This is a genomic window from Pseudomonas fluorescens (assembly GCF_003732425.1).
Taxonomy (GTDB): Bacteria; Pseudomonadota; Gammaproteobacteria; order Pseudomonadales; family Pseudomonadaceae; genus Aquipseudomonas; species Aquipseudomonas fluorescens_BE.
On record NZ_MOBX01000014.1, the window covers coordinates 229,251 to 286,309 of the forward strand.

At 58.8% G+C, this 57,059-nt stretch carries 52 protein-coding genes and 1 pseudogene (2 of these 53 cut by a window edge); 28 read left to right on the forward strand and 25 right to left on the reverse strand.

From position 1 onward, the window contains the following. Both hisD and hisC read left to right on the forward strand, forming a co-directional pair. A protein-coding gene (hisD, locus tag BK670_RS18105; protein ID WP_123451704.1) for a histidinol dehydrogenase crosses the window boundary here: on the forward strand, positions 1-1,317 show its 3' portion. 21 nt of this gene lie to the left of the window's left edge; only the last 1,317 of its 1,338 coding nucleotides appear in the window; the start codon falls outside the window, past its left edge; it ends in the stop codon at positions 1,315-1,317. A 3-nt stretch (positions 1,318-1,320) separates the two neighbouring features. Continuing rightward, positions 1,321-2,373 (forward strand): histidinol-phosphate transaminase, encoded by a 1,053-nt coding sequence (hisC, locus tag BK670_RS18110; protein ID WP_123451706.1) that lies wholly within the window; start codon positions 1,321-1,323, stop codon positions 2,371-2,373. 68 nt (positions 2,374-2,441) lie between these two features. Here the strand turns inward: hisC and BK670_RS18115 are convergent, their stop codons facing one another. The 3 genes from BK670_RS18115 to algW form a co-directional block, all read right to left on the reverse strand. Then, entirely contained in the window at positions 2,442-3,161 is a 720-nt protein-coding gene (locus tag BK670_RS18115) for a DUF4198 domain-containing protein (RefSeq protein WP_123451709.1), read from the reverse strand. Between the two features lie 12 nt (positions 3,162-3,173). Further along, positions 3,174-5,279, reverse strand: a complete 2,106-nt coding sequence (locus BK670_RS18120) for a TonB-dependent siderophore receptor (protein ID WP_123451711.1) — start codon at positions 5,277-5,279, stop codon at positions 3,174-3,176. Between the two features lie 88 nt (positions 5,280-5,367). Next, positions 5,368-6,525, reverse strand: a complete 1,158-nt coding sequence (gene algW / locus BK670_RS18125; RefSeq protein WP_123451713.1) for a Do family serine endopeptidase AlgW — start codon at positions 6,523-6,525, stop codon at positions 5,368-5,370. A gap of 103 nt (positions 6,526-6,628) precedes the next feature. Between algW and BK670_RS18130 the strand changes: the two genes are divergently transcribed. The 3 genes from BK670_RS18130 to cysN all read left to right on the forward strand — a co-directional run bounded on the left by BK670_RS18130 (position 6,629) and on the right by cysN (position 10,459). Continuing rightward, positions 6,629-7,387, forward strand: a complete 759-nt coding sequence (locus BK670_RS18130; protein WP_123451715.1) for a Nif3-like dinuclear metal center hexameric protein — start codon at positions 6,629-6,631, stop codon at positions 7,385-7,387. A gap of 246 nt (positions 7,388-7,633) precedes the next feature. Continuing rightward, entirely contained in the window at positions 7,634-8,551 is a 918-nt protein-coding gene (gene cysD / locus BK670_RS18135; RefSeq protein ID WP_007912374.1) for a sulfate adenylyltransferase subunit CysD, read from the forward strand. A gap of 9 nt (positions 8,552-8,560) precedes the next feature. Next, complete coding sequence (cysN, locus tag BK670_RS18140; protein WP_123451718.1) at positions 8,561-10,459, forward strand: sulfate adenylyltransferase subunit CysN; 1,899 nt, start codon at positions 8,561-8,563, stop codon at positions 10,457-10,459. Between the two features lie 172 nt (positions 10,460-10,631). Here cysN and BK670_RS18145 read toward each other — a convergent pair whose 3' ends face one another. Genes BK670_RS18145 through BK670_RS18155 form a run of 3 tightly spaced genes read right to left on the reverse strand, consistent with a single transcriptional unit; the run spans position 10,632 to position 14,021 of the window. Continuing rightward, complete coding sequence (locus tag BK670_RS18145; RefSeq protein ID WP_123451720.1) at positions 10,632-11,534, reverse strand: acyltransferase; 903 nt, start codon at positions 11,532-11,534, stop codon at positions 10,632-10,634. Further along, positions 11,535-13,634: a phosphate acetyltransferase gene (gene pta, locus BK670_RS18150; protein ID WP_123451722.1), complete on the reverse strand. Its 2,100-nt coding sequence runs from the start codon at positions 13,632-13,634 to the stop codon at positions 11,535-11,537. A 60-nt stretch (positions 13,635-13,694) separates the two neighbouring features. Then, positions 13,695-14,021, reverse strand: a complete 327-nt coding sequence (locus BK670_RS18155; RefSeq protein WP_093436299.1) for a DUF3565 domain-containing protein — start codon at positions 14,019-14,021, stop codon at positions 13,695-13,697. Here BK670_RS18155 and BK670_RS18160 point away from each other — a divergent pair. The 3 genes from BK670_RS18160 to BK670_RS18170 all read left to right on the forward strand — a co-directional run bounded on the left by BK670_RS18160 (position 13,990) and on the right by BK670_RS18170 (position 16,344). Further along, complete coding sequence (locus BK670_RS18160; protein ID WP_108591397.1) at positions 13,990-14,475, forward strand: FKBP-type peptidyl-prolyl cis-trans isomerase; 486 nt, start codon at positions 13,990-13,992, stop codon at positions 14,473-14,475. The two genes, BK670_RS18155 and BK670_RS18160, sit on opposite strands and share 32 nt — an antisense overlap. 124 nt (positions 14,476-14,599) lie before the next feature. Next, positions 14,600-15,082 (forward strand): glutathione peroxidase, encoded by a 483-nt coding sequence (locus BK670_RS18165; protein WP_123451724.1) that lies wholly within the window; start codon positions 14,600-14,602, stop codon positions 15,080-15,082. A gap of 158 nt (positions 15,083-15,240) precedes the next feature. Next, a complete protein-coding gene (locus BK670_RS18170) occupies positions 15,241-16,344 on the forward strand; it encodes an NADH:flavin oxidoreductase (RefSeq protein ID WP_123451726.1) in 1,104 nt (367 codons plus the stop codon). A 136-nt stretch (positions 16,345-16,480) separates the two neighbouring features. On the opposite strand, the gene BK670_RS18175 is transcribed toward BK670_RS18170, so the two are convergent. Together BK670_RS18175 and cysZ are read right to left on the reverse strand one after the other, a co-directional pair. Further along, on the reverse strand, positions 16,481-17,680 hold the full coding sequence (locus BK670_RS18175; RefSeq protein WP_123451728.1) for a glycosyltransferase family 4 protein: 1,200 nt from the start codon (positions 17,678-17,680) through the stop codon (positions 16,481-16,483). A gap of 54 nt (positions 17,681-17,734) precedes the next feature. Then, positions 17,735-18,487: a sulfate transporter CysZ gene (cysZ, locus tag BK670_RS18180; RefSeq protein WP_123451730.1), complete on the reverse strand. Its 753-nt coding sequence runs from the start codon at positions 18,485-18,487 to the stop codon at positions 17,735-17,737. Between the two features lie 311 nt (positions 18,488-18,798). Here cysZ and trxB point away from each other — a divergent pair, with 311 nt between their 5' ends. Continuing rightward, on the forward strand, positions 18,799-19,761 hold the full coding sequence (gene trxB, locus BK670_RS18190; RefSeq protein WP_123451732.1) for a thioredoxin-disulfide reductase: 963 nt from the start codon (positions 18,799-18,801) through the stop codon (positions 19,759-19,761). A gap of 186 nt (positions 19,762-19,947) precedes the next feature. Here the strand turns inward: trxB and BK670_RS18195 are convergent, their stop codons facing one another. The 6 genes from BK670_RS18195 to BK670_RS18220 form a co-directional block, all read right to left on the reverse strand. After that, on the reverse strand, positions 19,948-20,286 hold the full coding sequence (locus BK670_RS18195; protein WP_123451734.1) for a HopJ type III effector protein: 339 nt from the start codon (positions 20,284-20,286) through the stop codon (positions 19,948-19,950). Continuing rightward, complete coding sequence (locus tag BK670_RS18200) at positions 20,279-20,575, reverse strand: DUF1244 domain-containing protein (RefSeq protein ID WP_123451736.1); 297 nt, start codon at positions 20,573-20,575, stop codon at positions 20,279-20,281. The genes BK670_RS18195 and BK670_RS18200 overlap by 8 nt, the downstream gene beginning before the upstream one ends. A gap of 99 nt (positions 20,576-20,674) precedes the next feature. Then, positions 20,675-21,046, reverse strand: a complete 372-nt coding sequence (gene folX, locus BK670_RS18205) for a dihydroneopterin triphosphate 2'-epimerase (protein ID WP_123451738.1) — start codon at positions 21,044-21,046, stop codon at positions 20,675-20,677. Beyond that, positions 21,047-21,607, reverse strand: a complete 561-nt coding sequence (folE, locus tag BK670_RS18210; RefSeq protein ID WP_221178376.1) for a GTP cyclohydrolase I FolE — start codon at positions 21,605-21,607, stop codon at positions 21,047-21,049. 20 nt (positions 21,608-21,627) lie between these two features. Next, positions 21,628-22,338 (reverse strand): dihydromonapterin reductase, encoded by a 711-nt coding sequence (folM, locus tag BK670_RS18215; RefSeq protein WP_123451742.1) that lies wholly within the window; start codon positions 22,336-22,338, stop codon positions 21,628-21,630. Positions 22,339-22,472: 134 nt separating this feature from the next. Beyond that, the gene (locus BK670_RS18220; RefSeq protein WP_123451744.1) at positions 22,473-23,042 is read right to left on the reverse strand and encodes an antibiotic biosynthesis monooxygenase; all 570 of its coding nucleotides are present in this window, start codon (positions 23,040-23,042) and stop codon (positions 22,473-22,475) included. 213 nt (positions 23,043-23,255) lie between these two features. Here BK670_RS18220 and BK670_RS18225 point away from each other — a divergent pair, with 213 nt between their 5' ends. Continuing rightward, on the forward strand, positions 23,256-24,215 hold the full coding sequence (locus tag BK670_RS18225; protein ID WP_123451746.1) for a MerR family transcriptional regulator: 960 nt from the start codon (positions 23,256-23,258) through the stop codon (positions 24,213-24,215). Between the two features lie 3 nt (positions 24,216-24,218). On the opposite strand, the gene BK670_RS18230 is transcribed toward BK670_RS18225, so the two are convergent. Then, positions 24,219-24,824 (reverse strand): hypothetical protein, encoded by a 606-nt coding sequence (locus BK670_RS18230; protein WP_123451748.1) that lies wholly within the window; start codon positions 24,822-24,824, stop codon positions 24,219-24,221. 54 nt (positions 24,825-24,878) lie between these two features. Continuing rightward, the gene (locus BK670_RS18235) at positions 24,879-25,355 is read right to left on the reverse strand and encodes a PAS domain-containing protein (RefSeq protein ID WP_123451750.1); all 477 of its coding nucleotides are present in this window, start codon (positions 25,353-25,355) and stop codon (positions 24,879-24,881) included. Between the two features lie 153 nt (positions 25,356-25,508). On the opposite strand from BK670_RS18235, the gene BK670_RS18240 reads away from it, so the two are divergent. Continuing rightward, positions 25,509-25,964 carry a flavodoxin gene (locus BK670_RS18240; protein WP_123451752.1) on the forward strand — a complete coding sequence of 152 codons (456 nt, stop codon included), beginning with the start codon at positions 25,509-25,511 and terminating at the stop codon, positions 25,962-25,964. Here BK670_RS18240 and BK670_RS18245 read toward each other — a convergent pair. Then, positions 25,954-26,841 (reverse strand): LysR family transcriptional regulator, encoded by an 888-nt coding sequence (locus BK670_RS18245; RefSeq protein ID WP_123451754.1) that lies wholly within the window; start codon positions 26,839-26,841, stop codon positions 25,954-25,956. The genes BK670_RS18240 and BK670_RS18245 overlap by 11 nt on opposite strands. A gap of 95 nt (positions 26,842-26,936) precedes the next feature. Between BK670_RS18245 and BK670_RS18250 the strand changes: the two genes are divergently transcribed. From BK670_RS18250 to BK670_RS18270, 5 genes are all read left to right on the forward strand, one after another. Then, positions 26,937-27,323 (forward strand): CidA/LrgA family protein, encoded by a 387-nt coding sequence (locus tag BK670_RS18250; RefSeq protein WP_123451756.1) that lies wholly within the window; start codon positions 26,937-26,939, stop codon positions 27,321-27,323. After that, on the forward strand, positions 27,313-27,999 hold the full coding sequence (locus BK670_RS18255) for an LrgB family protein (protein ID WP_123451758.1): 687 nt from the start codon (positions 27,313-27,315) through the stop codon (positions 27,997-27,999). Before BK670_RS18250 ends, BK670_RS18255 begins: the two co-directional genes overlap by 11 nt. 131 nt (positions 28,000-28,130) lie before the next feature. Next, complete coding sequence (locus BK670_RS18260) at positions 28,131-28,913, forward strand: class II aldolase/adducin family protein (RefSeq protein ID WP_123451760.1); 783 nt, start codon at positions 28,131-28,133, stop codon at positions 28,911-28,913. Then, positions 28,913-29,815 (forward strand): alpha/beta fold hydrolase, encoded by a 903-nt coding sequence (locus BK670_RS18265; protein WP_123451762.1) that lies wholly within the window; start codon positions 28,913-28,915, stop codon positions 29,813-29,815. The genes BK670_RS18260 and BK670_RS18265 overlap by 1 nt, the downstream gene beginning before the upstream one ends. Positions 29,816-30,023: 208 nt before the next feature. Further along, positions 30,024-30,935, forward strand: coding sequence for an SDR family oxidoreductase (locus BK670_RS18270; RefSeq protein ID WP_123451764.1), 912 nt, complete (start codon positions 30,024-30,026; stop codon positions 30,933-30,935). Positions 30,936-30,983: 48 nt separating this feature from the next. Here BK670_RS18270 and BK670_RS29985 read toward each other — a convergent pair whose 3' ends face one another. Next, complete coding sequence (locus BK670_RS29985) at positions 30,984-31,607, reverse strand: hypothetical protein (RefSeq protein ID WP_259697576.1); 624 nt, start codon at positions 31,605-31,607, stop codon at positions 30,984-30,986. A gap of 669 nt (positions 31,608-32,276) precedes the next feature. Here BK670_RS29985 and BK670_RS18280 point away from each other — a divergent pair. The 4 genes from BK670_RS18280 (at position 32,277) to BK670_RS18295 (ending at position 41,765) form a co-directional block, all read left to right on the forward strand. Next, positions 32,277-34,070, forward strand: a complete 1,794-nt coding sequence (locus BK670_RS18280) for a DUF1302 domain-containing protein (RefSeq protein ID WP_123451766.1) — start codon at positions 32,277-32,279, stop codon at positions 34,068-34,070. Positions 34,071-34,093: 23 nt separating this feature from the next. Beyond that, complete coding sequence (locus tag BK670_RS18285; protein WP_123451768.1) at positions 34,094-35,461, forward strand: DUF1329 domain-containing protein; 1,368 nt, start codon at positions 34,094-34,096, stop codon at positions 35,459-35,461. Positions 35,462-35,600: 139 nt separating this feature from the next. Further along, positions 35,601-38,156, forward strand: a complete 2,556-nt coding sequence (locus tag BK670_RS18290; protein WP_123451770.1) for a LuxR C-terminal-related transcriptional regulator — start codon at positions 35,601-35,603, stop codon at positions 38,154-38,156. Between the two features lie 159 nt (positions 38,157-38,315). Further along, positions 38,316-41,765, forward strand: coding sequence for a dermonecrotic toxin domain-containing protein (locus BK670_RS18295; RefSeq protein WP_123452830.1), 3,450 nt, complete (start codon positions 38,316-38,318; stop codon positions 41,763-41,765). A gap of 29 nt (positions 41,766-41,794) precedes the next feature. Here the strand turns inward: BK670_RS18295 and BK670_RS18300 are convergent, their stop codons facing one another. Next, positions 41,795-42,583, reverse strand: coding sequence for an IclR family transcriptional regulator (locus tag BK670_RS18300; RefSeq protein WP_123451772.1), 789 nt, complete (start codon positions 42,581-42,583; stop codon positions 41,795-41,797). Positions 42,584-42,747: 164 nt separating this feature from the next. On the opposite strand from BK670_RS18300, the gene hmgA reads away from it, so the two are divergent. From hmgA to BK670_RS18320, 4 genes are all read left to right on the forward strand, one after another. Next, positions 42,748-44,052, forward strand: coding sequence for a homogentisate 1,2-dioxygenase (gene hmgA, locus BK670_RS18305; protein WP_123451774.1), 1,305 nt, complete (start codon positions 42,748-42,750; stop codon positions 44,050-44,052). Positions 44,053-44,055: 3 nt separating this feature from the next. After that, a complete protein-coding gene (fahA, locus tag BK670_RS18310) occupies positions 44,056-45,360 on the forward strand; it encodes a fumarylacetoacetase (protein WP_123451776.1) in 1,305 nt (434 codons plus the stop codon). A gap of 12 nt (positions 45,361-45,372) precedes the next feature. Then, positions 45,373-46,008 carry a maleylacetoacetate isomerase gene (gene maiA / locus BK670_RS18315; RefSeq protein WP_123451778.1) on the forward strand — a complete coding sequence of 212 codons (636 nt, stop codon included), beginning with the start codon at positions 45,373-45,375 and terminating at the stop codon, positions 46,006-46,008. Positions 46,009-46,156: 148 nt separating this feature from the next. Then, positions 46,157-47,512, forward strand: coding sequence for an MFS transporter (locus BK670_RS18320; RefSeq protein ID WP_123451781.1), 1,356 nt, complete (start codon positions 46,157-46,159; stop codon positions 47,510-47,512). Positions 47,513-47,599: 87 nt separating this feature from the next. Here BK670_RS18320 and BK670_RS18325 read toward each other — a convergent pair whose 3' ends face one another. After that, complete coding sequence (locus tag BK670_RS18325; protein WP_123451783.1) at positions 47,600-48,403, reverse strand: SirB1 family protein; 804 nt, start codon at positions 48,401-48,403, stop codon at positions 47,600-47,602. A gap of 185 nt (positions 48,404-48,588) precedes the next feature. Here BK670_RS18325 and BK670_RS18330 point away from each other — a divergent pair, with 185 nt between their 5' ends. Continuing rightward, positions 48,589-49,608, forward strand: coding sequence for a Glu/Leu/Phe/Val dehydrogenase family protein (locus tag BK670_RS18330; RefSeq protein WP_123451785.1), 1,020 nt, complete (start codon positions 48,589-48,591; stop codon positions 49,606-49,608). A 177-nt stretch (positions 49,609-49,785) separates the two neighbouring features. On the opposite strand, the pseudogene BK670_RS18335 reads toward BK670_RS18330, so the two are convergent. Then, positions 49,786-50,040, reverse strand: a pseudogene (locus tag BK670_RS18335) (YebG family protein); the annotation flags it as partial. Between the two features lie 327 nt (positions 50,041-50,367). On the opposite strand from BK670_RS18335, the gene BK670_RS18340 reads away from it, so the two are divergent. Then, positions 50,368-50,868, forward strand: a complete 501-nt coding sequence (locus BK670_RS18340; protein WP_026000737.1) for a phosphate-starvation-inducible protein PsiE — start codon at positions 50,368-50,370, stop codon at positions 50,866-50,868. Here the strand turns inward: BK670_RS18340 and BK670_RS18345 are convergent. From BK670_RS18345 to BK670_RS18360, 3 genes are all read right to left on the reverse strand, one after another. Continuing rightward, a complete protein-coding gene (locus BK670_RS18345) occupies positions 50,865-51,182 on the reverse strand; it encodes a DUF3509 domain-containing protein (protein WP_123451789.1) in 318 nt (105 codons plus the stop codon). The two genes, BK670_RS18340 and BK670_RS18345, sit on opposite strands and share 4 nt — an antisense overlap. Before the next feature lie 296 nt (positions 51,183-51,478). Continuing rightward, positions 51,479-52,780, reverse strand: a complete 1,302-nt coding sequence (locus tag BK670_RS18355; protein WP_123451791.1) for a serine/threonine transporter — start codon at positions 52,778-52,780, stop codon at positions 51,479-51,481. A gap of 86 nt (positions 52,781-52,866) precedes the next feature. Further along, complete coding sequence (locus BK670_RS18360; RefSeq protein WP_123451793.1) at positions 52,867-54,243, reverse strand: L-serine ammonia-lyase; 1,377 nt, start codon at positions 54,241-54,243, stop codon at positions 52,867-52,869. A 135-nt stretch (positions 54,244-54,378) separates the two neighbouring features. On the opposite strand from BK670_RS18360, the gene BK670_RS18365 reads away from it, so the two are divergent. Together BK670_RS18365 and BK670_RS18370 are read left to right on the forward strand one after the other, a co-directional pair. Then, positions 54,379-55,326, forward strand: coding sequence for a LysR substrate-binding domain-containing protein (locus BK670_RS18365; protein ID WP_007914183.1), 948 nt, complete (start codon positions 54,379-54,381; stop codon positions 55,324-55,326). A 200-nt stretch (positions 55,327-55,526) separates the two neighbouring features. Next, positions 55,527-55,931 carry an HPF/RaiA family ribosome-associated protein gene (locus tag BK670_RS18370; RefSeq protein ID WP_095125420.1) on the forward strand — a complete coding sequence of 135 codons (405 nt, stop codon included), beginning with the start codon at positions 55,527-55,529 and terminating at the stop codon, positions 55,929-55,931. A 71-nt stretch (positions 55,932-56,002) separates the two neighbouring features. Here the strand turns inward: BK670_RS18370 and fecA are convergent, their stop codons facing one another. Beyond that, positions 56,003-57,059 carry the 3' end of a TonB-dependent Fe(3+) dicitrate receptor FecA gene (gene fecA / locus BK670_RS18375; RefSeq protein WP_123451795.1) on the reverse strand. 1,277 nt of this gene lie beyond the right edge of the window, so 1,057 of the gene's 2,334 nt are visible here — the last part of the coding sequence; its start codon lies off the right edge, out of view; its stop codon occupies positions 56,003-56,005.

The window sequence follows — 57,059 nt, forward strand, 5'->3', positions numbered from 1 at the left end:
CGCCGACTCAACGCTGCTGACCCGGATTTCGCGCATCATCTGGATCATCTGCTGAGCTGGGAAAGTGTGTCTGACGACTCGGTCAATCAGCGCGTGCTGGACATCATCAAGGCAGTGCGCGAGCGCGGTGACGCAGCGCTGGTCGAGTTCACCCAGAAGTTCGACGGCCTCGAAGTGGCCTCGATGGCCGACCTGATCCTGCCGCGCGAGCGCCTGGAACTGGCCCTGACCCGTATCACTGTCGAACAGCGCGAAGCGTTGGAGAAAGCGGCGGCCCGTGTCCGCAGCTACCACGAAAAACAGAAACAGGATTCCTGGAGCTACACCGAAGCCGACGGCACCGTGCTCGGCCAGAAGGTCACGCCGCTGGATCGCGCAGGCCTGTACGTGCCGGGTGGCAAGGCGTCGTACCCGTCGTCGGTACTGATGAACGCGATTCCGGCCAAAGTGGCGGGCGTGACCGAAGTGGTCATGGTCGTGCCAACCCCGCGCGGTGAAATCAACGAGCTGGTGCTGGCGGCCGCGTGCATCGCTGGCGTCGACCGCGTGTTCACCATCGGCGGTGCGCAAGCGGTAGCGGCGCTGGCTTACGGCACCGAAAGCGTGCCGCAGGTCGACAAAGTGGTTGGCCCGGGCAACATCTATGTGGCTACCGCCAAGCGTCACGTGTTCGGTCAGGTCGGCATCGACATGATCGCCGGCCCTTCGGAAATCCTTGTGGTGTGCGACGGCCAGACCGATCCGGACTGGATCGCCATGGACCTGTTCTCGCAAGCCGAGCACGACGAAGACGCCCAGGCGATTCTGGTCAGCCCGGACGCCGAGTTCCTCGACAAGGTCGCTGCGAGCATCGACAAGCTACTGCCGACCATGGACCGCGCCACCATCATCGAAACCTCGATCAATGGTCGTGGTGCGTTGATTCACGTGAAGGACATGGCCCAAGCCATCGAAGTCGCCAATCGCATTGCCCCTGAGCACCTGGAATTGTCGGTCGCCGATCCGCAAGCCTGGCTGCCGCAGATCCGCCACGCCGGCGCGATCTTCATGGGCCGTCACACCTCCGAAGCGTTGGGCGATTACTGCGCTGGCCCGAACCACGTGCTGCCGACCTCCGGCACCGCGCGGTTTTCTTCGCCGCTGGGCGTGTACGACTTCCAGAAGCGTTCGTCGATCATCTTCTGCTCCGAGGCGGGTGCTTCCGAGCTGGGTAAAACGGCATCGGTGCTGGCCCGTGGCGAATCGTTGAGCGCTCACGCGCGCAGCGCTGAATACCGCATCAAAGACGAAGACTTTCTACAAGGGCAGGGGAACTGAGCGATGAGCAAATTCTGGAGCCCGTTCGTTAAAGATCTGGTGCCTTATGTGCCGGGCGAACAGCCGAAGCTGACCAAACTGGTCAAGCTCAATACTAATGAAAACCCGTACGGCCCCTCGCCAAAAGCCTTGGCAGCGATGCAGGTCGAACTGAATGACAACCTGCGTCTGTACCCGGACCCGAACAGCGACCTGCTGAAAACCGCTGTCGCCCAGTATTACGGCGTGCAGAGCAATCAGGTGTTCCTCGGCAACGGTTCGGACGAAGTGCTTGCTCACATCTTCCACGGTTTGTTGCAGCACGATCAGCCATTGCTGTTCCCGGATATCAGCTACAGCTTCTATCCGGTGTATTGCGGTTTGTATGGCATTCAGTTCGACGCGGTGCCGCTGGACGCGCAGTTCCAGATCAACCCGGCTGACTACGCCAAGCCGAATGGCGGGATCATTTTCCCGAACCCGAACGCACCCACCGGTTGCCTGCTGGCGCTGGACGCGGTCGAGCAAATCCTCAAGGCCAGCCCGGATTCGGTGGTCGTGGTGGACGAGGCGTATATCGACTTCGGCGGCGAAACCGCAATCAGTCTGGTGGATCGTTATCCGAACCTGCTGGTGACGCAGACCCTGTCCAAGTCGCGTTCGCTGGCCGGGCTGCGCGTGGGTCTGGCGGTCGGGCATCCGGACCTGATCGAGGCGCTGGAGCGGATCAAGAACAGCTTCAACTCTTATCCACTGGATCGACTGGCAATTGTCGGTGCGGCAGCGGCGTTCGAAGATCGCGAATATTTCGACAAGACCTGCCGTTTGGTGATCGAGAGTCGTGAGTGGGTGATTGCGCAGTTGCAGGCCAAGGGTTTTGAAGTGCTGCCGTCGGCGGCGAACTTCATTTTCGCTCGGCATCCGCAGCATGACGCGGCCGGGCTGGCGGCCAAGCTGCGTGAGCAGGGCGTGATTGTGCGGCACTTCAAGCAGGAGCGGATTGCGCAGTTCCTGCGGATTTCGATTGGCACGCCGGAGCAGAATCAGGCGCTGATCGATGGGCTTGGCGATCTCTAAACGGCGCTGAACCTGTGGGAGCGAGCCTGCTCGCGAAGAAGGCTCGCTCCCACATTAGCTTGTGATGTTTATTCGTGATGCGGCTCGCCAAGGAATGTCAGTGAGGTAAACAACCCACGACTATCCACATCCGCGCTGCCCTTCACCGGCACCTCAACCTGCGCCGCAATCACGTTCAACCCCTCATTCCTCACCAACACCTGCGCGCGGCCATCCTTGTCGGTCTCAGTACTCAGTGTGTTCGGCGCGCTGCGATAGTCGCCAATCAACTTCACCCCAGCCGCCGGTTTGCCATCAAGCAACACCCGCACTGGCAGTGACTTGCCCGGCCCAACGGTCAACGGATCGACCTCAGGCACGATCAGCAACTTGATCTGATCCAGCTTGGGCAACTTCGCCCCCGGCTGATAAATCGCCAGGCTGTACTTGAACGTCTCCGTCGCTTCAACCGCGCCCGGGACTTTGCTGCGACCTTCGTTGATCCACTTCTTGTCAGCCGTCTGCGACCACATGCCATTGTTCAGCGCTACCGCCATCACTGCGGGGGCCTTCAGTGGTTTCAGTCGTGCGTGATCGGCCAGGCGCTCGACGGTGACCGGAATCATCTTGCCGCCCGCGTCATATGCCCAGGCGCCGCTGATCTTCTGCGCCTTGAACGCATTGTCCTCAGCGCCATGACCGTAGACCACTTCGATGTGGCCGCGACGCTGTTCTGTCCACAGGCCATGAGCCGAGACTTCGCCTGCGAACAGCGCGGCGATAAGCACAAGGGATTTGCCGTATTGCATGGTGACGTCCTTTTACAGGTTGAGTGTCAGGCTGACGGTGAAATTGCGCGGCTCACCGGGATTGACCCAGTAGTTGCTGTAAGAGCGCTCGTAATACTTCTCGTCGAAGAGGTTGTTCAGGTTCAGGCCGACGGTGACATTGTCGCTGGCCTTGTAATGCGCGAGCAGGTCGACGGTGTGATACGCCGGCAATTCGAAGTCGCTGCCGGATTCTCCCGAGCGATCGCCGACATAAGTGAACGCCGCGCCGACGTCCGAGCCGCGCAAATGGCCATCCTGAAATTCATAAACCCCGAGCAGACTGCCGCTGCGTTTGGCCACGCCAAGGATGCGGCTGCCGGTGGGAATCACCGCGTCGCCTTTGGTGACTTCGGCATCGATGTAAGCGAAGGCGCCGATCACTCGCACGGCGTCAGTCACTTGCCCGCTGACTTGCAGATCGAAACCGCGACTGCGTGCCTTGCCCATTGCGCGGCTGGTGTCGGTGCCCGGGTCGAGGGCGAGGACGTTTTCCTTGTCGATGTGGAAGAAGGCGAGGGTGCTGCTCAGGCGCTCGTCGAACAGCTCGTTCTTGATCCCGACTTCGTAACCGACGCCTTCCTCCGGATCGAAGGATTTGCCGGCGGCGTCGAGGCCGTTGTTCGGTTTGAACGAGGTCGAGGCGTTGGCGAACACACCCGTTTGGGGCGTCAGTTGGTAGAGCAGGCCGACCCGCTGGGTGAGCGCGTCATGACGTTGATTGCTGGTGGCATTGCGGCTGTGATCGTCGATGTGCTGATCGAAATGCTCAAAACGCGCGCCGATCATCCCGCGCAGTTTGTCGGTGAAGATAATCTGGTCCTGCAGGTTCAATGCTTGGCTTTCGACGTGTTCGAAAGTGTCAGTGCCCGAGCGTGCACCGTTGGGTTTCGGCTGGCCGTAGATCGGCTTGTAGATGTCGGTGGTGTAAGGGCCGCCGGCGATGGTGGTGACGCGCTCGTTCTTGCGGAAGTTTTCGTACTCGGTGCCGATCAGCAGTTCGTGTTGCCACGGGCCGAGGTCGAACAGGCCGCGCAGTTCCAGTTGGGTAATGCTGTCGTGCCAATGGGTGTCACGCTCGCGATAGCGGCGGTTGACGGTGTGGCCATCGGCGTTCAACGGGCGGGATTCGGAGGCGTCGCCCCAGAGTTTGCCTTCCTTGTAGTGACTGGCCAGGCGCAGCTTCCAGCTTTCATTGAGGTGATGTTCCAGCGTGGCCTGAAGCAGGTTGTTGTGGTTATCGATGTTGCCGTCGTTGGGTTCGCCGAGGAAGGTCGAGCGGGAAACACCGCTCCATTTATTGTTCGGGGCGACGATGCCGCGATCGAAGGTGGAGCTGTGACGGACGATTTCGCTTTCCACCAGCAGCGACGTGTCCGGGTTCAATTGCCAACTGATTGAGGGTGCGACAAACACGCGCTGGCTGTCGACGTGATCGCGGAAGCTGTGGTTGTCCTCGACCGCGAGGTTGATCCGCGACAGCACGTTGCCCTGCTCATCCAGCGGTGTGTTGATGTCCAGCGCGGTGCGATAGCGATCCCAGCTGCCGGCGCTGGTTTGCAGGGTGGTAAAGGCTTCGGGCTGGGGCTTTTTGGTGACGATGTTTACCGTGCCGCCGGGATCGCCGCGACCGTAGAGGCTGGCAGCCGGGCCTTTGAGCACTTCGATGCGCTCGATATTCGCCGCGTCCGGCGTGCTCGGATAGCCGCGATTGGCACTGAAGCCGTCCTTGTAGAACTCCGATGTGGTGAAGCCGCGCACGCTGTATTCGTAAAGCGTCAGGCCGCCGAAGTTGTTTTGCTTGGATACGCCGCCGGCGAAATCCAGCGCGCGCTCGACGCTGGTGCTGCCCAGATCCTTGAGCACGCTGGCAGGCACTACGCTGATCGCTTGCGGGATATCGCGGATCGCCGTGTCGGTTTTGGTCGCGCTGGATGAACGCGTGGCGCGGTAGCCTTTGACCGGGCCGGTGGGGGACTCGTAGTCGGAGATGACGCTGATGGCGTCGAGTTCGAGGGGTTTGGGTTCTTCGGCGAACGCTGGTTCGACCAGCAAACCCAGGCTCAGGCCGAGCAGGGAGGCCTTTGTTCGAGACGACATGTTATGTTGTTCCAATTGTCAGAATTGAAACAATATAACATGCCTGTTGAGAATGTCTTTTATCCGCGCAGTTGGCGCGGAAAAAGTCTTACTCTTGTTTTTCCTGCACTGGCGCCGGTGGCGGGCGCAGGCCGATTTCAGCCGTGAGCTTCAGCTCTTTACCGTTGCGCATCACCTGAATCGTCACTTTGTCAGTCGGTTTGATCCGCGCGACCTGGTTCATCGACTTGCGACCATCACCGGCCGGTTCGCCATCGATGCTCAAAATCACGTCACCCAGTTGCAGGCCGGCCTTCTGCGCCGGGCCATCGCGGAAGATCCCCGCGACGACAATCCCCGGACGCCCGGACAAGCCGAACGACTCGGCCAGTTCCTGGGTCAGCGGCTGCACTTCAATGCCGAGCCAGCCGCGAATCACCTGACCGTGCTCGATGATCGACTTCATCACTTCCGTTGCCAGCTTCACCGGAATTGCAAAGCCGATACCTTGCGAGCCGCCGGACTTGGAGAAGATCGCCGTGTTGATGCCGGTCAGGTTGCCGTTGGCGTCGACCAGCGCACCGCCGGAGTTGCCCGGGTTGATCGCCGCGTCGGTCTGGATAAAGTCTTCGTAGTTGTTCAGGCCCAACTGATTACGCCCGGTGGCGCTGATGATGCCCATGGTCACGGTCTGGCCGACGCCGAACGGGTTGCCGATGGCTAGCGCGACGTCGCCGATGCGAATGTTGTCGGAGCGGCCGACCGTGATGGCCGGCAGGGTTTTCAGATCGATTTTCAACACCGCGAGGTCGGTTTCCGGGTCGCTGCCGATGACGCGGGCGAGGGTTTCGCGGCCATCCTTCAGGGCGACCACAATCTGATCCGCGCCACTGGTCACGTGGTTGTTGGTCAGAATGTAGCCTTCCGGGCTCATGATCACGCCGGAACCGAGGCTCGATTCCATGCGCTTCTGTTTCGGCGAGTTGTCACCGAAGAAGCGCCGGAACTGTGGATCCTCAAACAGCGGATGCGCCGGTTTGTTGATGACTTTGGTGGTGTAGAGGTTGACCACCGAAGGTGCGGCAATGGTCACCGCGTCGGCATAGGACACCGGCCCCTGCTGCACGCTAGTGGTTTGCGGAGCCTGTTGCAGGTTGACGTCGAGGCTCGGAAGCCCGACCCACTGCGGGTAACGCTGAATAATCAACAGAGCGATAAGCACACCGGCCAACAACGGCCAGCCGAAAAAACGCAGCGCCTTGAGCATTAAGCACGTCCTGGAAAAGTTGCAGGCGGGGTCAGACCGCCCATAATGTCGCGCATTATACGAGGCCGCGCGTGCCTCTGAACGGGATATTTAGGAGTCTTTCATGGCCGTTGCCCTCAGCACCCTCGTCGAAGAAGCCGACCGTTACCTCAGCAGTGCAAAAATTTCTGATTATTGCCCCAACGGCCTGCAGGTCGAAGGCCGGCCGCAAGTGATGCGCATCGTCAGCGGCGTCACCGCCAGTCAGGCCTTGCTGGATGCCGCCGTCGAAGCTGAGGCGGATCTGGTGCTGGTGCACCACGGTTACTTCTGGAAGGGCGAGAACCCGTGCATCACCGGCATGAAGCAGCGGCGCCTGAAGACGTTGCTCAAGCACGACATCAGTCTGCTCGCTTACCACTTGCCGCTGGATCTGCATGCTGATGTTGGCAATAACGTGCAGCTTGCTCGCCAACTGGATATCACCGTTGAGGGGCCGCTGGATCCGGACAATCTGAAGATCGTCGGTCTGGTCGGTTCGTTGAGCGAGCCGATGACCGCGCGCGATTTTGCCCGCAAGGTGCAGGAAGTCATGGGCCGTGAACCGCTGTTGATCGAGGGCAGCCCGATGATTCGTCGGGTTGGCTGGTGCACCGGTGGCGGTCAGGGCTATATCGATCAGGCCGTCGCGGCGGGTGTCGATCTGTACCTGAGCGGTGAAGCGTCCGAGCAGACTTTCCACAGCGCCCGCGAGAACGACATCAGCTTCATCGCCGCCGGCCACCACGCCACTGAACGCTACGGCGTGCAGGCACTGGGCGACTACCTGGCAAAACGCTTTGCCGTCGAACACATCTTCATCGACTGTCCCAACCCCATCTGACTTCACGCCGTTCCCTGTGTAGGAGCTGCCGAAGGCTGCGATCTTTTGATCTTGTTTTTTAAAAGACCAGATCAAAAGATCGCAGCCTTCGGCAGCTCCTACAGGGGGCGGCGCCCAAACGAGTGGGCATATTCATATGCCCTTTCGTTCTAGCTTGCGTCCTGATTAGAAGAAGGTCGCTGTGCTAGGATTCCCCGCTCGAACACGGCCCGCTGGCCGTTCATAAGAAAGCTTTCGTGAGTAGCCATGGTCGACAAACTGACGCATCTGAAACAGCTGGAGGCGGAAAGCATCCACATCATCCGCGAGGTGGCAGCCGAGTTCGATAACCCGGTGATGCTGTACTCCATCGGTAAAGACTCCGCCGTGATGCTGCACCTGGCACGCAAGGCGTTCTTCCCGGGCAAACTGCCGTTTCCGGTGATGCACGTCGACACCCGCTGGAAATTCCAGGAGATGTACAAGTTCCGCGACAAGATGGTCGAAGAACTGGGCCTGGACCTGATCACCCACATCAATCCCGATGGCGTGGCGCAGAACATCAACCCGTTCACCCACGGCAGCGCCAAGCATACCGACATCATGAAAACCGAAGGCCTGAAACAGGCACTCGACAAACATGGTTTCGACGCAGCGTTCGGCGGCGCACGTCGCGATGAAGAGAAATCCCGTGCCAAAGAGCGCGTGTACTCGTTCCGCGACAGCAAGCACCGCTGGGATCCGAAAAACCAGCGTCCGGAGTTGTGGAACGTCTACAACGGCAAGGTCAACAAGGGCGAATCCATCCGCGTATTCCCTCTGTCGAACTGGACCGAGCTGGACATCTGGCAGTACATCTATCTCGAAGGCATCCCGATTGTGCCGCTGTACTTCGCCGCCGAACGCGAAGTGATCGAGAAGAACGGCACGCTGATCATGATCGACGACGAGCGCATCCTCGAGCACCTGTCCGATGAGGACAAGGCACGCATCGTCAAAAAGAAAGTGCGTTTCCGTACCCTTGGCTGCTACCCGTTGACGGGCGCGGTGGAGTCCGAGGCCGAAAGCCTTACGGACATCATTCAGGAAATGCTCCTGACGCGAACTTCCGAGCGCCAGGGCCGTGTCATCGACCACGATGGCGCCGGCTCGATGGAAGACAAAAAACGTCAAGGCTATTTCTAAGGGGCTGTCATGTCGCATGTTTCTGATTTGATCAGCGAGGACATCCTCGCCTACCTGGGCCAGCACGAACGTAAAGAACTGCTGCGCTTTTTGACTTGCGGTAACGTCGATGACGGCAAGAGCACCCTGATCGGGCGCCTGCTGCACGACTCGAAGATGATCTACGAAGATCACCTCGAAGCGATCACCCGCGACTCGAAGAAAGTCGGCACCACCGGTGACGACATCGACCTGGCATTGCTGGTCGACGGCCTGCAGGCCGAGCGTGAGCAAGGCATCACCATCGATGTCGCCTACCGCTATTTCTCCACCGCCAAACGCAAATTCATCATTGCCGACACCCCCGGCCATGAGCAGTACACCCGCAACATGGCCACCGGTGCGTCCACCTGTGACCTGGCGATCATCCTCGTCGACGCCCGTTACGGTGTGCAGACCCAGACTCGTCGCCACAGCTTCATCGCGTCCTTGCTGGGGATCAAACACATCGTTGTCGCCATCAACAAGATGGACCTGAAGGACTTCGATGAAGGCGTGTTCGAGTCGATCAAGGCTGACTACCTGAAGTTCGCCGAAGGCTTGAAAATGAAGCCGACCAGCATGCACTTCGTGCCGATGTCTGCCCTCAAGGGCGACAACGTGGTGAACAAGTCCGAGCGCTCGCCTTGGTACACCGGCCAGTCGCTGATGGAAATTCTCGAGACCGTGGAAGTCGCGGGCGATCGCAACTTCACCGATCTGCGTTTCCCGGTGCAGTACGTCAACCGTCCGAACCTGAACTTCCGTGGTTTCGCCGGCACGCTGGCCAGCGGCATCGTGCACAAGGGCGACGAAGTCGTGGTGTTGCCGTCGGGCAAGAGCAGCCGCGTGAAATCCATCGTCACCTTCGAAGGTGAACTGGAACACGCCGGTCCAGGTCAGGCTGTAACGCTGACCATGGAAGACGAAATCGACATCTCCCGTGGCGACCTTTTGGTGCATGCCGACAATGTGCCGCCAGTCACCGACAGTTTCGAAGCGATGCTGGTGTGGATGGCTGAAGAGCCGATGCTGCCGGGCAAGAAATACGACATCAAACGCGCCACCAGTTACGTGCCGGGCTCGATTGCCAGCATCGTCAACAAGGTCGACGTGAACACCCTTGAAGAAGGTCCGGCGAGCGCGTTGCAGCTCAACGAAATCGGCAAGGTGAAGATCGCGCTCGACGCGCCGATTGCCCTCGACGGTTACGAAAGCAACCGCACCACCGGCGCGTTCATCGTCATCGACCGTTTGACCAACGGCACCGTTGGCGCCGGCATGATCGTCGCGCAGCCAGTGACCCATGGCACTGCCACGCATCACGGCAAACTGGCGCACGTGGCCACTGAAGAACGTGCTCAGCGTTTCGGCCAGCAACCGGCGACCGTGCTGTTCAGCGGTCTGTCCGGCGCGGGCAAGAGCACGCTGGCTTATGCGGTCGAGCGCAAGCTGTTCGACATGGGCCGTGCGGTGTTTGTGCTGGACGGTCAGAACCTGCGTCACGACCTCAACAAAGGTCTGCCACAGGATCGCGCCGGGCGTACCGAGAACTGGCGTCGTGCCGCGCACGTGGCGCGTCAGTTTAACGAAGCCGGTCTGTTGACCCTGGCTGCGTTCGTCGCCCCAAGCGCTGAAGGTCGCGAGCAGGCAAAAGACCTGATCGGCAAGGATCGTCTGTTGACGGTCTACGTACAGGCCTCGCCGGCCGTGTGCGCCGAGCGTGATCCGCAAGGTCTGTACGCCGCCGCTGGCGACAACATCCCGGGCGAATCCTTCCCGTACGACGTGCCGCTGAATGCCGATCTGGTGATCGACACGCAGACGCTGAGCCTGGAAGAAAGCGTCAAGCAAGTGCTGGATCTGCTGCGCAAGCGTGGCGCGATCTAAGACAGAAGCAGCTGCAAGCTTCTAGCTGCAAGAAAAAGCCCGTCGATGAGTGATCATCGGCGGGCTTTTTTGTCGCTTTGAGAATGTCAAAAGATCGCAACCTTCGGCAGCTCCTACAGGGGTGTACGCCGATCTAATGTAGGAGCTGCCGAAGGCTGCGATCTTTTGCTCTTTAATTCTTTGGGTATTGGCGGTGCATCTGTTCGAGCAACGCATCCTTATCGAGCCACAGCTGGTTGATCCAGCCCTGAAACTGCAGGCGATACTCGCCGTCCTGATCGTAGTTCTTGCCAATGAATTGCTGAGGAATCTTCAGCTCTTCAAAGTGCACCACCACATCGCGCACATTGCCGCAGAGCAAATCCCAGAACCCTGGACGGCCGGCCGGGTAGTGAATCGTCACGTTGACGATCGACTCCAGCTGCTCGCCCATTGCATCCAGTACAAACGCAATCCCGCCAGCCTTGGGCTTGAGCAAATATTTGAACGGCGACTGCTGCTGCGCATGCTTGCCTTCGGTAAAGCGCGTGCCCTCGACGAAGTTGAAAATCCCCACCGGGTTATCACGAAACTTCGCACAGGTCTTGCGCGTGGTTTCCAGGTCTTTGCCTTTCTTTTCCGGATGCTTTTGCAGATAAGCCTTGGAGTAACGCTTCATGAACGGAAAGCCCAAGGCCCACCATGCCAGACCAATCACCGGGACCCAGATCAGCTCCTGCTTGAGGAAGAATTTCAGCGGCTGAATACGGCGGTTGAGCACGTATTGCAGCACCAGAATATCCACCCAACTCTGGTGGTTGCTGGTGATCAGATACGAGTGCTGATAGTCGAGGCCTTGCAGACCACTGATGTGCCAGCGGGTGCGCCGCACCAGATTCATCCAGCCCTTGTTGTTGCTGATCCACGCTTCGTGGGTATGGCTCATCAGCCACAGCGAGGCGCGCCGGGCGAGGTCGAACGGCAGCACTTTGATCAGTGCCACGCAGAACAGAAACGAGCACAGCAGAATCGTATTGAGTGCCAACAGCAGCGAGGCGATCACACCGCGCAACGGTGCAGGTAGAAAATCCAGCATTTACACATCCATAGGTCGGTTGGCGGCTTGAATCGCGGTGAGGGCGATGGTGTAGACGATGTCATCGACCTGCGCGCCGCGCGGCAAATCGTTCACCGGTTTGCGCAGGCCCTGCAGCATCGGACCGAGGCTGACGCAGTCGGCGCTGCGTTGTACGGCTTTGTGCGTGGTGTTGCCGGTGTTCAGGTCGGGGAAGACGAACACCGTGGCACGGCCGGCCACCTGACTGTTCGGCGCCAGTTGTCGGGCGACGTCAGCATTGGCGGCGGCGTCGTATTGCAGCGGGCCGTCGATCAGCAGCGAATGCTGTTGTTCGTGAGCGAGCAGGGTGGCCTCGCGCACTTTCTCGACTTCTTCGCCGGTGGCCGACTCGCCGCTGGAGTAACTGATCATGGCCACGCGCGGAGTGATGCCGAATGCCGCGGCCGAGTCGGCGCTTTGCAGAGCAATCTCGGCCAGCTCGGTGGCGCTTGGGTGCGGGTTCATCACGCAGTCGCCGTAAACCAGCACTTCTTCCGGGAAGAGCATGAAGAACACCGACGACACCAGCGTGCAGCCCGGTGCGGTTTTAATCAGTTGCAGCGCCGGGCGGATGGTGTTAGCGGTGGTGTTGATCACGCCCGAGACCAGGCCGTCGACTTCATCCAGGGCGAGCATCATGGTGCCGATCACCACGGTGTCTTCCAGTTGCTGCTCGGCCATCGGCGCGTTGAGGCTTTTAGTCTTGCGCAGGGCGACCATCGGTTCGACGTAGCGCTCGCGGATCAGGTCCGGATCAAGAATCTCCAGGCCCGGCGGCAACACGATGCCTTGGGCGCGGGCGACGGCTTCGACGTCTTCCGGTTTGGCCAGTAACACGCAACGGGCGATCCCGCGTTCCTGACAGATCGCCGCCGCTTGCACGGTAAACGGCTCGCTGCCTTCGGGCAGAACGATGCGCTTGTTCGCCGCTTGCGCACGCTGAATCAACTGATAGCGGAACACTGCCGGCGACAGGCGCATTTCCCGTGGCGTGCCGCAGCGCTGGTGCAGCCATTTGGCGTCGAGATGGCTGGCGACGAAGTCAGTGATGATCTCCGCACGTTCGCGGTCGTCGATCGGGATTTCCTTGTTCAGACCGTTGAGCAGGTTGGCGGTGTCGTAGGAACCCGTGCTCACCGACAACACCGGTAAACCGGCCTGCAACGCGCCACGGCACAAGTCCATGATGCGCGGATCGGGCAGGGTGTCGCTGGTCAGCAACAGGCCCGCCAGCGGCACGCCGTTGATCGCCGCGAGGCTGACGGCGAGGATAATGTCGTCGCGATCACCCGGCGTTACCACCAACACGCCGGGCTTGAGCAGCTCGACGGTGTTGCGCATGGTCCGCGCGCAGATAATGATTTTGGTCATGCGCCGGGTTTCGTAATCACCGGCGTTGAGCACTTGTGCGCCCATCAGGTCGGCGACGTCGCGGGTACGCGGCGCGTTGAGTTCCGGCTGATAGGGAATGCAGCCGAGCAGGCGGAAATCACCGCTGCGCAGCAACGGCGAATGTTCCTTCAGGCGCGCGGCGAAGGCGTCCATGCTCTCGTCGGTCTTGACCTTGTTGAGGATCACCCCGAGGACTTTCGGGTCTTTCGGGCCACCGAACAATTGCGCCTGCAATTCGACCCGGCCGGAGAGTTCGGCGAGGACTTCGTTTTCCGGCGCCGAGACCAGAATCACCTCGGCATCCAGACTTTTGGCCAAGTGCAGGTTGACCCGCGCGGCGTAACTGGCGCTGCGGGTCGGCACCATGCCTTCGACAACCAGCACGTCTTTGCCGATGGCGGCTTGTTGATAGAGAGTGATGATTTCTTCGAGCAGTTCATCGAGCTGACCGTCGCCAAGCATCCGCTCAACGTGGGCCAGGCCCAGTGGTTGCGGCGGTTTCAGGCCGTGAGTGCGCGCTACCAGTTCAGTCGAGCGCTCAGGGCCGGTGTCGCCCGGGTGCGGCTGGGCAATCGGTTTGAAGAAGCCGACTTTGAGGCCGGCTCGCTCAAGCGTACGCACCAGCCCGAGGCTGATGGAGGTCAGACCCACACCAAAATCGGTGGGCGCGATAAAAAAAGTTTGCATGCGAATTCTCTAAAGTTGCATGGCAATGGCGGTCGCCTATAGTTGAAGACCTACCGAAATTCAGTCGCCAAGGTTATCGCTAACCGAGCCTTGTGCGCACCAACCGCAGGCAAAGGGTTGGCCTATTTTTTCAATACGTTGCGCCGGGTCCAGCACCCAGGCGCGCGATTGCCAGGGCGGCTGATGGCGCAGGTGCTGGGTGTGGCCGCAGGAAAGCTCGACGACCCAGTGACCGTCCTCGTCCTGATGAAAGCCTGCGATCGTCGAAACCCGTTTGTCCGGGTTGTGTTCGCTTTCGCGCGATTGCTTCGCTAAACTTGGCCTTTCTATATTCTTATGCAAAAGGTCTCGCCCCATGCTGATCGCCGCCAATAAGGCTGTCTCCATCGACTATACCCTGACCAACGACGCTGGTGAGGTCATCGACAGCTCCGCCGGCGGCGCTCCGCTGGTCTACCTGCAAGGCGCAGGCAACATCATCCCGGGCCTGGAAAAAGCTCTGGAAGGCAAAGCTGTTGGTGACGAGCTGGAAGTGTCCGTTGAGCCGGAAGACGCTTACGGTGAATACGCCGCTGAGCTGGTCAGCACCCTGAGCCGCAGCATGTTCGAAGGCGTTGACGAGCTGGAAGTCGGCATGCAGTTCCACGCTTCGGCGCCGGACGGCCAGATGCAAATCGTCACCATCCGTGACCTCGACGGCGACGACGTTACCGTTGATGGCAACCACCCACTGGCTGGTCAGCGCCTGAACTTCAAAGTGAAGATCGTTGCTATCCGTGACGCCAGCCAGGAAGAAGTCGCTCATGGCCACGTCCATGGCGAAGGTGGCCATCACCACTGATTTTCTGCGCTAAGCTTCGAGTTACTGGAGAGGCGCCTGCGGGCGCCTTTTTAGTCCGCGGCTGTCCTTGGTGATCTCGCCAAGTGGCTGTTTCGAGTAGAACACGGGAATCTTGGAGTTCGTCATGAGTGCTTTTCACGACCTTAAGTTGACAGCCCTGGATGGTCAGGAGCTACCGCTGGCACCGTTCAAGGGCCAAGTCGTGCTGGTGGTCAACGTCGCCTCCAAATGCGGCTTGACGCCACAGTATGCGGCGCTGGAAAACCTCCATCAGCAATTCAAAGGCAAAGGCTTCAGCGTGCTGGGCCTGCCGTGCAACCAGTTTGCCGGTCAGGAGCCAGGTACCGAACAAGAGATCAAGGATTTCTGCAGCCTCAACTATGGCGTGACGTTTCCGTTGTCGAGCAAGCTTGAAGTCAACGGTCATGATCGTCACCAGCTCTATCGTCTGCTGGCAGGCGAGGGCGCCGAGTTTCCCGGTGACATCACCTGGAACTTCGAGAAGTTTCTGCTCGGCAAGGACGGCCGGGTGCTGGCCCGGTTCTCGCCGCGCACGGCGCCAGATGATCCGACCATTGTTCATGCGATTGAAAAAGCGCTGGGCTGAAACACAAAAATCGTCGCCTTCGGGCGGCGATTTTTTTTGCCTGCCTTTTGACCCTTAATCATTCAGATCAATAATGCTATCGCGGCAACGTCTTCACGCATATTATCGCCGTCATATGGTTTTATGCCCTGTCGACAACGTTTTCGTGGAGCCTTTCGATGCCCGTTCAAGCCTTGTTCAAACCGTTCCAACTCGGTGCCCTCGAACTGCCGACCCGCGTGGTCATGGCGCCGATGACTCGCTCGTTTTCTCCAGGCGGCGTGCCTAATTCGAAAGTCATCGAGTACTACCGTCGTCGCGCGGCTGCCGGTGTTGGCCTGATCATCACCGAAGGCACCACCGTTGGCCACATAGCCTCCAACGGCTATCCGAACGTGCCGCAGTTCTTCGGTGACGCGCCATTGGCCGGTTGGAAGAAAGTCGTTGATGCGGTTCACGCCGAAGGTGGCAAGATTGTTCCGCAACTGTGGCACGTCGGCAGCGTGCGCCGCATCGGCACCGAGCCGGATGCCAGTGTGCCGGGTTACGGCCCGTCGGAAAAACTCAAGGACGGTCAGGTCGTAGTGCACGGCATGACTAAACAAGACATCCAGGATGTGATCGCTGCGTTCGCCCAAGCGGCCAAGGATGCACAAAACATCGGCATGGACGGCGTCGAAATCCACGGCGCCCACGGTTACCTGATCGACCAGTTCTTCTGGGAAGGCAGCAACCAGCGCTCCGACGAATACGGTGGCAGCCTGGCCAACCGTTCGCGTTTCGCCATCGAACTGATTCAGGCGGTGCGTGCGGCGGTCGGTGAAGGCTTCCCGATCATCTTCCGATTCTCGCAGTGGAAGCAGCAGGATTACACCGCGCGTCTGGTGCAAACCCCGGAAGCCCTGGGTGAATTCCTCCAGCCGCTGTCCGACGCTGGCGTGGATATTTTCCACTGCTCGACGCGGCGCTTCTGGGAGCCTGAGTTCGACGGTTCCGAACTGAACCTGGCCGGCTGGACGCGCAAACTGACTGGCAAACCGACCATCACTGTCGGCAGCGTGGGTCTGGATGGCGAGTTCCTGCAATTCATGGTCAACACCGACAAAGTCGCGCAACCGGCCAGTCTGGAGAACCTGCTGGAGCGACTGAACAAAGAGGAGTTCGATCTGGTGGCGGTGGGGCGTGCGTTGCTGGTCGATCCGGACTGGGCGCAGAAAGTTCGTGAAGGGCGTGAACAGGATATTTTGCCGTTCAGCCGTGAGGCGTTGATGACGCTGGTTTAAGCGGCGCTTTCACTGGCCCCTTCGCGAGCAGGCTCGCTCCCACAGGTTTCTCTGCTGTTCACAAAATGTGTGTTCACCGAGGATCCCCTGTGGGAGCGAGCCTGCTCGCGAAAGCAGTTCTAAGGTCAGCAAAGATTCAAGGCAATGTCTGCGCATTCGGGACAACCTGCTCCCCCACACAAGCCCCGCGCAAATGCTTTTCAAACTGCTCGATAACCGCCGGCCAACCCTGGCGACTCGCATGCTGCCGCGCATTCAGGCGCACACAGCGCAGCCGCTCATCCTCTTCCAGTAACCATGCAGCGGCATCGCAAAACGCCTCTTCATCTCCGGGCATCGCCAATACGCCGTTGTAACCGTGGCGAATATGTTGCGCCGCCGCTGCCTGATCGTAAGCCACCACACCCAACCCGGAGGCCAACGCTTCCAGCACTACGTTGCCGAAAGTCTCGGTCAGGCTGGGAAACAAAAATACGTCGCCAGAGGCGTAATGCGCCGCCAACGCTTCGCCGCGCTGCGCGCCGCAGAAAATCGCCTCGGGCACATCCTTTTCCAGCGCCAGCCGCTGCGGCCCGTCACCGACGACGACCAATTTCAGATTGCGTTGTGGATAAGTGTCCCGCAGTTTTTCGAAGCAGCGCTTGAGCAGGCCAAGGTTCTTCTCCGGCGCGAGGCGTCCTACGTGAATCACCGCAATGTCCTGCTCGGACAGGCCCCATTGCTCACGCAAGGCATTCAGCCGTTTGCTCGGGTGAAACAATTGGCTGTCCACGCCACGCGACAACAGCGCCAAGCGCTCGAAATGCCGCCGCTCCAGTTCCAGCCGCTGGCTGACGCTCGGTACCAACGTCATCGCCGAGCGATTGTGAAACCAGCGCAGATAATGCGTGAGCATTCGCGTCAACAGACCGAGGCCATACTGACTGGTGTATTGCTGAAAGTTGGTGTGAAACCCGCTGACCACCGAAATCCCCAAACGCCGCGCCGCCCGTAACGCCGACAAACCGAGCGGCCCTTCCGTGGCGATGTACAGCACGTCCGGACGCTGACGTTTCCAGCGTCGCAGCAGCTTGTGCATCGACGACTGACCCCATTGCAGCCCCGGATACCCCGGCAGTGGCCAGCCGCGACACAACAGCAACGCGTCATCTTCACTGCGCTGTGGATCACCGGCCTGACGCGGGCGCACCAGTTCCACTTGGTGGCCACGCGCGCGCAAGCCATCGCACAAGCGGCCAAGAGTATTGGCCACCCCGTTGATTTCCGGTGGGAAGGTTTCGCTGATCAGAGTGATATGTAGAGCTGTCGTCATGACCTCAGTGTCGACTGAGGCCATGTCGTGCTTGTGACGTTCGGATGATGGATTTGTGACGCGCTGTCGGTCAGTGGCTCAGCGCTGAGTCACGAGGTTTTCGGCACCACGCTCACGCACCCAGAACAACGTCGCTCCGGCGACAGCGGCCGGCATCATCAGGATGTTGACCACTGGAATCAGCAGCACCAGATAAACGATTCCGCCAAAGCTCATGCTCTGCCAGCGCTTCTGCCGCAGCCAGGCGAGCATCTCGTTCCAGCCCAGTTTGTGGTTGTCCGCCGGGTAGTCGATGTACTGGATTGCCATCATCCACACGCCGAACAGCAGCCACAGTGGTGCGGCAATGATGTTCACCACCGGGATGAATGAGAGGATGAACAGGCCGATCGCCCGTGGCAGGAAGTAACCGAGTTTGCGCATTTCCCGGGCGAGGGTGCGCGGGATCATCGCGATCAGTTCGCCCCAGCTGAACGCCGGGAAGTCATCGGTGCCGCGCACCACCACTTCCACTTTCTCGGCAAGGAAGCCGTTGAACGGCGCGGCGATCACGTTGGCCAGCATGGTGAAGGTGAAAAACACCATCAATGCCACCAGCACCACGAACAAAGGCCAAAGAATATAGCTGAGGAAGCTCAGCCATTCGGGCAGCGACGGCATCAGCGTATCGACCCACAGGCTGAACTGGTGGCCGGCCAGATAGATCAATCCGACGAACAGCACCAGGTTGATCGCCAGCGGCAACAACACGAACAGGCGCAAGCCTGGGCTGAGGACCAGTTTCAGGCCTTCGCGCAGGTATTGCGGGCCGGACAGAACAGGGGCGGGCATAAGGTGCTCCGAGCAAGGGAAAACGCGCCGACCTTACCGGCTTTGCACCAGTGGTGAAAGCGCGGCAGAGTGATCGACATGCACTGTAACAAAGACGTCCATCTCGTCAGTGTGTCGGCATAGAGACCACCTATGAGCTGGATTGTTAAACCGTATTTCCTTAATCTTGCCCCCCTCGATACGCTGCACCCAACTTTTTACAGGACTGTCGAGCTCAAGCCTTCCCCAAGGTTTTCCACGGTCCTTTTTTATTCCCGCCGGCAGTCCGGCGATCCGCGCCCGTTTTTCGGCCCGGTCAACAGGAGCAGGTCATGTCTGAAGTCCGTCATTCGCGAGTGATTATTCTCGGTTCCGGCCCTGCCGGTTACAGCGCTGCGGTATACGCAGCCCGCGCCAACCTCAAGCCACTGCTGATCACTGGCATGCAGGCTGGCGGTCAACTGACCACCACCACCGAAGTCGACAACTGGCCGGGCGACGTTCATGGTCTGACTGGCCCGGTACTGATGGAGCGTATGCGCGAGCACGCCGAGCGTTTTGAAACCGAGATTGTCTTCGATCACATCAACGCTGTGGACTTCGCTTCCAAACCGTACTCCTTGACTGGCGATAGCGCGACCTACACCTGTGACGCCCTGATCATCGCCACTGGCGCCAGCGCCCGTTACCTGGGCCTGCCGTCGGAGGAAGCGTTCATGGGCAAAGGCGTTTCCGCCTGCGCCACCTGCGACGGCTTCTTCTACCGCAACAAGCCTGTTGCAGTGGTTGGCGGCGGCAACACCGCTGTTGAAGAGGCGCTGTACCTGGCCAACATCGCCAGCACCGTGACCTTGATCCACCGTCGCGAAACCTTCCGCGCCGAGAAGATCCTGATCGACAAGCTCAACGCCCGTGTGGCCGAAGGCAAGATCATCCTCAAGTTGAACGCCAACCTCGACGAAGTGCTGGGCGACAACATGGGCGTGACCGGCGCGCGTCTGAAGAACAACGACGGCAGCTTCGACGAAATCAAAGTCGACGGCGTGTTCATCGCCATCGGCCACACCCCGAACACCTCGTTGTTCGAAGGCCAGTTGGAGTTGAAGGACGGCTATCTGGTGGTGCAAGGCGGCCGTGAAGGCAATGCCACCGCGACCAATGTCGAAGGCATCTTTGCTGCCGGTGACGTAGCTGACCACGTTTACCGTCAGGCCATCACTTCGGCCGGCGCCGGCTGCATGGCCGCACTGGACACCGAGCGTTACCTGGATGGTCTGCAGAACGCTTCGTTCTAAGATCGCAGACATAAAAAAACCGGCCGATCGGCCGGTTTTTTTGTGCCCGTTATTCACAGCCTCCACAAATCAAATGTGGGAGCGAGCCTGCTCGCGAAAGCGGTGTTTCAGTCGACATCAGTGTTGAGTGTCAGTGCTTATTCGCGAGCAAGCTCGCTCCCACAGGGGAAAGTGTTGGATCTGCTATCAGCGGCGGGTCAGGGGCTGTGTTTCGAACTTCACCCCGGCCAGACCATGCTTGATCAGCGCTCGAATATTGCCGTGGTCGCTGCCTTCAGGCGTCGCCACTACGGAGCGATAATGCTCACCGAACGCCAACAGCGCTTCTTCATCGCTCAGGCCTTCCAGCAGTGCCAGACCCAGGGTTTTGCACGAGCCTTCGTTCTGCCCGGCGGCGTTTTCAACGCCGCCGTTGTTGAAGGCCTGCGGCTGGTAGTCGTAACCGTCGGCGATGAACGCCAGGGTGTCAGCGAATGCGTGTTCGCCGCTCTTCAGGCTGGCGCGCAGGGTGTTCAGATCACTCATGGGGTTTTCCTTTGGCGAACGCTGCTTGTTGTTCAGCGTTGGCTTCTTGCTGAAATTGGGCTTTCCACTCGGCGTACGGCATGCCGTAAACCACTTCGCGGGCGTCATCGAGGCTGACCTCGATCTGGCGCTCGTCGGCTTCGGCCTTGTACCACTTCGACAGGCAGTTGCGGCAGAAGCCGGCGAGGTTCATCAGGTCGATGTTCTGCACGTCCTTGCGGCTGTCCAGGTGGGCGACCAGCCGGCGGAAGGCGGCGGCTTCGAGTTCGAGGCGTTGTTGCTCGTTCATGGGAGTCTCTGCGAGACAGCTTCAAGCGGCAAGCTTCAAGCTGCAAGATTGGATCGGGGGCGGCCGTTAGCTTACCGCTTGCAGCTCAAAGCTTGAAGCTCAGCGGCTAGCCGCGAGCGTGATTGACACTGATTCGGCAAAACGCAGCGCGTGCGGCTTGTCGACTTCGACTTCGGCATACAGCACCGAATTATTGCTCATCACCAGATCGAGCAATTCCTGAGTCAGGCGTTCGAGTAGCGCAAAGCGGTTGCCCTCGACGTGGGCGATGATGGCCTTGGTGATCGTGCGGTAATTCAGTGCGTGGTCGATGTCGTTGTCACGCACCGCTTCCTGCGCGGCATACAGAATGGTCAGGTTGATCAGCACATCCTGCTTGTTGAGGATTTCGTCCTCGTTGATCCCGATAAAGGTGCGCAAGCGCAGATCCTTGACCCGGATGCGCGCCATTCCCGGCTGAAGTTGTGGCATTTACTTGCTCCGTCCAATCAATTGCAGGAACTCCTGGCGGGTGTTGCTCGACTCGCGGAACGCGCCGAGCATGACCGAAGTGTTCATGGTCGAATTCTGTTTCTCGACACCGCGCATCATCATGCACATGTGTCTGGCCTCGATGACCACGGCGACGCCGGCGGCATCGGTGACCTGTTGCACTGCATCGGCGATTTGCCGGGTGAGGTTTTCCTGGATTTGCAGGCGCCGGGCGAACATGTCGACCAGTCGCGCGATTTTCGACAGACCCAACACCTTGCCCGTCGGAATATAAGCCACATGGGCCTTGCCGATGAAGGGCAGCAGGTGATGTTCGCACAAAGAGTACAACTCGATGTCGGCGACGATGATCATCTCGTCGCTGTCCGAGGCAAACAACGCGCCGTTGACGATTTCTTCAACGCTCTGTTCATACCCGTGACACAGGTATTGCATGGCCTTTGCGGCGCGCACCGGGGTGTCGAGCAACCCTTCGCGGTCGGGGTCTTCACCGAGGCCGATGAGGATTTCGCGGTAATTCTCGGGCAGTGAACGGGTCATGGACATCCTCGCGAGTCGGCTTATTTGACGTGCCGTCCGCCGTTGACGGTCAGGGTCGTACCGGTGACATAGGGATTGTCGAGCAGATAACGCAGGCTCTGATAGATCACTTCGCTGCCGGGCTCGATGCCCAGCGCGGATTTGGCCAGGGCCTTGGCGCGGTACGCCGCGTCGTCGTCGGGATTGAACAATAGCAGGGCCGGGGCGATGCCGTTGACCTTGATGGTTGGCGCATAGCGGGCGGCGAAGGACAGGGTCAGGCTGTCGAGCCCGGCTTTGCTGGCGCAATAGCCGATGTGCTTGCTGCTGCCTTTGCGCGTGACATCGTCGCTGATGTGGATGATGTCGGCAGGCGTTGAGCGTTGCAGTAATTCGCCGCAATGCAAGTTGATCAGATACGGCGCAAGCATGTGCAGATTGAACATGCGCGTGAACGCTTCGGCTTCGCTGCCCGGGGCTTCGGCCAGCCACTCGGAGGCGTTGTGCACGATGGCACGCAGGCTGTCGGTGTGGGTTTTCAGATCGCTGATGAAGGCGAGAATCCCGGCTTCGCTGGAAAAGTCTGCGAACAGGCCGATGGCGCCCAGATTGCGCAGCGTCTGTACGCCGGGGCGTTCGCTGCGGTAGGTGAAGATGACGCGATAGCCGTCCTCGAGCAAGCGCTGCGCACAATGCAGACCGACACGCTGGCCGGCACCGGTAATGAGGATCGGGGCTGAGGAATCAGGCATGAACGGCTCGCATCGCGGTGGGAGCAAAAACTATAACAGCGAAGAGCCTGAAAAGATCGCAGCCTGCGGCAGCTCCTACCTTGGCCTGTATTCAGTCCTGTAGAAGCTGTCGAGTGCAACGAGGCTGCGATCTTTTAGTGATTTTGTGCAGAAGGTGTCACCGGCAAAGGGCGCGTCGGCGTGCTGTTCAGCCAGTTCGCCAGCCATCGGGTTGAGAGCGGGATAAAGAAATAAACCATCAACGGCGTCAGGCACGCGGTGCTGATCAAAATACGCGGCAACAGGCTCATGTCTGCGAGCAACGGCCCAAGAACGAAGTTGAACAGCAGCGACACCGGAAAGAACGCCAGCCAGATCGCGACGGCCTGTTTCCAGCGCGGAGGACGTTGGCCGGCAGCGCCGAACCAGCCTTCGATACCGCTGACACGATGTTCTTTAGGGTGCGCAAAGAGATCGCTGCCACGGCTCAACCACGCGGTGGGTGATGCTGAATGCTCCCAAGCATGCAACGTTTGCTCATCGACAAAACGGAAGATGATCTGGAACTCGTTATCGCCGGGCGGCGGAGCGAGTACGCCAGAGCCCAGGTAACCGGGGAAATCAGTGGCCAGTTGTTCGCCTTCGCGCAGCCAGGCGATTAAATCTTGATAGCGGCCATCGGCGACGCGACGCGCAACCATCAGCGTGACGGGGGAAGTAGACATTATGTATCTCCGTATTTCGATTGCGTCGCTCCGGGTAGGAGTTTCGCCTGACGCAGGACCGGGGTAGAGGTCTGCGTTTTTCAACAAGCAAGGATTATTCCGTTTTTTCGTCAATAAGCCAGCGACTTTCGTCGCCCTTCATCACTTGAAATCCAACGGGGCATAAGCGGTAGAATGGGATCCAATTGAACCGACATTGAAGTTGAACGCTATATGCCTGTGATCACGGACGCGAACCCTGCAACTCAGGCCTTTGTTTCGCTCGAACGGGCCGATTTGTTCCCGATTCGTGAGGTCGCACGCCTGACGGGTGTAAACCCGGTGACCTTGCGCGCGTGGGAACGGCGCTACGGTTTGATTCAGCCGACACGCACCGAAAGCGGGCATCGGCTCTATTCGATGACCGATATCGAGCGCGTGCGCAGCATCGTCGACTGGATTGATCGCGGTGTCGCCGTGAGCAAGGTCGGCAAGATCCTCGCCAAGACCGAGCCGAAGAAAGTATTGGCGCACTTCATCCCGGATGACTTGGTGCAGGCTGATTACCTGCAATGGCAGGAGCAGATCCAGCAGGCGGTCAGTGCGTTCGACGACCAGCAACTGGATCGCGTCTATGGGCAGATTTTTTCTTCCTACGCATTGTCCGTGGTATTTCAGGACATTCTGATGCCGTTGTGGCTGCAGATGTTGCAGCGCCAGGACGCGTTCGGACAAACCAGCGAGTGGCTTTTCTTCGACGGGTTCCTGCGGGTGCGGGTGTTGCAGCGGATTGTCATGCTGCGTGGCACCCAGCCGCACCGTGTGATCGTCAGCGCGCTGGCCGGGCAATGTCGAGAGCTGGAGCTGCTGGTGGCGGCGCTGTTTCTCACTGATAGCCATTGCGGTGTGCGAGTGCTGACCCCCGACCAGCCGTTCGATGAACTGACGCTGGTGTGCGAAAAGATCGAACCTGATGCACTCGTCCTGTTTTCCAACCATGCGCCCTGCGCCGAATTGCCTCGGCGTCTGAACCGGTTGGCATTGAGTCTCGATTGTCAGGTGATGCTGGCAGGCGATGCTTCAGATCTGGCGCAGGACAGCCTGGCCGGATCCTCAGTTGCGTGCCTGGGCAATGAAGGGGTGAACATGCGCCAGCGCATGTTGCAGTTTCTCGCGGGGAAGCTGGATACCTGAAACTCAGGTATGAAGGGCTGGATGCGTCAGGCGATGTTGCTGCAGGATGAACTGGCGCAGGCGCTCGGTTTCGTCGGAGTCTGTCTGGCTCAGTTCGTAAGCATAGAAACCGCTCTCGGTTTCCCGTTCGAAATTGCCCCGCAATGAAATCCGCTCATAACCCGAAGGGCTGAACCACAGCGCGAAATGCTTGGGCGGCTTGGTCTTGTTGCGCACTTCCAGCAGCACACCTTTGTGCGATACCTCGTGGACCCACAACGTGCCCGGCTGACCCTTGGCATTTTCCAGGGCAACCGGCTCTTCGAGAGTCAACCGCCATGGCCGCACCATCGGGCCGTCTTCATAAATACTCGGTACACCGAGACGCAGATGCAGCGCGTGAAACTCGTCTTCCACCAGATGCAACGGGAAGGTCATCTGCTGATTTTCGAAGTTGGCCTGAATGGTCACTTGCTCGTGAGCGGCCAGGCGAGTGAGCAAATCACGGATCTGCGAACCGCCGTTAACCAGCAGACTCGACGTCGCATCCCGCACGTTCAGTTGCGGGTTGTGCTGCATGGTCTGGATGAAATCCAGCTCATCCTGAGTGAGGAGGGCGTCGCGCTGCATGGCTAACTCTAAAGATATAGTGACAAAGTCATTGGTGATTGTAGTTAATGACACTTAGTTCGCGATTTTGTTTTGACCGTTTGTCGCTTTCAATGCAGCCAGTTCTGCTCCGAGGGCAGCGACCTGGGCTTCCAGTTGCGCCACGCGCTGTTGAGCCTTGACCTGAACAGTGACGTCTTTCTGCACGCCAACAAAATACGTCTGCCCGTCATCGGCGTTTTTCACCGTTGAAAGCGACAGTTCATTCCAGAATGGCGTACCGTCCTTGCGATAATTGCGCAGGATTTCCCGGCACGATCCGCCGTTATCCAGCGTCTCGCGAATCAGCTTCAGGCTTTCCTGATCGCGGTCTCCAGACTGCAGAAAGCGGCAGTCCTGATAGAGGATTTCTTCGCTGGTGTAGCCGGTCAGTCGCTCGAACGCCGGGTTCACATAAATCAGGATATTGTCCTGCTCACCTTCTTTCTCGGCGACTACGATCCCGTCGTTCGACGCGTTGATCACCATTTGCAGCAGGCTGGCGTTGATCATCTTTGAATCCTTTCAGAGTTGTCAGTGGCAGGCATTCTAGAAGAACCGTAGGTGCTGTCTACTGGCCATTCCCGCCAATTGAGATCCAGTCGCAGCTTTGCGCTTGAGGCTGTTACTATCGGCGCTCTTTTTTCCAGTTTCAGGATCAGATTGATGAAAGTCGCCATCCTCTCCGGTTCGGTCTACGGCACCGCCGAAGAAGTCGCCCGCCATGCCCAGAACCTGTTGAAAGACGCTGGCTTTGAAACCTTCCACAACTCCCGCGCCAGCCTAGCCGACATCCAGGCGTTCGGCCCTGAAGCATTGCTTGCGGTGACCTCGACCACTGGCATGGGCGAGTTGCCCGACAACCTGCAACCGCTGTACTCAGCGATTCGCGACCAGTTGCCCGCCGCACTGCTCGGCTTGCCGGGCGCGGTGATTGCCTTGGGCGACGCCAGTTATGGCGACACCTTCTGCGGCGGTGGCGAGCAAATGCGTGAACTGTTCGGCGAGTTGGGCGTGCGTGAAGTGCAAGAGATGCTGCGTATCGACGCCAGCGAAAGCGTCACCCCGGAAACCGACGCCGAGCCTTGGCTGGCGCAGTTGATCGGCGCGCTCAAGGGCTGACCGCGCGCTCGCGCAACAAGCTCAGCCACGCCTGTGCAGCCTTCGACAGATACGCGCCCCGGCGCCAGATGAAGGCGATATCCCAGCGTAGATAATCCGGCGCGCGCAAGGCCAGGCGTACCACACCTGGCCGCACCAGCCCGCGTGCGACCACGCTGGGCAACAGCACCACGCCTTGCCCGGCGGCCACCAGCGCCGCGAGAAAATCTGCCTGACCGCTGCGTCCGCCTTCCTTTGGCGTGAAGCCCAGTTGTTGACACGCCTGCAGCAAGCGGTCGTTGAGCACGAAACTGCGCTGATAGAGCAGGAATGGCGTCTCGGCCAATTCTTCCAGACCGATTTCACCCCGATCGGCCAGCGGATGATTCACCGGCAGCAGGGCGTCGAGTTTCTCATCGCAAAACGGCTGGCAGTCGAATTGCGGATCCTTCGGCAGCAGACTGCCACCCAATTCCAGTTCACCGCTCAGCACGGCTTGCTCGATGTTGCGGCTGCCGCCCTCGAGCAATTGGATGCTGATATTCGGATAGCGTCGCCGGTATTCGGCAAACAGCCCGGCGAACAGCGCGTCACTGCCGAGCAGCGGCAGGCCGAGGCGCAGTTCTCCACGCGCCATATGACTGAGATCGTCCAGTTCCGCGAGCAGTTCGTTGCGCAAACGCAACATGCCCTCGGCCCGTTGCAGCACCACGCTGCCAGCGGCGGTCAGGCGCAATTGCGAACCGAGCCGTTCAAGCAAGGGCGTGCCGAGGCTCTGCTCCAGTTGTGCGATCTGTTTGCTCACCGCTGACTGGCTGATGTGCAGGGTTTTTGCGGCTTGAGTGAAGCCGCCCTGATGCATGACTTCGACAAAACTGCGCAGCTGTTTGAATTCCATCGCCTGATTCCATTTTGGAATGGTATTGAGTCTAACAATTCGTTTCGGGGATGGCAGCGCGCTTTGTAAAATAAGCGCCTGTCTGGAGCACAATCATGAACACCGTCCCCTTCAAGCATCTGTCTCGTCTTCTCGCCGAACTCGCTGTATTGCTCGGCCTCTACCTGCTCGGCTGCCAACTCGCGGCCTGGCTGGCGTGGCCGATTCCCGGTGGTGTGATCGGCATGGCGCTGTTGCTGCTGGCCTTTGCCTTTGGCTGGATAAAACCCGCAGCCCTGCAATTGGGCGCGGGCTTGCTGATGGCCGAAATGTTGTTGTTCTTCATACCGGCGCTGATGAGTCTGCTCGACTACGGCGCGCTGTTGCGCCACGACGGCTGGCGAATCCTGCTGGTGATCGCCGCCAGTACATTGATGGTGATGCTGGTGACGGCTTTCACCGTAGAGCTCGCCGTACGCATGAGGCGTTCCCATGAAGCTTGAATGGATGCCGATGTTCTGGCTGGCCTTCACGCTGTTGGCGTACCTGTTCAGCCGCTGGATTTATCGGCGTACCGGGCGCTACGTGTTGTCGCCGCTGATCCTGGTGCCGGCCTTGCTGTTGGCGCTGGCCGTGCCGTTGCACACGGCTTATGCCGAATATTCCAGCAATACCCATTGGCTGATGCTGGTGCTGGGCCCGGTCACTGTCGCTTTTGCTGTGCCGATCTGGCAGCAGCGGCGCTTGCTGATGCGGCATTGGTCAGCGCTGCTGTTGGGCATGGTTGCCGGCAGTGCAGCGTCGATCGGCACTTCATTCGGGCTGGCCAGGGCACTGGCGCTCGACAGCTCGGTGACGCTGTCTCTGGTGCCACGCTCGATCACCACGCCATTCGCCATGCCGCTGGCGCAGGACCTCGGCGGCGTGCCGGAGTTGACGGCGGTATTCGTGATGTTCACCGGCGTGTTCGGGGCGATGCTCGGCGGCGTGTTGTTGAAGTGGTTGCCGCTGCGCAGTGCCTTGGCGCGCGGTGCGCTTTTCGGGGTTGGCGCGCATGGTGCCGGTGTCAGTCGGGCCCATGAAGTGGGCGGCGAAGAAGGCTCTGTCGCCGGGTTGGTGATGGTCTTGACCGGGTTGCTCAATCTGTTTGCCGCGCCTTTGTTGGCGTCGTGGCTTTGACATGGATCCAAGGAGTTTGCATGGCTGACCCGCTCAGTCATCAAGCTGGCTGGCAATGCAACTACGCAATGCTCTGCGCCTGACTAGACTGCTCGTACGTGCAGAACAATAAGAACGCAGAGGTGCATACAGTGAGCGTAGCCCCCGTCCAATCGTCCCTTAATGTCAAAGACCAGGTCAGCGCCGCAGAGTGGCAGACCCGTGTCGATCTCGCCGCTTGTTATCGTCTTGTCGCGCTGCATGGCTGGGACGATCTGATCTTCACCCATATTTCCGCCAAGGTGCCGGGCACCGAAGATTTCCTGATCAACCCGTTCGGTCTGATGTTCCACGAGATCACCGCCTCGAGCCTGGTGAAAGTCGATCTGGCCGGCAACAAGCTCATGGACAGCCCCTACGAGATCAACCCCGCCGGCTACACCATCCACAGCGCCGTGCACGAAGGGCGGCACGATGTGGTTTGCGTGCTGCATACGCACACCGCTTCCGGTGTAGCGGTGTCGGCGCAAAAGCAGGGCGTTTTGCCGATCAGTCAGCAGTCGCTGTTCGTGTTATCGAGTCTGGCTTATCACGGCTACGAAGGCGTGGCGCTGAACCACGAAGAGAAGGCGCGCTTGCAGGCCGACCTCGGCGAGAACAATTTCCTGATGCTGCACAACCACGGTTTGCTGACCTGTGGCGGCACCGTCGCCGACACATTTCTGATGATGTTCACCTTCCAGCGCGCCTGCGACATTCAGGTCATGGCGCAAACCGGTGGTGCTGAACTCATCGCCATCGAACCGCAAATCCTTGCGGGCGCCAAAGCGATGATTGCCGGCGTCACCAAAAGTGCTCAAGGCATGGGGGGCGCGCTGGCCTGGCCGGCGTTGCTGCGCAAACTCGATAAACAAGACCCCGGATATAAACTCTAATGCCTCTTGCCGAGATTCCTCTGTGTGTCTGGCGTAAACGCAGCCAGACGTTTGTCTTTCGTGGCCAGCCGATTCGCTACTGGACGGCCGGGCAGGGTGAGCCGTTGTTGCTGATTCACGGTTTTCCGACCGCCAGTTGGGATTGGCATTACCTGTGGCAGCCACTGGCTCAGCGTTATCGGGTGATCGCCTGCGACATGCTTGGTTTTGGCGATTCGGCCAAGCCGATCAATCACACCTACAGCCTGCTGGAGCAGGCTGACTTGCAGCAGGCCTTGCTCGCGCATCTGCAGGTCGAGCAACCGGTGCATGTGCTGGCGCATGATTACGGTGACAGCGTTGCGCAGGAACTGCTCGCCCGGCACTACGAAGACAAGATCGAGGTGGCCAGTTGTGTGTTCCTTAACGGTGGACTGTTCCCGGAAACCCATCGCCCGGTGCTGATGCAAAAATTGCTGCTCAGCCCGCTGGGCTGGATGATCGGTCGTGCGTTCACTCGCGACGCTCTGGTGAAAAGCTTCTGGCAGATCTTCGGCCCGCAAACCCGGCCAAGCGAAAGCGAACTGGACGATTTCTGGAGCCTGGTCGACAGCAATCGCGGGCCACGGATCATGCACAAGTTGATCAGTTACATTCCCGAACGCCGGGTGCAGCGTGATCGCTGGGTCACAGCGATGCAGCGTGGCGAAATTCCGTTGCGGGTGATTGATGGTGAAGTCGATCCGATTTCCGGGGCGCACATGGTCGAGCGCTACCGTGAATTGATCCCCGACGCCGACACGGTGTTGTTGCCGGGCATCGGCCACTATCCACAGACCGAGGCGCCGGTTCAGGTGCTCAAGCATTACCTGGAATTTCGTGACCGGTTTGTATTGCCGCCGCGCAAGGTGGCGTGCTCCTGAAAATCAAAAGATCGCAGCCTTCGGCAGCGCCTGCACAAATTTAAGGTGGGAGCTGCCGAAGGCTGCGATCTTTTGATCTTTTGATCTTTTGACGCCTTCATCATCCCCCAACCTTATCGCGCACCATTCAGCCTCAGCCGTATTCGTTGTGACCCAAAGCCCTGTGCCTGACACTCGGACTCAATACTGGCCTGCTGGAGTTGCTGCGATGAATGAGTCTGTGCGTTTCGAAGATAAAGTCGTAATCGTCACCGGCGCCGGTGGTGGCCTCGGACGCGCCCATGCATTGTTGTTCGCCAGACAGGGCGCGAAAGTGCTGGTCAACGACCTCGGCGGCTCGACCCAGGGCGAAGGCGCCAACGCCTCTGCGGCCGATCGCGTGGTGGCGGAAATCCGCGAAGCCGGCGGCATTGCCGAAGCCAACCACGACTCGGTCACCGATGGCGACAAACTGGTGCAGAACGCCCTCGATGCCTTTGGCCGCGTTGACGTCGTCGTCAACAACGCCGGGATCCTGCGCGACAAGACCTTCCATAAAATGGACGACGCTGACTGGGATCTGGTTTACCGCGTCCACGTCGAAGGTGCCTACAAAGTCACCCGAGCCGCATGGCCACATATGCGTGAGCAAAACTACGGCCGAGTGATCTTCACCGCCTCGACTTCCGGCATCTACGGCAACTTCGGTCAGTCCAACTATGGCATGGCCAAACTGGGTCTTTACGGATTGACCCGCACGCTGGCCATCGAAGGTCGCAAGAACAACATCCTCGTCAATGCCATTGCGCCGACTGGCGGCACGCGCATGACCGAAGGCCTGATCCCGCCGCAAGTGTTCGAGCAATTGAAGCCGGAACTGGTCAGCCCGCTTGTGGTGTATCTGGCCAGTGAACAATGCCAGGAAACGTCGGGGCTGTTCGAAGTCGGTGGCGGCTGGATGGGCAAGGTGCGCTGGGAACGCAGCCTCGGTGCCGGGTTTGATCCGCGGGTGGGTTTCTCGCCGGAAGATGTCGCGGCGCACTGGCAGCAGATTTGCGATTTCGAAGGCGCGGCGCATCCGAAGGACAATATTGAGGCGTTGAAAGAGATGATGGCGAATTTGCAGAAGTATTCGCTTTAAGAAACGTTTGAGCCTCGCTGCGTTCTGGATGCGGCGAGGCTCCTTCTGTTACTCCTCGTACCGCTTATCAATCATGAATTCCGGGATTTCCCAGTTTGGACCCGGAATGGCAACAGCCGCATTACCCTCAGCCAGTACACCCTCACGAAATAATTCCTCGTATGTTCTCCACAATTCACCGCGCGCAATAACTTCAAAACGATAACGTCCGAACAATGTGTCGATCGAGGGAAATGCCAAACCGATAGCCAAAACTGATAACAAATCTCTGAGATTTTCTTGCCTGACAGCTTGTTCGAGTTTGGCCGTCGAACTCTTGGATCTGCTGACGCATTCAAATGCTTCCAACTCTTGTTTTTTCGCCGCGTCGATGGCCTCTTCCGTATAGCGTAATGACTCATCGTCGCTCAGTTTGAAGTCTTCAAGTGTGGCCGTATGGAGGCTATTCCAAAGGGACGGATTACTTTTGGGAATGTAGTCGTCGGCGAATCCCATCGCTCTGAATCGCTCCATCATTCGAAGTGAATAGGCATAGAACCGTCGATCGGTATCGGTCATCTCGAGCTTGCGCTCCAGTATGGCGTCAAGACGCTTGATCATGATGAGGTTGGCTGTAGACCCTTTTCCTTCAATTTTTGTTTCGGCGCCCTCAACAAAACTTTGCTCCAACATTCGTTTTACTCACTGCGAATTTTTCGGTTTGCGGAGCAATTAACCTACATCAGCTTTCGAACGGAAATATCTGCATCAATCGTCAGTAATGACCTGCCTGGTTGTATGAATAATGTGGAAAGCGGTTTGATAGCTTGGCATTAAAAGACCAAAAGGATATTTCCTACAGCAATGGGGGGATCTTCCCGCTGATGCAGGTGAGGTGAGTAAAACGGCGCCCATAAAAAAGGCCGCTGCAAACGCAGCGGCCAAGGTAAGACGTTGGATCAAGGAGCTACAAATCAACGTCAGTGAACACCGGGGCGATAAACCGAAGTCTTCGATTCATCTGAAATCTGTCAGCAATGGCCTGAGTCGCTCAAAGGCCAGTGCTTCCTGCTTTGCGGCGTGTCCCGTGAAAGCGCGTTCAGAATAAGGTCTTGAGCCTGTAGGAAAAATACCGATTCCGGACATGCACTGTTACGGGGCATGCAACAGTCCCGTGATCCGATGTGCACCATGCGCTGCACTGATGATCCTCCATCCAGCCGATCCATGAGCGGCGCAAAGCCCCGTCGCGCAAGGCCATTCATCCTTTCGAGCGACAACACGAATACCTCCTTGGTGCGCTTATCGATGCGGTTGCCCGGCAGTAGGGTGGGGCCTTCTGTCACTCACCGGGGAAGACGCATGACAACAAAAACAATGCGCGCCATCTTCACACCGCAGGCGCTGGCAGCCGCGGTGGCTCTGGGTTGCTGTGCCCAGGCGCAAGCGGTTTCGTTCAACATCGGGGAAATCGAAGGCACGTTCGATTCGTCGCTGTCGGTCGGTGCGAGCTGGGGCATGCGCGATGCCGACAAGTCGCTGGTCGGCACGGTCAATGGTGGTAGCGGGCAATCCTCCACCGGTGATGACGGGCGCCTGAACTTCAAGAAGGGCGAGACCTTCTCGAAAATCGTCAAAGGCATTCACGATCTAGAACTGAAATACGGCGACACCGGTGTGTTCGTGCGCGGCAAGTACTGGTACGACTTCGAGTTGAAGGATGAAGACCGCGAGTTCAAGCAAATCAGCGACAGCGGGCGCAAGGAAGGTGCGAAGTCCTCCGGCGCGCAGATCCTCGATGCGTTCGTCTATCACAACTATTCCATTGCCGATCTGCCGGGCACCGTACGCGCCGGCAAACAAGTGGTGAGCTGGGGCGAAAGTACCTTCATCGGCAACTCGATCAACAGCATCAACCCGATCGACGTCTCGGCATTTCGTCGCCCCGGTGCGGAGATCAAGGAAGGCCTGATTCCGGTGAACATGCTGTTCGGCTCGCAAGGCCTGACGGATCAGTTGACCGTCGAAGGCTTCTATCAACTGGAGTGGGACCAGACCGTACTCGACAACTGCGGCACCTTCTTCGGTGTCGATGTGGCGGCGGACGGTTGCAACAACGGGTACACCGTCGGTAATCCGGCGATTGCGCCGTTGGTGCCGTTGACCACAGCTTTTGGCCAAGGCATTCAAGTGACCCGCGAAGGCGTGGTGATTCCCCGTGGCGGCGACCGCGATGCGCGTGACTCCGGGCAATGGGGGACCGCGTTGCGCTGGCTCGGTGACGACACCGAGTACGGCCTCTACTTCATGAATTACCACAGCCGCACGCCAACCGTGGGCACTACCACGGCGGGGCTTTCGACCCTCGCGGCGTTGCCGGGCATGGTCGGTATTGCCAACGGCCTGGCCCCCGGTAGCGGTTCCGGCCTGGCCCAGAGCGTGATGCTCGGACGCGGTGGGTATTACCTCGAATACCCGGAAGACATTCGTCTGTACGGCGCGAGTTTCTCCACCACGCTGCCCACCGGTACGGCATGGACCGGCGAGATCAGCTACCGGCCAAACGCTCCGGTACAGGTCAACACCAACGACCTGACACTGGCGCTGCTTAACCCGATTGCCGGTGGTGCCGCTTCGCCGATCGCTACCACGCCGGGGGCGGACAACAAAGGCTATCGGCGCAAGGAAGTCACGCAAATCCAGAGCACCCTCACGCACTTTTTCGATCAGGTCCTGGGCGCCGAACGCCTGACCGTTGTCGGTGAAGCAGCGGTGGTGCGGGTCGGTGGTCTGGAGTCTCGCAGCAAGCTGCGTTACGGCCGCGATTCGGTGTACGGCCAGTACGGTTTCGGCGGCGATACCGACGGCTTCGTTACCTCAACCTCGTGGGGCTACCGTGCCCGGGCGATCCTCGATTACGCCAACGTGATCGGCGGGATCAACCTCAAGCCAAACCTGTCGTGGTCGCACGACGTCGCCGGTTACGGCCCCAACGGTTTGTTCAACGAAGGTGCGAAAGCGATCAGCGTCGGCGTCGATGCCGACTACCGCAACACCTACACCGCGAGCCTCAGTTACACCGACTTTTTCGGTGGCGACTACAACGTCCTCGAAGACCGTGACTTCGTCGCCCTGAGCTTCGGCGTGAACTTCTGATCTGCCCGAGAAGGATGAAAGCAATGCGCAAAATGATTCTGCAATGCGGTGTGCTGGCCCTGAGTCTGCTGGCGGCCAACGTGATGGCCGCGGTATCTGCGGAGGAGGCCAACAAACTCGGCACCAGCCTGACGCCGCTCGGCGCCGAGAAGGCCGGTAACGCTGACGGTTCGATCCCGGCATGGACCGGCGGCATCCCGAAAAACGCCGGTGCGGTGGACAGCAAAGGCTTCCTCGCCGACCCGTTTGCCAATGAAAAACCGCTGTTCACCATCACCGCGGCCAACGTCGACCAGTACAAGAGCAAGCTTTCCGATGGCCAGGTGGCGATGTTCAAACGCTACCCGGAAACCTACAAGATCCCGGTCTACCCGACCCACCGCACCGTCGCCGTGCCGCCAGAAATCTACGAGTCGGCCAAGCGCAGCGCACTCAACGTTACCAGCATCAACGACGGCAACGGCCTGGCCAATTTCACCGGTAATCGCTATTACGCCTTCCCGATTCCGAAGAATGGTGTCGAGGTGTTGTGGAACCACATCACCCGATATCACGGCGGCAACCTGCGCCGGATCATCACCCAGGTCACGCCGCAGACCAACGGCAGCTACACGCCGATCCGCTTCGAAGAAGAGATCGCCGTGCCGCAATTGATGAAGGATATCGATCCGGAAAAAGCCGCCAACGTGCTGACCTTCTTCAAGCAGTCGGTGACCGCGCCGGCGCGACTGGCCGGTAACGTGCTGCTGGTGCACGAGACCCTCGACCAGGTGAAGGAACCGCGTCTGGCGTGGATTTACAACGCCGGCCAGCGCCGTGTACGCCGCGCTCCGCAAGTGGCTTATGACGGCCCGGGCACCGCCGCTGATGGCTTGCGTACGTCGGACAACTTCGACATGTTCTCCGGCGCGCCGGATCGCTACGACTGGAAACTGGTCGGCAAGAAGGAAATGTACATTCCCTACAACAGCTACAAACTCGATTCGCCGAAGTTGAAATATGACGACATCGTCAAGGCCGGGCACATCAACCAGGATCTGACCCGCTATGAACTGCACCGCGTTTGGGAGGTGATCGGCACGGTCAAGCCGAGCGAGCGGCACATCTACGCCAAGCGTCACATGTACATTGACGAGGACAGCTGGCAGGTGGCGCTGGCGGACCATTACGACGGTCGCGGGCAACTGTGGCGCGTCGCCGAAGGTCACGCGCAGTACTACTACGATCACCAGGCGCAGGCCTACACCCTCGAAGCGCTCTACGACATTATCGCCGGTCGATACATTGCCCTCGGAATGAAGAACGAAGAGAAGCACAGTTTCGAGTTCGGCTTCGAAGCCAAGGCTGCCGACTACACGCCATCGGCCTTGCGCGCCGAGGGGGTGCGGTAACGTTTCGGATACATCGACTGAACAAAAGGCGACCGCACGGTCGCCTTTTTTATGGCTATAAATCAGCGTGCTGAATACTTGTCAACAAGCCGGCGGGAGACGGCTAGGGTGAGCCTACAACTATAAAAAGGCTTACCCGATGACCGCCATGACGCCGTGTCTGGATCGCCCCGGATTTTTGCCCAGGCTTTCTTCGCATCATCAGCCTCGCAGTCGCTTGAGTGCACCTCTGCTGGCGTCGAACGCGCGGGTCAGACTATTGTGCGCGCCCGCTGGCAGTGGCAAAACCGTACTGCTCACCGAATGTCTTCTGCAGGTGCGTGCAGACTGCGAGACGATTTGGCTGCCGCTGGCGGGAGCCGCGCTCTGCCGCAAGGAGTTTTGCCTGCATCTGACTCGAGCGCTCGGGCTGGTCGAAGGCCTTGACGTTACGCAGCTGATGGCGGAGCTGGCACATTGGTCCAGGCCGACTTCGCTGTTTATCGACGATTACAGTCGTCTGCCGGATCCGGTTCTGGATGCTTTACTGGATCGATTGCTGGCGGTCAGCAGCCCGTCGCTCACCTGGTGGATCAGCACTCGCCGCCGGCCGCAGTGCAACTGGCCGCGTTTGTTGCTCGATGACGAACTCTATGAAACCGAGCGCGCCAGCCTGGCGCTGACTCAGGATGAGGTTGTATCGGTGTTGCGCCATTTGCCGCCAGACCAGGCGGACCGTGTCGCCGTCCGCATCATCCAGCGTACCGGCGGTTGGTGCGCGGGTGCGCGCATCGCGCTCCTGCAAAAATGCGACTGGTCGCAAAACCTGCAGCCGCAGCAGCGTGTCGACACCTTGCTCGATTATCTGCAGCACGAACTCTTCAGCAACCTGACGCCGGAGCAAGATGAGGCATGGCGTGTTCTGGCTCATCTGCCACGGTTCAACGTGCAGTTGTGCGAGCATTTGTTTGGCCCCGGCGAAGGCGCACAGCTGCTGCATGATCTGCAAGTGCTGGGCTGTTTTATCGAGCCATGGCAGGAATCCGCTGACTGGCTACAGGTCTTCCGCCCGCTGTCGCAAATCATGCAGGAGTCGCATTGGCCGTGTGCGCGATCCTGGCACCGCCGCGCCTGTCAGTGGTTCACCGCGGCGCAGGATTGGCGAGCAGCGTTCGAGCAAGCGTTGTTGGCCGAGGAGTACGAAACCGCCGTAAGCCTGTTGCAGCATTTGAGCTTCGAGGACTTGTTCGAAGACCAGGCCGTCGTCCTGCTGTTGCGCTTGCATGAGCAACAGAGCCAGGAGCTGACTCTGTTGACACCGCAGTTGATCGGGCTGGTCACGGGAGCTTTATTGTTCGCTGGCCGATTCGAACAGGCCGGGCAATGCATGGCCCATCTCGCCCGTTTCATGCCGCAGCCGACAGCACACCTGGAGCAGCAACTGCTGGCACGTTGGCAGGCGCAACAAGGTTGGCTCTGCCACCTGCGAGGGCAAGTGGAGCCGGCGCGCGCCTGCTTTCAGGAGGCGTTGTCAGCGTTGGCTGACGATGCCTGGCAGGCCCGTTTGATGTGTCTGTCGGGACTGACGCAGCAGGCGTTATTGTGCGGTGAGCTCAATCAGGCCCATGCCCTCAACCGTGAAGCTCTGTGCCTGGCCCGCGCGCATGGCTCCTTGTTGTTGGAAGGATTGCTTGAGCTTGATCATGCGCAATGGCTTGAGCAGAGAGGGGCACCCCTGCGTGCTGAACGACTGCTGGTGGACATTGAGCACTTGCTGCGCCAGCGGACCAATGTGCCCACGCCGCTGCTGGGCCGGATTGCCCTGCGACGAGGACGGTTGGCGTTGTGCATGGGGCTTGAAGAGCAGGCTGCGGATATGTTCAGACGAGGCCTTGAAGATTGCTCGCGCAGTGAAGACAAACGGGTTTTGTATGGCTATCTGGGGCAGGCTCAATTAGCCGGCAATCGAGGCGATTATGCCTGCGCTTTCGAACGCCTGCGCGAGGCCGAAAGGGTCATGCAGCAGCGGCAGATTCCCGATACGGTCTATCGCGGTGTCGTGCTGCAGGTCAGCAGCCAGTTCTGGTTGCAGCAGGGCCGACCGCAACTGGTGCAAGAGGCGCTAGGCCGGCTGTTACGGCACTACCGCGGCCCGTCTGCCCTGCAAGCGCCTCCCGCGACCTTCGAACTGATTACCCGTATCGAATATCTGCTGGCCTGCGCAAATGCGCAGCTGAATCCATGCGACAACGGTCTGCTGACGGTAGAAAAATTATTAAAAATGGCCCAGGCCAAGGGCATGCTGACGATAGAGACTGAGTTACTGCTGGTCGTCGCGCAACTGGCCGAGTCGCAGGGCAGCAATGCACTGGCGCAGCAAGCCTTGCAGCGCGCGCGGATGCTGGCCGAGCGCTGTTCGTTGCATCAAGCCATGCGGGAATGGCAATTACGCCGTGGTGAAGTCGTTACAGGGTCGCTCATGGCAGTGGCGACTTCGCAACCTGAGGGCGACGGCCCTTCGCCAGGCCTTAGTCGCCGAGAGCGTGAAGTGCTTGTTTTGATTGCCCAAGGTGCTTCCAATCAGCAAGTTGCCGATCAACTTTTTATATCGTTACATACGGTCAAGACGCATGCCAGACGAATTAACGGTAAGTTGGGTGTGGAGCGCAGGACACAGGCTGTAGCAATGGCGAAGGCAATGGGTATATTGGGTTAGTGAAGTTCTGGTTTTATAAGGTGTTGGAGTTGTTATTTCTTTTTGTTGTGCATGATTTGTAAAGTGTTGGAACTTTTGATTAGTTCGAGAAAGATCTACCTTGCAACTATCTGCAGTGGCTGCCAAACGCAGTTCTGGATAATGAAGCAAGGACATGTCATGAGTAAGTTATTCAAAAGTTTGATGCGCGATTCGTTTGCTGAACTGGTTTCCTGGACTGATGAGTGGGAGAAGGCGAGTCGGGTCAAATCCGAGCTTTTTACAATTATCGATGCGATTCCGACTGTTCGGACTATTCTGAGGAATATGCTTGAAAGCGAATTGAAGCGTTTAGGCAAAAACGTTGATATCGACAAGGTCTATGTCAACACGGACAATACTTTACCTGCCAGCGAAAACCGCCCGACAGGTACGCTTCATGAAGTGGTTTTTCATTGCCTGGATAGCAATGTGACCCCCGCCTACATCCTCGGTGGTGACGGCGTTTTTTTTCTGCCTGACACACTGAGTGATCAATTCAAAGTCAGCGGACTGAGTATTTTCATTGTTGAGGATCTGATCGCGTTTGCCTCAGCGGGACTGGACAAAAGACTGCGAGCCGAGCTGGAAGGATTCTGGGCGGCTGCGGTGCAATCCCCACGTCCTGAAAGTGCGCCGTTGTCCAATAAGCAGGCGTTTATCCAAGCCTATGGTTTGCTCACAAGTGCAGAGTTGTCGTTGTCAGTCATGGCCAACAACTTTGATGCCCGATTGGGCGAGCGATTCGCTTATCTGCTCGACTCGGAGAGCGGCCAAGGAGCGTTTGAAGTCAACCTGCGGCCAGGCCGGGATTATCTCGAATCGCTTCAGCCTTGTTTCGTCCTCGACAATGCCGAACGTTCGGATGCAGAAATGAAACTGGTTAACGAGTCAACCGGTTACCTTATGCACACGCCGGAAAACGGCTTCGAATATTTTGAAAAAAACACCGAACTGCATGGCAAGTTACAAGGTCGGTTGTCCGTGCGCAGCAGTCAGATACAGTACCTCAAAGCCACGCAAAGTCTGCATGCCTATTGTGCTGAGGCGCATATCAAGGGCCAGCTGGAAAGCGTATCGTCGCTCATTGAAAGCCGTGATCAACTGGCAACTACGCTGATGTCGGTGCTGCAGGATAATCAAGGCATGCATGTGCTGCGTTACGGTTTGGACACCCGCTTACTGTTGTTGTGGGCCGCATTGAAACGTACCGAGTGGCCGCTTTGGATGAAGAATGCGAGCGCCGACGATCAAGAACGCTACAGCGAACTTGAGGACTCGAAGGATCAATACCAAGTTGATTATCAGAGGGTTTTCGACGCAGGCTTCTCGTTCAAGGATTATGTACTGCGTACGTTCTCGGAGTGGGCAGACAGGGTATTGGGCGAAAAGCTTGATCCGGAAGCCATTACTGTCCATAGCTCGTACACCCTGCAAATTGCAGGTCGCACTATTGAACAGGAAGAATCCCGAACGCTCACTGAGTTTTTGGTCTTCGGTCTGCATGATAATGGCTATAAAGCCAAACTCAGTATCATCGGCGCGCCGAGCGGAAGTCATTTTACCGTTGATGCGCTTGAGCGGTGGTTAGAGTATCGAAACATGCGCTTGGATTTTGCAGGCGATCTCGCACTCTCTCCTTCCAGTGAATATCAGACGGCCTATCGTAATTATCTTTTCAGCCAGATAGATTTTGCATTGTTTGTTGCTCACCAGTCAGGTGAGCTTAACGACACGGATAAGCAAGTCATTTCCCGCGCGCTGGGCAACGATGCCTCGGTGAAGATTCGCGGCTTGAAATTCTGGCAAGGACCAGCGTTAAAAGAGGTACTGGTTTTTACGGCACAAGAATATTCAGGCTGTCTGGTGTTTTTGCGAACCCCTGAAGGTACCTTCATTTTCCGCAAGTTTCCCAATGTGTTTGACATGAACACCTGGGTTGAGTCTGCTCTTTCTGCGGACCGCGAATACGCGGCATTGTTGATTCATCCCGAGTATCTTCACGAGGCGGGTGTCCCGCTTGGCGACGGCAGTCATTATTACAGACTGGAGCCCTCACAGGCGGATTTGCACCTGGATGCCAGAGCGCCATTGGCTGATTATGTCAATGTCGCCTATCGCGCAGAAGTTGGCCTGCACAAAGCGATTGCGCCGGTAGGTTATCGAGCACTGGCAGTCGAGGGCCGCAAGCGCTATACCCGGTTACAGACCGAGCTAAAGGCACTTTCAACGGTTGATACGCGAGACAATGGCTTTCCTTCATTCGAGCAATTCACTTATGACTCGGTGAAAACTGCAATTGAAGAGATTCTGCGCGCTCGTGGAATGCAGGTTGATGTTGATCCTGATCGGATAATCGTGCAGACCGAGGAGTTTCGCAAAAGCATCACTGATCTGCTGATCGAAGGGCTCGCATTTGAGGCGGTACATCCAGCCTATGAAACCAAATTCAGCCCGAAATATTATTTGCTGAATGGGCACCCGGCCATCGACAAGCTGGATATTCGCGATCTCTCATCGTTGTCGAAGACGTTTCGCCCCGGTGATCGATACACCGCGATGCTAAAAGAGAATTACATGAGCGAGACTCATCCCGGCTACGCATTCAAGCGTGCTGTGCACGCTAGAAAAGTTCGTTGTGAAATGTATTGCAACGCGTTTGCCGATTTTACCAATGGCAGGTTGTCAGGTGAGTTGTTTGCAGCTGTTCAGCGAGTTATTGGTAGTCTTAAAGAGAGCGGCCGTTATCAGCGGATTATAGATGACATCAGCGAAGGGGACGAAGGGCTTTATAAGTTCAACATTGGCAAGTTGGGTTTATCGACGACATGGGACCGTACGGTGGGCGGCGTCTATATATTCCGCTTGAGTACAATATCGGGATTCTTTGACTTGCTGTATACGCCTGACGCGCCTGATCTTGTCAGCTTTCGACCCATCGCGGAGTTTATTCCCTCGATACGTTATCGCCGAGGGCCGTTCAGGGAGTATTACATCAAGCGGATATTGCTCGTTGATCAAAAAGTGATCAATGATTACTTTGACAGTCTTTCCGCGACGTTTGATACCAAGCCAGTGATCCGCACGCAGAACCGCGCAAAATTGCCCGACCTGTACACTTTTCATAATGAGCGGATTCGGCGTGTGCTCAGTGATATCGATGAACGCACCATCAGCCTGAATGAGCTGATTGCCGGTCTCGTTTACGACAACGTGTTAAAAGCCGCGAGCATTGTGAGCCTGTTGGTACCTCCGGTCGGGACGGTGGTAGTGGCCGTCCAGATGATGAAGAGCCTGTATGACGCCGCACAGGCGGACAGGCGGGGTGATTACTCCGCCGCACTGGGCCATGTAAAAGACATGTTGGTCGGACTGCTGACGCTGGGCAAAGCCGCAGCAGCGGGCACCCCCGTCAAAAAAGTCACTCAAACGCAACGGTCGTTCCTCAGTTTATTCAAGGATGCGCGTACGGTCGCGGAAATGGTTACTTATTACACTGGCCAGGAAACACCGAAAGAAATCCTGATCGGTTTTTTCCAAACGCTGATGGAAAGCGGCGATTCTTCACTGAGTAAAACAACGGTTCACTGATTTTCCAGCATTCACTGTTTTTTCATGACTCAATGCGCTGACTTTTCGTAACCCATCCGCCAACTCACGGCCCGCGTCGCAGCCAATAACCGCTGCGCCGCCGGGCCGTTTTCGTCGGCGTGGAACAGCGAGGCAGGGCCAACGATGGTCAGGACGGCAGCGACTTGGCCGACGGCGTTGAACACCGGAGCCGATAAGGCATCGACACCCGGCATCAACAAACCATGTACGTGATGCAGTCCGCGTTCGCGGATCTGTTCGCACAGCGTTGCGTAAGTCCTTTCATCCTTAAGCGGATGATCGGCGGCGGCGATTTCCTGATTGCGCAATTCGTCAGTTTCCCGATTCGGCAAGTAGGCACTGAACACCAACCCGGTCGACGAACTGAGCAGCGGCAGCACCGAACCCAACTGAGTCACCACCGTCACCGCGCGCACCGCTGGTTCGATATGCACCACGGTCGCACCCTGATTGCCCCATACCGCCAAAAAGCAGGTTTCGTTGAGTTCGTCGCGTAGCTCGGACAACGGCAGGGCGGCGACTTTCAGCACGTCCATACTGTTGAGTGCAGCGAGGCCGACGCGCAGCGCTTCTCGGCCGAGGCCGTAATGGTTGGTGGCGGCGTTCTGCTCGGCAAACCCCGAGGCGATCAGCGCTTGCAGATAGCGGTGCACCTTGCTCGCTGGCATCTGCACGTGTTCTGCCAGACGCGACAACGAAGTGGACGGTGACAACTCGGCCAGCGCCTTGAGGATGTCGGTGCCGACTTCGGCGGAGCGGACTTTCTGTTTGCCGTTGCTGTCGCTGGTTTTTTCCATGGTGCGGCCGGGTTCCGAAACGAATGGGCGTCTTTATAGCTTGACGCTGGATAGCGAGCAAATTACGTTATGCGTAATCGAATTACGATAATAACAACCCCGGCGTGCCGAAACCTCTGAGCCAGAGCGATGGGCCACTGCCGACTCCCTGTTCAGGAGGCTCCATGAACCTCGATTCAACCGCCCAGGCGCTGGCGTATCAGTCCGGTTTCGGCAACGAATTCAGCTCTGAAGCGTTGCCCGGCGCGCTGCCTGTCGGCCAGAACTCCCCGCAAAAAGCTCCGTACGGCCTCTACACCGAATTGTTTTCCGGCACCGCGTTCACCATGACCCGCAGTGAAGCGCGGCGCACCTGGATGTACCGGATTCAGCCGTCGGCCAATCACCCGGCTTTCGTAAAACTGGAGCGACAATTGGCCGGTGGCCCGTTGGGTGAAGTGACACCCAATCGCCTGCGCTGGAATCCGCTGGAGATCCCGGCCGAACCGACCGATTTCATCGACGGTCTGGTGAGCATGGCCGCCAACGCCGGCGCAGAAAAACCGTCCGGCATCAGTATCTACAACTACGTCGCCAACCGTTCGATGGAACGCGTGTTCTTCAACGCTGACGGCGAACTACTGCTGGTGCCGCAACTCGGGCGTCTGCGCATCGCCACCGAACTCGGTGTGCTTGAAGTCGCGCCGCTGGAAATCGCCGTGCTGCCGCGCGGCTTGAAATTCCGCGTTGAACTGCTCGACCCGCAGGCACGCGGTTACGTCGCCGAGAACCATGGCGCGCCGCTGCGCCTGCCGGATCTGGGGCCGATCGGCAGCAACGGTCTGGCCAATCCGCGCGATTTTCTGACCCCGGTCGCCGCTTATGAAAACCTGCAGCAACCGACCACGCTGGTGCAGAAATTCCTCGGTCAGTTGTGGGCCACCGAACTCAATCACTCACCGCTGAACGTCGTCGCCTGGCACGGCAATAACGTGCCGTACAAATATGACCTGCGCCGTTTCAACACCATCGGCACGGTCAGCTTCGATCACCCGGATCCGTCGATCTTCACCGTGCTGACCTCGCCGACCAGCGTGCACGGTCTGGCCAATCTCGACTTCGTGATCTTCCCGCCACGCTGGATGGTCGCCGAGAACACCTTCCGTCCGCCGTGGTTCCACCGCAACCTGATGAACGAATTCATGGGCCTGATCCAGGGCGAATATGACGCCAAGGCCGAAGGTTTCGTGCCCGGTGGCGCGTCGCTGCACAGCTGCATGAGCGCCCACGGCCCGGACGGCGAAACCTGCACCAAAGCGATCAACGCCGAACTCAAACCGGCGAAAATCGACAACACCATGGCCTTCATGTTCGAGACCAGTCAGGTCCTGCGCCCAAGCCGTTTCGCCCTCGATTGCCCACAACTGCAACCCAGTTACGACGCCTGCTGGGCCACGCTGCCCGCCACGTTCGACCCGACCCGGAGATAACCCATGACTCAGACTTCCATCACCCGCAGCTGGGTTGCCTCGGCCAACGGCCACGCTGATTTCCCGCTGCAGAACCTGCCGCTCGGTGTGTTCAGCAGCAACGGTGCCGCGCCGCGTGCTGGCGTGGCGATTGGCGAGCACATCTTCGATCTGCAAGTGGCGCTGGAGGCCGGGCTGTTCGATGGTGCTGCACGTAGCGCCGTCGAAGCCATGCATGGCGGCCAGTTGAACGCGTTCTTCGAACTCGGTCGCGAGGCACGTGTGGCTCTGCGTTCGCGTCTGCTGGAACTGTTCAGCGAAGGCAGCACACACCGCGGCAACATCGAAGCCCAAGGCGCGAAACTGCTGCCACTGGCTGCCGATTGCCAACTGCATCTGCCGGCACGCATCAGCGATTACACCGACTTCTACGTCGGCATCGAGCACGCGCAAAACGTCGGCAAACTGTTCCGCCCGGATAACCCGCTACTGCCGAACTACAAGCACGTGCCGATCGGTTACCACGGTCGCGCCTCCACCGTGCGTGCCTCCGGCACTGACGTGCGCCGTCCGAAAGGCCAGACCTTGCCGGCCGGTCAGACCGAACCCGTGTTCGGCCCGTGCGCACGTCTGGACTATGAATTGGAACTGGGCATCTGGATCGGCCAGGGCAACGAGATGGGTGATTCGATCGCCATCGGCGATGCGGCTGAACACATCGCCGGTTTCTGCCTGCTCAATGACTGGTCGGCGCGCGATATCCAGGCCTGGGAATACCAGCCACTGGGTCCGTTCCTGTCGAAGAGCTTCATCACCAGCGTCTCGCCGTGGGTGGTCACCGCCGAAGCGTTGGAGCCGTTCCGCACCGCGCAACCGAAGCGTCCTGAAGGTGATCCGCAGCCGCTGCCTTACCTGTTCGATAAACGTGATCAGGAGGGCGGTGCCTTCGACATCGAGCTGGAAGTGCTGCTGCTCACTGAAGCCATGCGCGAGCAGAACCTGCCGGCCCATCGCCTGACTCTGAGCAACACCCGCTACATGTACTGGACTGTCGCGCAAATGGTCGCGCACCACAGCGTCAACGGTTGCCAGTTGCAGGCCGGTGACCTGTTTGGTTCGGGCACGCTGTCCGGCCCGCAGAGCGGTCAGTTCGGTAGCCTGCTGGAAATCACCGAGGGCGGCAAAAAACCGATCGAACTGGCCTCTGGCGAGGTGCGTAAATTCCTTGAGGACGGTGATGAAATCATCCTGCGCGCGCGTTGCGCCCGTGACGGTTTTGCCTCGATCGGCTTCGGCGAATGCCGCGGTAAAGTGCTGGCGGCGCGCTGACAGGAGCGGCTTATGGATCTCTATACCTATTACCGTTCGACCTCGTCGTACCGGGTGCGAATCGCGCTGGCGCTGAAGGGGCTCGACTATCAGGCGTTGCCGGTCAATCTGATCGCGCCGCCGGGTGGCGAGCATCGGCAGGCAGCGTATCTGGCGATCAATCCACAGGGGCGGGTGCCGGCCTTGCGCACTGACGAAGGAGGTTTGTTGATTCAGTCGCCGGCCATCATCGAGTATCTGGAAGAACGTTATCCACAGGTGCCGTTGCTGCCTGAGGATCTGCTTGCCCGTGCGCAGGTGCGCGGTGTGGCGGCGGTGATCGGTTGCGATGTGCATCCTCTGCACAACGTCAGTGTGCTCAATCGCCTGCGTCAGTCGGGGTACGACGAGCCGCAGGTGGTCGAGTGGATCAGTTACTGGATCAGCCAAGGGCTGGCGACGGTGGAGCAGTTGATTGGCGACGAGGGATTCTGTTTCGGCGAGTGGCCGTGCGTGGCTGATGTGTACCTGATTCCGCAGTTGTACGCGGCGGAGCGCTTCAATGTTTCGCTGGAGGCTTACCCGAAAATTCGCCGTGTGGCGGCGCTCGCGGCTGAACATCCTGCGTTCATCAAGGCCCATCCCGCCCATCAACCCGATACCCCGTAACACCCCTGGTGGGAGCGAGCCTGCTCGCGAAAGATGAGTGTCAGTCACCATTCATTTGGCTGACACACCGCATTCGCGAGCAGGCTCGCTCCCACAAGGTTTGGCGTTGAACTACCAAAAAACATAAAAACAAAACAGGTACCTTGCGATGCACAACCAGATTGCCAGCTTCCGGGCGGCACTCGACGCCCGTCCTGTGTCCCGCTATCAGTGGTTGCTCTTGATCCTGCTCGCCTTGCTGCTCGTTACCGATGGCTATGACGCCCAAGTGCTTGGTTATGTGGTGCCTGCACTGGCGCAGGACTGGGGGCTGGAAAAGTCTGCGTTCGGGCCTGTGTTCAGCGCCAACCTGCTCGGCCTCACCCTCGGTTCGCTGGCTGTCACACCGTTGGCTGACCGCTTTGGCGTGCGCCGGATTCTGCTCGCCTGCGTGCTGATTTACGCCACGCTGACGGTGCTGATGGTTTTCGCCGACTCGCTGAACACGCTGATGATCGCGCGCTTCATCTGTGGCATCGGCATGGGCGGGGCGATGCCCAGTGCCATGGCATTGATGTCGGAATACTCGCCACCTCGTTTGCGCACCTTGATGGTGACGCTCGCGGCCTGTGGCTTTTCGTTCGGCGGGGCGGCGGGCGGTTTCGTCGCTGCCGGGTTCATCGACCGGTTCGGCTGGCAAGCGGTGTTCCTCGCCGGTGGCGTCACGCCGTTGCTGCTGTTTCCGTTTCTCTGGTGGATGCTGCCGGAGTCCCTGCCACGTCTGCTGCGTGATGCACCGCCGTATGCGCGGCTGCGCAAAGTTACTGCGCGCATGCTGCCGGACTGGCAACCGCCCGTTGCAAGCGTCGAACAGAACGAGCGTGAGCAGGGCAGCAAACTGACGGTGGTCGAGTTGTTCCGCAACGGCTACGCGCGGCCGACCTTGCTGATCTGGGCGACGTTTTTCGTCAGCCTGATTCTGTTGTATTTCATGATCAGCTGGTTGCCGACACTGCTGCTGGAAAGCGGCCTGAAACTCAACGAAGCCAATCTGGTGACGTCGATGTTCCTCTTCGCCGGCACCCTCGGCGCGATCTGCATGGCCTGGTTCGCTGACCGTTTGAAACGCAAGGTTCGTTTGTTGTCCGCAGTGTTGGCAGGGGCGGCGTTGTGCACGATTCTGCTCGGACTCAATCACGACAATCCGCGTTATCTGGTGGCGTGTGTCTTCGCCGCCGGGTTCTGCATCATCGGCGGGCAACTGACGCTGAATGCGTTTGCCAGCAATTTCTACCCGGCGCATGTACGCGCCACGGGCACCGGTTGGGCGTTGGGTGTGGGGCGTTTTGGTTCGATTCTCGGGCCGCTGTTTGGCAGCCTGTTGTTGGCGATGCACATTCCGGTGGCGCAGATTTTTTTCTTCTGCGCGATTCCGGCGGTGATTGCTGCATTGCTGATCATTCAGGTGCGTTCGCCCACCGAAGGAAGTTCGGCAGTTGGAATGGGGATATCTGTCAAATCCTGAAGAGCAAAAGATCGCAGCCTTCGGCAGCTCCTACATGGGAATAAACATTTCAATGTAGGAGCTGCCGAAGGCTGCGATCTTTTGTTTTTAATGGACGACGGAATTGGGCGGCAAGTGCCCGAGGCGTTCGGTCAGGCGCAGGCGTTGAATCGGGTCGTCGCTGAGCATCAGCGCGTGTTCCAGATCAAAGCGCTCGGCATTCGGGCAGTCGAGCCGCTGATAAAGACTGGCCCGGGCCAAGTAATCGGCGGCGCCGGCGTCCCCCAGTTCGAGCACGCGTTCGGCGTCGATCAGCGCGGCGATGTAATCATCGTGGGTCAGGTGCAACTGGCGCAGGTTGCGGGACAGGCGCTGGAGCATCTGCTGGGGGCTGGCGGTCAGTAGATGCTCGGCGGTCAGCTTCATGTTCGGCCCATACTGGCGCTGCAACAATTCGCGACAATCATTGGGGTACAAGCGCCGGCCGCCGCACGGATCAAGCAAGTGATCGGCACCGGGCACCCGCAACAGGAAGTGCCCGGGGAAGTTGACCCCGACCAGAGGAATCTCCAGGCCGCGCGCCAGCTCCAGAGCAATCAGAGCCAGTGCCAGCGGCTGGCCGCGACGGGTTTGCAACACTTTGTGCAACAGCGCCACCTGCGGGCGCAGCGGCAGAAAGTCGTCCTGGGCAAAGCCCAGATCAGTCATCCGGCGTAACAGGGGCTGGGCCAGTTCGCTGACCGGCAGCATCGGCAAACCATAGCTGACACGTTGTTGCAGGTCGTTGAATTCCTGCACCACTGCTTCGGGATCGACCGCTTTTTCGTGCTCGGCCGCCATCCACAGCGCTGCTTCGAACAGCGCGGGCGGTGAACGGTGCAGGCATTCGAAAAAACGTTGACGCGCACTCATCAAAATCTCCGGGGAATGCCTCGTTTTAGCCCCGTCCGCGAGATTCGTCCAGTACCCCGCTGCGCAGGTGCCGGGTTATGCCGCAAAGCGGTTGTCAGCGCGGACGCTTATTCCGGTGCGCTCCAGCAATTTTCAGGCGCAGGCCTATACTGGCGTTCTACAAGAAGTGATTCGGGAGCCCAACGATGTTTGCGCTCATGCAAAGCACTCGCCTGGAATCGCTGCACCTTAGCGTCGACCCGGTTACCGGGTTAAAGGCGGTCATTGCCATCCATAACAGTCGCCTCGGGCCAGCCTTGGGCGGATGTCGTTATCTTGCCTATCCCAATGACGAATCTGCCGTCGAGGACGCTATTCGCCTCGCTCAGGGCATGAGCTACAAGGCCGCGCTGGCGGGGCTGCCGCAGGGCGGTGGCGTGGCCGTGATCGTGCGCCCGGCTCATGTGGAAAACCGTGGCTCGCTGTTCGAAGCCTTTGGCCGTTGCATCGAACAGCTCGATGGCCGCTACATCACCGCCATCGACAGCGGCACCTCGGTAGCGGACATGGACTGCATCGCCCAACAGACTCAACACGTCACCAGCACAACGTCCGCCGGCGACCCGGCGCCGCATGCCGCAATGGGCGTGTTTGCCGGCATTCGGGCAACGGCCATGGCACGGCTGGGCAGCGACAACCTCGAAGGTTTGCGCATCGCCATTCAGGGCTTGGGCAATGTCGGTTTTGCCTTGGCCGAGCAACTGCACGCCGCCGGGGCGGAACTGCTGGTCAGCGATATCGATCACGGCAAGGTGCAACTGGCGATGGAGCAACTCAATGCCCACCCGATCGCCAACGACGCGTTGCTCAGCACACCGTGCGACATCCTCGCGCCGTGCGGTCTGGGCGGGGTGTTGAACAGCCATACGGTCACGCAATTGCGTTGCTCGGCGGTGGCGGGTTCGGCAAACAATCAACTGACGCATCTGGATGTCGCCGATCAACTGGAGCGGCGCGGGATTCTGTATGCGCCGGATTACGTGATCAATGCGGGTGGGCTGATTTACGTCTCGCTGAAACACCGTGGTGAGGAATTGCCGACGATTACCGCGCATCTGTCGAAGATCAGTTCGCGGCTGACTGAAGTATTTGCTCACGCGCAGGCGGAAAAACGCTCGCCGGCGCGGGTGGCGGATGAGTTGGCAGAGAAGGTTTTGTATCGCTGAAACGCAAAAGATCGCCGCCTTCGGCAGCTCCTGCATTTGGAATGTGTATTCCCTGTAGGAGTTGCCGAAGGCGGCGATCTTTTGGTGTGGCGCTGATTATTTTGCAGCTTTCGCCGCTTTCGCAGGCTTGGCCGGCGCTTCAGCAGGTTCTGCCATCTCAGCTTGTTCAGCAGGCTCGGCCGGTGCGTTGATCAGCTCCGACAATGCATCCGGCTGGCTCTTGAACGCCCGGGCGAACACATCGCGATTCTTCGCCATGTAGATCCCGGCTTCTTCCACTTGCTGTTCAGTCAGGGACGGAACGGCTTTTTGCAGGACATCGGCCAGATATTCGGCCAGTTCGAGCATTTTGTCATGACGGTCAGCTTCGGCTTTATCCATGAACAAGCGCTCCAGATCTCGGCTGCTGCGGTATACCACTTCGACGGCCATTCACCACCTCACATGCCTTCACATTAAGTTGTCTTGACGACTACTGTATCCATATACAGCGAAAAGGATAAGCGAATCCCTGCGCCATGGGTAGTGGCTTTTTAATGTAGACCGGATTCAGGGTTTGTCAGGGGGGGGTGTTGCAGCATTCGCGAGCAGGCTCGCTCCCACAAAAGCACAAGCGGTGCGACCAAACGCCACGGCGCGGGTTTGGCGGCGGCTCGCCATGATGGCGTGGCCTCTTTTCTGCATGAAAACCGTTACGTGCAGAAAACCGTCACGTCCAACACGCATCATCCGCTCGCATTCGAGCTAAGGAACATCATCGTGAAAATAAACTGGGCCGAGAAATTGCGGCAAAACGTGCATCAACTGGCCGAGTCCCTGGGCAACCTGTTCGTCGAGACCTTCCACTATCTGGCGTTGTTCGCCATCGGTGCGGTGACGGCGTGGGCGGCGGTGATGGAGTTTCTCGGGATGCTCGAGGAAGGCCACATCAAGATCGATGACATTTTGCTGCTGTTCATCTATCTCGAATTGGGGGCGATGGTCGGGATCTACTTCAAGACCAACCACATGCCGGTGCGCTTCCTGATCTACGTGGCGATCACCGCGCTGACCCGTCTGCTGATCTCCAACGTCTCGCACCACAACCCGCCGGACATGGGCATCATCTATCTGTGCGGCGGCATTCTGTTGCTGGCGTTCTCGATTCTGGTGGTGCGTTACGCCTCGTCACAATTTCCCTCGGTGAAGATCGAGAAACCGCAGCGCAAACTTGGCGCCGGTTCCAGCGAGCATCCGGAAGTCGAGAAGGGCGAGCTTTAAAGCCCGGCCGCTTGTCCGGGCTGGCCGATGACGCGTGGCGGTGGCGGGGTTAGCCCGTCGCCGCTGGTCATGGCTTCGAGGATGGCCATGGCACTATGGCCCTGTTCGATGGCAATGCCGAATTGAATGCTTTGCACCAGACGCTTGAGGCGCACGGGGTCGTTGCGCTGCTCGGCGCTGATCATGCGTTTGGCCACGATCCGGCCGCTGTTGGACAGGGTCAGCATGATGCTGCCGTCCAGGCCCTGAATGCTCAGGTTGATCTGATAGTCCGGCGCGAAGGCATCGGTAATGATCTGAAAAGGATTGTCCATGATGCGTCACCGCCTGATTGAACGTGCAGTTGTTGACCGGCCGTGATCGGGTTGGTTCGCCCAACCGGATCACCGGCGATTCCGTGGCCTGTATTTGTTGCTTTGTGTAGGAGCTGCCGCAGGCTGCGATCTTTTGCTCTTCAATGTTTTGATTTCGGTCACGAAGATCAAAAGATCGCAGCCTGCGGCAGCTCCTACAGGGGTATAGCAAGGGCTGTGCCGGGAAAATTGTCGAACAATGAACACGGGGATAAAAAAGGCGAGCCACGTGGCTCGCCTTTTTTAATGGCCCGTTTTCAGGGCAGAACCGAGTAGATGATCGCTGACAGTGCAATCAGGCCGATCAGTACCACAAACACGTTCGAAACTTGTCCCGAATACTGGCGCAAGGCTGGCACACGGCGGATGGCGTACATCGGCATCAGGAACAGCAGGCAGGCAATCACCGGGCCGCCGAGGGTTTCGATCATGCCCAGAATGCTCGGGTTGAACGTGGCGACGGCCCAGCAGCTGAGGATCATGAACACAGCGGTGGCGCGGTTCAGCCAGCTTGCCGACATCACCCGGCCACGGCTGCGCAGGCTTTTCACGATCATGCCCTGGAAGCCTTCGCTGGCACCGATGTAGTGGCCGAGAAAGGATTTGGTGATCGCCACCAGCGCAATCAGCGGCGCGGCGTACGCGATGACCGGGGTCTGGAAGTGGTTGGCCAGGTACGACAGGATCGAAATGTTCTGCGCCTTGGCCGCAGCCAGGTCGGCCGGTGACAACGCCAGCACGCAACTGAAGCAGAAGAACATCACCGTCACCACCATCATGCCGTGGGCCATGGCGAGGATGCCGCTGCTCTTGCGTTCGGCCTGCTCGCCGTAGCGTTGTTTCTGATCAACCGCGAACGCGGAGATGATCGGCGAATGGTTGAACGAAAACACCATCACCGGGATCGCCAGCCACATCGTCTTGAGGAACACCGACATCGGCATGGCTTCTTGGGCACTGGCGAAAAAAGCGCCGTTCCAGTTCGGAATCAGGCTGAGCGCCAGTAGCAGCAATGCGGCAACAAACGGATAAACCAGCACGCTCATGGCTTTGACGATGACGCTTTGACCACAGCGCACAATCGCCATCAACCCGAGGATCAACGCCAGCGAGAGGATCGCCCGTGGCGGCGGAGCGATGTGCAATTGGTGTTCGAGGAAACTGCTCAGGGTGTTGGTCAGCGCGACGCTGTAGACCAGCAGGATCGGGAAGATTGCAAAGAAATACAGCAGCGTGATCAGCTTGCCGGCACCGATGCCGAAGTGCTCTTCGACGACCTCGGTGATGTCCCCGGAGCGCCCGGACAACACGAAACGGGTCAGCCCGCGGTGAGCAAAAAACGTCATCGGGAACGCCAGTACGGCGAGAATCAGCAACGGCCAGAAACCGCCGACGCCGGCGTTGATCGGCAGGAACAAGGTGCCAGCACCGATCGCGGTGCCGTAGAGGCCGAGCATCCAGGTGGTGTCGAATTTGTTCCAGCCCTTGTGGGCCGTTTCTGCATTGCGTGTGCGGTCTACAGCGGGATTTTCGGCAGCAGGTGTACGTACATCGGTCATCGGTATCGCCTCGTTATTATTTTTGCTCGGGCTCACGGTTGGCAGACCGCTCTGTGCGGTCTGCCGGGGCGGTCAGGGAATGCGCCTCAGCATTCCACCCAGCTCACGGCCAGGCCGCCCCGTGAAGTCTCTTTGTATTTGTCGTGCATGTCGGCGCCCGTATCGCGCATGGTGCGGATCACCCGGTCGAGGGAAATGAAGTGTTTGCCGTCGCCGCGCAGGGCCATTTGCGTGGCGTTGATCGCTTTCACGGCGGCGATGGCATTGCGCTCGATGCACGGCACCTGTACGAGGCCACCGACCGGGTCGCAAGTCAGGCCGAGGTTGTGTTCCAGGCCGATTTCGGCGGCGTTTTCCAGTTGTTCCGGAGTGGCACCGAGCACGTCGGCCAGGCCGGCAGCCGCCATTGCGCAGGCCGAACCGACTTCACCCTGGCAGCCGACTTCGGCGCCGGAGATCGAGGCATTTTTCTTACACAGAATGCCGACGGCGGCCGCACCGAGAAAGAAAGCGACGACATCATCGTCAGACGCGTCCGGATTGAATTTCATGTAGTAGTGCAGAACGGCCGGGATGATTCCGGCTGCACCGTTGGTCGGCGCAGTGACCATGCGCCCGCCAGCGGCGTTTTCTTCGTTGACGGCGAGGGCGAACAGGTTGACCCATTCCATTGCCGACAGCGTCGAACTGATCACATTCGGCTTGCCGATTTCCAACAGGCTGCGATGCAGTTTCGCTGCGCGCCGCGGCACATTAAGACCGCCGGGCAGAATCCCCTCGTGACGCAGGCCCTGTTCAACGCACTCACGCATCACCGACCAGATGTGCAGCAGGCCCTGGCGGATTTCCGCGTCGCTGCGCCAGGCGCGCTCGTTGGCCATCATCAGTTCGGAGACGCGCAGGTTGTGCTGTTTGCACAGCGACAGCAGTTCGGCGGCGCTGGAAAAATCGTACGGCAACACCACGTCACCCGCCGGGGCGATTCCGGACTCGGCTTCGGCCGCTTCGATGATGAAACCGCCGCCCACCGAGTAGTACGTTTGCTTGAACAGCTCGGCCGTTTCGCCAAAGGCTGTCAGCGACATGGCGTTGGGGTGGTAGGGCAGGCTCTCATCCAGGAGCAGGAGATCACGCTGCCAGTTAAAGGCAATTTCTCTCTGACCGGCAAGGGACAGTTGGCCTGTCTCGCGCAGTTGCTGAATGCGTGGATCGATGGTCGCCGGATCGATGCTGTCCGGCCACTCACCCATCAGGCCCATCACCGTGGCGCGGTCGGTGGCGTGACCGACGCCAGTGGCCGACAGCGAGCCGTATAAACGGATTTCCACACGGCGCACATCGTTCAATAAACGTTGATCAATCAGCGCCTGAGCGAAGGTCGCGGCAGCGCGCATAGGGCCGACGGTGTGGGAACTGGACGGGCCGATGCCGACTTTGAATAGATCGAAAACACTGATAGCCATGCTAAACCCTTACAAGCAATGGAGTAGGAATCGCTGCCATTTTTTGTCGGACAAGCGCAATGTCGGCGATACTGCCTACCTCGGTCCCACGTGACTAACGAAACTTCCTAAGTAAGCCTTTAGCAGGACTAAACGATGAGTCGTCAATTGCATGCCCAGACCTATGTCTGGCTGCAGGTGTTTTCCTGTGCCGCGCGGCACCTGTCGTTCACCCGTTGCGCCGAAGAACTGCACATCACTCCGGGGGCGGTCAGTCAGCAAATTCGTCAACTTGAAGAACGCCTCGGCTTCCGTCTGTTTCATCGGCGCGCACGCGGTGTAGAACTGAGCGCGGAGGGGCAGCGGCTGGCGATCACCGTCAACGAGGCGTATGGCAGCATCGATGCCGAGTTGCGTCGACTGGACGCCGGGATGATCAGCGGGATTCTGCGCGTGCGCTCGATTCCGTCGTTCCTCAGCAAGTGGCTGACCCCGCGCTTGCCACGCCTACAGCAACGCTACCCGGACATTCAGCTGCGGCTGGTCGCCGAAGACAGCAGCGTGCCATTGCATGAGGGCGACTTTGATCTGGCGATCGATTTGAACGACGGCAGTTACCCGGGATTGTTATCCACAGCCTTGCTCGACGAGCAGATTTTCCCGGTGTGCGCACCGAGCCTGTTGCGCGGGCGACCACCGTTGCACGGGCCGGCGGATCTGGTGCATTTCCCGTTGCTGCACGACATCACCGCCTGGCGTGGCAGTTATGAATACGCGGAATGGGAATTCTATTTGAACGCGATTGGTTTTGAGGGCGCCGACGTACGGCGTGGGCATACCTTCAATCGCAATCACCTGACCATCGAAGCGGCGATCGCCGGCATGGGCGTGGCGATTGCCCGCCGCACCTTGCTTAACGATGAATTGGAGCGAGGGACGTTGATTGTGCCGTTTGGCCTGTCGGTGCCCAATCACAAACGCTACGTGTTGCTGTATGCGCCGGGGGCTTTAAGCCATCCGGGCGTACGTGCGGTGCATGATTGGCTGGTCGAAGAGGCGGGGATATTTCGCAGTTTGCACCCGTTGAACGACGGGCAGTTGTGAGCAAGTTTTGCAGCCTCGCGAGGCGACCCAACTCCCGACCTTACCAGTGCTTTGCCCGGTTGTCCGGCTTTTTTTGCGAATGAATATTTATCTTTTTTCAGGGGTTGAAATGTTCGGCAGTCGGGCCGATTGTTGTAACCAAGAGGTCATGAAATTCAATTCAAGGCCTCTCGCGAGCTAGCTGAAATAAGGGATGAACTATGCAAATCCAAGTCAACAGCGATAACCATATTCAAAGTAGTCAACGACTGGAGGAGTGGGTACGTACAACCATTGAGAGCACGCTCGAACGTTATGAAGAAGACCTGACCCGTGTCGAAGTCCACCTGAGCGACGAGAACGGTGACAAACCAGGTCCCCATGACTTGCGCTGCCAACTGGAAGCGCGGCCAAAAGGCCATCAACCGATTTCCGTGACCCATAAAGCCGATTCGCTGGAACTGGCGATCGACGGCGCTGCCGAAAAACTCGAGCACGCACTGGAGCACCTTTTCGGCAAACTGCGAGGTAAGCCACGTGCCGCTGTGGTGCCATTTAGCAAGGCGAATGACGCTCTGCTGGAGGAAGAATTTCTTGAGAACGAACAGGCAGCGATCAACAGTTGATGCGCTGATTTCATAAGCCACCCAATGAGAACGGGCCTGCCAATGCAGGCCCGTTTTTGTTTGTGTCTCTGTCAGAACGCAACCGAAGTCTGCACATAAACCGTGCGCGGCTCACCCACATACTTGCCCTTGTTGTTGTCATCAAACGAGCGCGTGAAGTACTGCGTGTTGAAGATGTTCTTCACCCCCACTGCCACGTTCAGATCCGACAACTGCGGACCGAAGTCATACCCCGCGCGGCTGCTGAACAGCATGTAACCCGGGATCTTGCCGGTGCTGCCATCGGCACTTTCTTTCGAGGTGTTGGCGTTGTCGGCGAACTGGTTGCTCTGGAAGCTGCTGTCGAGATTCAGTTTCCACGGCCCTTCGGTGTAACCGACGCCAATCGTGCCTTTGTGTTTCGAGGAGAACGGCACGCGATTGCCTTTGTTCGGCCCGTCTTCGCGGATGGTCGCGTCGACATAGGCGTAGGTGGCGTAGACATCGAAACCGGCCAGCGCCGGGCTCAAGTCATCCAGTGCGTAGTTGACGCTGGTTTCGATGCCTTGATGGCGGGTTTCGCCTCGTGCGATCACCGAATCGTTGGTCTGGTTGCTTTCGTACTGGTTGTCGAAGTTGATCAGGAACGCGCCGATCTCCGCGCGCAACGCGCCGTTGTCATAGCGGGTGCCGAGTTCCCAGGTGCGGGCCTTCTCCGGTTTCACTTCGCCGCTGGTTACACGGTTGGGCATCTGGCTGTATTGCACACTGCCGAACGAGCCTTCGGTGTTGGCGTACAGGTTCCAGCTGTCGGTCAGGTGATAGAGCACGTTCAGCGCCGGCAGTGCGGTGTTGTAGTCACCCTTGTATTTGACGTTGGTCAGGTTGTTGGTCTGCTGCGATTCGATCATCTCGTAGCGCACGCCCGGGGTGATGGTCCATTTGCCGATGTCGATGCGGTCGTCGACGAAGAACGCGTTGGCTTCGGTGCCGCCACGGGTGTCGCGGTCGTTGCGGCTGGCGGTGGTCGGGTATTCATTACTGCTGATCGGTGTGCGATAGCGCAATTCGTGACCGGCTTCGTTGATGTAGCGGTAGCCGACGCCGACTTCATGGCTGGTCGGGCCGAGGTCGAAACCTTGGGCAAAA

Coding starts and splice junctions, on each gene's coding strand:
- trxB (WP_123451732.1), top strand. CDS start 18,799: ATGTCTGAAGTCCGTCATTCGCGAGTGATTATTCTCGGTTCCGGCCCT.
- BK670_RS18120 (WP_123451711.1), bottom strand. CDS start 5,279: ATGTCGTCTCGAACAAAGGCCTCCCTGCTCGGCCTGAGCCTGGGTTTG.
- BK670_RS18235 (WP_123451750.1), bottom strand. CDS start 25,355: ATGATCAACGCCAGCCTGCTGCAAATGGTGATCAACGCGTCGAACGAC.
- BK670_RS18115 (WP_123451709.1), bottom strand. CDS start 3,161: ATGCAATACGGCAAATCCCTTGTGCTTATCGCCGCGCTGTTCGCAGGC.
- hisC (WP_123451706.1), top strand. CDS start 1,321: ATGAGCAAATTCTGGAGCCCGTTCGTTAAAGATCTGGTGCCTTATGTG.
- BK670_RS18270 (WP_123451764.1), top strand. CDS start 30,024: ATGAATGAGTCTGTGCGTTTCGAAGATAAAGTCGTAATCGTCACCGGC.
- BK670_RS18265 (WP_123451762.1), top strand. CDS start 28,913: ATGCCTCTTGCCGAGATTCCTCTGTGTGTCTGGCGTAAACGCAGCCAG.
- BK670_RS18345 (WP_123451789.1), bottom strand. CDS start 51,182: ATGGACAATCCTTTTCAGATCATTACCGATGCCTTCGCGCCGGACTAT.
- maiA (WP_123451778.1), top strand. CDS start 45,373: ATGGATCTCTATACCTATTACCGTTCGACCTCGTCGTACCGGGTGCGA.
- BK670_RS18330 (WP_123451785.1), top strand. CDS start 48,589: ATGTTTGCGCTCATGCAAAGCACTCGCCTGGAATCGCTGCACCTTAGC.
- BK670_RS18240 (WP_123451752.1), top strand. CDS start 25,509: ATGAAAGTCGCCATCCTCTCCGGTTCGGTCTACGGCACCGCCGAAGAA.
- BK670_RS18200 (WP_123451736.1), bottom strand. CDS start 20,575: ATGAACGAGCAACAACGCCTCGAACTCGAAGCCGCCGCCTTCCGCCGG.
- BK670_RS18285 (WP_123451768.1), top strand. CDS start 34,094: ATGCGCAAAATGATTCTGCAATGCGGTGTGCTGGCCCTGAGTCTGCTG.
- BK670_RS18355 (WP_123451791.1), bottom strand. CDS start 52,780: ATGACCGATGTACGTACACCTGCTGCCGAAAATCCCGCTGTAGACCGC.
- cysD (WP_007912374.1), top strand. CDS start 7,634: ATGGTCGACAAACTGACGCATCTGAAACAGCTGGAGGCGGAAAGCATC.
- hmgA (WP_123451774.1), top strand. CDS start 42,748: ATGAACCTCGATTCAACCGCCCAGGCGCTGGCGTATCAGTCCGGTTTC.
- folE (WP_221178376.1), bottom strand. CDS start 21,607: ATGACCCGTTCACTGCCCGAGAATTACCGCGAAATCCTCATCGGCCTC.
- BK670_RS18155 (WP_093436299.1), bottom strand. CDS start 14,021: ATGGAGACAGCCTTATTGGCGGCGATCAGCATGGGGCGAGACCTTTTG.
- BK670_RS18295 (WP_123452830.1), top strand. CDS start 38,316: ATGAGTAAGTTATTCAAAAGTTTGATGCGCGATTCGTTTGCTGAACTG.
- fahA (WP_123451776.1), top strand. CDS start 44,056: ATGACTCAGACTTCCATCACCCGCAGCTGGGTTGCCTCGGCCAACGGC.
- BK670_RS18170 (WP_123451726.1), top strand. CDS start 15,241: ATGCCCGTTCAAGCCTTGTTCAAACCGTTCCAACTCGGTGCCCTCGAA.
- BK670_RS18370 (WP_095125420.1), top strand. CDS start 55,527: ATGCAAATCCAAGTCAACAGCGATAACCATATTCAAAGTAGTCAACGA.
- algW (WP_123451713.1), bottom strand. CDS start 6,525: ATGCTCAAGGCGCTGCGTTTTTTCGGCTGGCCGTTGTTGGCCGGTGTG.
- BK670_RS18365 (WP_007914183.1), top strand. CDS start 54,379: ATGAGTCGTCAATTGCATGCCCAGACCTATGTCTGGCTGCAGGTGTTT.
- BK670_RS18280 (WP_123451766.1), top strand. CDS start 32,277: ATGACAACAAAAACAATGCGCGCCATCTTCACACCGCAGGCGCTGGCA.
- folM (WP_123451742.1), bottom strand. CDS start 22,338: ATGCCTGATTCCTCAGCCCCGATCCTCATTACCGGTGCCGGCCAGCGT.
- BK670_RS18175 (WP_123451728.1), bottom strand. CDS start 17,680: ATGGCCTCAGTCGACACTGAGGTCATGACGACAGCTCTACATATCACT.
- pta (WP_123451722.1), bottom strand. CDS start 13,634: ATGCAAACTTTTTTTATCGCGCCCACCGATTTTGGTGTGGGTCTGACC.
- cysZ (WP_123451730.1), bottom strand. CDS start 18,487: ATGCCCGCCCCTGTTCTGTCCGGCCCGCAATACCTGCGCGAAGGCCTG.
- BK670_RS18230 (WP_123451748.1), bottom strand. CDS start 24,824: ATGCAGCGCGACGCCCTCCTCACTCAGGATGAGCTGGATTTCATCCAG.
- BK670_RS18160 (WP_108591397.1), top strand. CDS start 13,990: ATGCTGATCGCCGCCAATAAGGCTGTCTCCATCGACTATACCCTGACC.
- BK670_RS18255 (WP_123451758.1), top strand. CDS start 27,313: ATGAAGCTTGAATGGATGCCGATGTTCTGGCTGGCCTTCACGCTGTTG.
- BK670_RS18300 (WP_123451772.1), bottom strand. CDS start 42,583: ATGGAAAAAACCAGCGACAGCAACGGCAAACAGAAAGTCCGCTCCGCC.
- BK670_RS18290 (WP_123451770.1), top strand. CDS start 35,601: ATGACCGCCATGACGCCGTGTCTGGATCGCCCCGGATTTTTGCCCAGG.
- BK670_RS18220 (WP_123451744.1), bottom strand. CDS start 23,042: ATGTCTACTTCCCCCGTCACGCTGATGGTTGCGCGTCGCGTCGCCGAT.
- BK670_RS18320 (WP_123451781.1), top strand. CDS start 46,157: ATGCACAACCAGATTGCCAGCTTCCGGGCGGCACTCGACGCCCGTCCT.
- cysN (WP_123451718.1), top strand. CDS start 8,561: ATGTCGCATGTTTCTGATTTGATCAGCGAGGACATCCTCGCCTACCTG.
- BK670_RS18195 (WP_123451734.1), bottom strand. CDS start 20,286: ATGAGTGATCTGAACACCCTGCGCGCCAGCCTGAAGAGCGGCGAACAC.
- folX (WP_123451738.1), bottom strand. CDS start 21,046: ATGCCACAACTTCAGCCGGGAATGGCGCGCATCCGGGTCAAGGATCTG.
- BK670_RS18145 (WP_123451720.1), bottom strand. CDS start 11,534: ATGCTGGATTTTCTACCTGCACCGTTGCGCGGTGTGATCGCCTCGCTG.
- BK670_RS29985 (WP_259697576.1), bottom strand. CDS start 31,607: ATGTTGGAGCAAAGTTTTGTTGAGGGCGCCGAAACAAAAATTGAAGGA.
- BK670_RS18245 (WP_123451754.1), bottom strand. CDS start 26,841: ATGGAATTCAAACAGCTGCGCAGTTTTGTCGAAGTCATGCATCAGGGC.
- BK670_RS18325 (WP_123451783.1), bottom strand. CDS start 48,403: ATGAGTGCGCGTCAACGTTTTTTCGAATGCCTGCACCGTTCACCGCCC.
- BK670_RS18360 (WP_123451793.1), bottom strand. CDS start 54,243: ATGGCTATCAGTGTTTTCGATCTATTCAAAGTCGGCATCGGCCCGTCC.
- BK670_RS18250 (WP_123451756.1), top strand. CDS start 26,937: ATGAACACCGTCCCCTTCAAGCATCTGTCTCGTCTTCTCGCCGAACTC.
- BK670_RS18165 (WP_123451724.1), top strand. CDS start 14,600: ATGAGTGCTTTTCACGACCTTAAGTTGACAGCCCTGGATGGTCAGGAG.
- BK670_RS18225 (WP_123451746.1), top strand. CDS start 23,256: ATGCCTGTGATCACGGACGCGAACCCTGCAACTCAGGCCTTTGTTTCG.
- BK670_RS18130 (WP_123451715.1), top strand. CDS start 6,629: ATGGCCGTTGCCCTCAGCACCCTCGTCGAAGAAGCCGACCGTTACCTC.